This is a genomic window from Litoribrevibacter euphylliae (assembly GCF_042646085.1).
Taxonomy (GTDB): Bacteria; Pseudomonadota; Gammaproteobacteria; order Pseudomonadales; family Litoribrevibacteraceae; genus Litoribrevibacter; species Litoribrevibacter euphylliae.
Map to the genome: position 1 here is coordinate 403,700 of NZ_JBHRSZ010000004.1, position 57,671 is coordinate 461,370.

Here is a 57,671-nt window from a genome sequence, read left to right on the forward strand (position 1 = left end):
AGCCTCTTTGTGCTGATAAATGTATAGTGCGTTTGACATATTTGAGCGCTTAAATAAACGCTATTCGCATAGGGAGGTTGTCATGAGTCTGGAGTTATACGCAGGTAAGTTGGCTTATCAACGGATTAAGGAGGAAGGGCTGACGGCTCAGCAAGTCAGACTCATTGTCGGTGCCTCTGGTGGCCCTAAATGGTTGGTGTTGAGTAAGCTGGATCAGTATCTCAATGATGCGTTCTTGAAAGAAGCTGATCACCCGATTGAACTGATTGGTTCATCAATAGGTTCTTGGCGCATGGCTTGTTATGCTCAGAAAGAGCCTTCAAAAGCCATTGAGCGATTAAGAGATGCATATTCTACAACTGAGTATCCGGGTAAGCCTACAGCGAAAGACGTCTCCGAAAGTGCTCAGTCCATTCTTGATCATGCCTTAGGCATATACGGTGAACACCAAAGTCACCATGATTTCATTGTGTCGAATAAACAGCGCCCTTTGAATGTAGTTACGGTTCGGAATCGTCGATTGTTCAATCATCCTTCAAATCTGGTACAAGGGGTTTCCATTGGGTTAGCGGCTATGGCGAACCCGGTTTCCAGTCGATTTGTGGAACGACTGTTTCCTCGCGTGGTCTTCTCACAATCCCTTGCATCGTCCCCGTATCGCGATGTGCAGGTTAATGAGCGAGTGCAGTTGAGTTCTGAAAACCTGGCACCGGCTTTAATGGCTTCGGGAGCGATCCCTTTCGTGTTGGAGCCTATTAGAGTGCCAGGTTCAAAAGCCCGTTGGCATTGGGATGGCGGCTTGGTGGACTATCACTTCGAAGGGCCGTTTATGCAGGAGCAAGATTTGGTCTTGTATCCGCATTTCTTCCCGAATTTGATTCCCGGTTGGTTGGATAAGGGCTTGCCTTGGCGCCGTGCGAAGCCGGGGCATTATGATAATGTGGTGGTGATGTGCCCATCCAAAACGTTCATTGATGCTTTGCCGGATTCACACATTCCAGATCGTAAAGACTTTTCCTCTTATGAAAATTCGACACGCATTAATAACTGGCAGAAGGTGATTAAACAATCTGAACAATTGGTGGATGCCTTACATGACGGTTTGAGTAAAGACGGTGGCCGAAGTTTAGTAAAACCCTTGGAGCAAATGCCGCAAGGGTAAACATAACTTCAGATCAGTGATTTGTGGCTGATTGAGTAAATCTAAGCGATTTGTAAAACAACTTTGCCTAGGGTTTTTCCGGATCTTAGGCATTGAATGGCGTCATGAGCGTCTTCAAACGCAAAGGTATGACCGACATGCGGTGGTGAGATTTCCACGGCCATCATGTCTTTCACTAAAGCTCGCATTAGCGGCATCTGATCCCATAGCCAGATCAGGTTAAATGCCATGACGGATTTATTTTCACTGATCATATCCATGACATCGTATCTTGGACGTAACAGATACTGTTTGGCTGCTTTCAGGTAATTAGGGCGTTTTTCGCCCGGTGTGAATTCAGCCGCACCAAACACAACCAGACGACCCATTGGTTTCATGGCTTTATAGCTGGCGGTTTGAATGTCACCGCCTATAGCGTCCAACACCAAGTCGGGATGAAGGTTGAGTTTACTGAGTTGTCGGTGGAAGTTGTCACTTCGGACATGGCATTGTTCGAAGCCCAGTGAGTTTAAGAACTCAACCTTGTTCTGAGTAGACACAAAACCAATCGGCTTCGCATTCAGTGCTTCACACAGTTTCATAGCTTGAAGGCCGACGCCACCGCCGGCACTTTGAATGAGCACCTCTTGATCCGGTTTGAGATTCCCTAGTTCCTTCAGGGCATACCAAGCGGTGAGTGTCTGGACTAAATAGGCGGCACCTTGGTCGAAGCTCCAATCGTGTGGAAGTGGTTGAAGTTGGTCCGAATCCACATCAATGGTATCCACGTATCCGCCAAAACGGGTAACTCCCATAACACGATCACCGACGGAAAAGTCAGTAACTTCTTTACCTACTTCTTCAACGATGCCTGCATATTCAAGTCCAGGAATAAACGCGCCTTTAGGGGTTGCGGAGTAGAGACCTGTGATTGCAAAGATATCAGCAAAGTTCAAACCGACGGATTTGACCGATACCCGCATATGGTTTGAAGCCAATACCGGCATGTCTTCGGTTTGAAGCGTCAGGCGTTCAATGTTGCCGGCTTTTGGTGTTTTCCAGATCCTTCTTTGTTTGGTCATCTTCCTATCCTTAAGAGCACTCTTTGTTGATCACATGCATTAGTTTTACTAAACAAGGAATATGATGTGAGGCCAAAGCTAAACCTGTGGTTAGAATGGCAACTGAAATGTCACGATCCGGGTCTGCCCAGCACATCTTGTTGATCAAACCGATATGGCCATACGCGTTTTCGGTATTTTTACCCCACATGCCGAAAGGCTTGCCGCCCAACATCAGGCCTGCGCTGTATCGCATCGGGATCATCATGGTTCGGTCAAAACTAAAATCGCCAAATGGATGCGTCGCACGAATAACGGTTTCAGGTTCAAGTATCTGTTTACCGTTCCATTCGCCTTGATTTAATAGCATCTGATAGAAACGAGAAATCTCTTCGGCGGATGCGTATAGGTTTGCGGCCGGAATGGTGCAGTCCATCCAGCGATAATCGTTAGAGATCATCGCCGCTTCTGGGAAAGAAGCCCCCAGTGCTCGCTTCACTAACCAAGACATAGGGAAGGGCGCATTAGGGCCTGTTGCGTAGTTTTGAGCTACTTGATTTCGATGCTCTTCTTCCAAACCAAAGGTGAAATATTTCATATCCATTGGTTGACGGAAATGTTGATCCAAGTACTCGTTAATGGTCACGCCCATGACTTTTTTGACCACATGCTGGAAAACGAAACCTCCGGTGATGGCATGGTAAGCGAGTTTGCTGCCGTCCACTGTGATGGGTTTGGAGTCACAAAGCAGTTCCCACACTTTGTCTTCATCGTAAATGGTGTCCAGAGGTATGCCTTTTGGAAGACCTGGAATGCCGCCCCGATGAGATAAAATTTGATGCAATGTAATGTTGCCTTTGCCGTGTCTGGCAAATTCAGGCAGATAGAAACTCACGGGGTCGAGTAGGTTCACTGCGCCTTGCTCTGCCATCTTATGCATGACTAAGGCGGTCACTGCTTTTGAAGCAGAGTACAGGCATACTGGCATATCGGCCGTTGCCACCACTTTTTCGCTGTTGTTAGTATCATTCGGGCCGTTACCACTGGCATGGCCTATGGAGCGGTGAAGCAGGATCTTACCGTTCTTTCTTAAGCACAAGGTAATCGCTGGTTGGGTACCTGTTTTATAGAGCTGCTCTGTGGCTTTCCAGATTCGTTCTTTTGAGGCTTCTGTCATTCCAACTTGTTCGCCAAATTCTTCATCCGGCATGATCTGGGTGATTTGGACAAGATCAAAATCTGTGTTACTGAGGTGAAGGGGCTTACGAAGTAAATTGATGTTAGCAATTGGGAATGACATGTTAGTTCGACTTCTCTTAGTTTTATTCTTTTAATGCTTTGAATTTTCTAGGCTTCGATTGTTGAGCAGTTCGGAATACTAGCCCGTTTTGTGTTGCTTTACAGTGGCTTATTAGGACATTCCTGTCATTATCAAAAGTTATCCAGCGTTGGACATTCCATTCTCGCATCATCAGTCTGACAATGTTTGACTGATGAGTCGCTCTGAGATCAGCCCCCAAAATACCTCTCCATCCAGGTTACTGAATTTCCACCCTAAATGGGTGGTGCAACTATCACAGAGAGTCAGCGTCCAATGGAAGCCGGGAAACCATGAATGTGCAGACTGTGGTTCTCCGGCATAAAGGCAATGCCAGGTTTGGTTAAAGCAGCGAAAAATAAAGGTAATGCCATAAGGGTTACATTGGATGTGTTCATGATTACCGTTTATAGCGACAGAAAATTCATCCTTTGTGATGATTTGCTGGCAGGACTTGCAACAGATAATGATGTCTCGTTTGGGGGCGGTTTCGCTTTGGGGTGATTCTTCTGTATTTAGGTCGCTTTGAACAACGTGCTGTTTACATTCGAAAGGAATGATAGGGCGTTGAGCTTCGGAACGTATAAGCTTGCCGAAAGAGTGTGGTTTCTGTCGGATAATCACAATAAGGCCTATGTTAGCATTGCACACATTATAAAAAATACTCTCACGGAAAGAGAGTGAATACAAAAGGTGAACTATGTATAAACACATCTTAGCATCAGTTGTTCTGGCTGGTTCAGGATTGATGACGGGTATCAGCTCTGCATTTGCAGGTGCCTGGACATTGGAGAAAGAAGAAAGCGGAATCAGTGCTTACACTCAGTTTTCTGAAGAACTTGGCTATAACCGAGTTAAACTCGAAATGGTGGTGGATGCACCCGTTGAGTCGTTAGTTTCAATTAATACGGATGCCGGTAACCTGAATCAGTGGATGGAAAGCTTTGATCAGGTGGAAGTGGTCACCCAGAACACTTGGTATGATTACATTCTCTATGTTACCTATGATTTTCCTTTCCCATATCAAGATCGAGATTCACTAAGCCGTACGCTCGTTTATAAAAAAGATGATGGCTCGGTGGTCGTAAAGTTCTTGTTGGAAGACGAAGGTAAGCCTCAGACCGATGACTACATCCGTATGGATTACATCGACGGTGCTTGGGAATTTACGCAATTAAACGATCAACAAACCAAGGTGGTTTATACAAGTTTGGTTTCACCGGGTGGTGAAGGGCCGAAGTGGGTGATTAATGCGTTTTCGTTGGATGTGCCGTTTACGTCTTTTCAGAATTTACGCGAGCAGCTGAAAACCTATCAACCGAGAAGTATTTCGTTAGATGAAGTTCCTATGGAGAGTGATTTAAATTTCAACTAAAATCGCTGTTCATCCGAATAGCTGCATAACCTTTCGGTTGTGTGGCTATTTTTTTCTCTGCTAAAAAAATAGTGTACTAAAAAGAGGTTACATGATGGCTAAAGCAAAGGCGGCTAAGAGAAAGGCTGCTAAAACACAGGCGAAGATGTCGCCGACTATTTCCGATCCGCGAGTCGTTAAAGTAAGAAACCCGTTTGCTCTTGATCCTTTAATGAAGAAAGGTGGGGCTCACGACAAATCATTCAAAGCAAAACGTAAATCATCTAAACACTTGCTCCGCAAGCAACTTGCGGAGCTTTCCTCTTTACTGTTCGATTCCGTCTTACGTCTTTTCCGTTAGAACTCTCTTTTTTTTACGTTCACTTTTTTACTTTCAGTGTCCTTCTGAAAGGTCTACAGCCAAGATATTTCAACACCTACATTAAATACGCGTCCATAGTCTGGCAGTCCGCCTTCCGAACCGTAATATGATGGCAATGTATTATCGCGATCAAAGACATTGGATACGTCTGAGAATACTTCGATCTGATCATTTAGTCTGTGTTGGTAATGCAGATCTGTGCGGTAATAGTCTTTGGTATCGTCCGGAGCGAATCCAGGGCTAGGGTCAGCCTCTGTGTAATTCCACATCATGCGTTGCCAAAAGCCGATGCGGGCATCCATAGAGCGTAATTGGTATTGAACGCCTAGGTTGGTGATGATGCTTGGGAACGCTTCGTAATCCACATTGTCCGTGTCATTTTTACTTTCAACATACGACGTATTGAAGGTGGTCGACCATTGGTTGATTAACCAGGTATGTAACAGTTCCACACCCCAGGATTTGTTGTTATTCATGTTCTGATAAATGTTGGATGTGCCTTGACCGCTCGGTACTAAGGCAATGGCATCGTCCCATTCACTGGTAAAGACGACCAGTTCGGTCTGATGGTGTTTGGTGTTGTGAATTAACGACCATTCATAAGTATCGATGGTTTCCGGCTTAAGGTCGGTGTTTTGAAGCACCGTTGTTTGTGAGCCTTTGCGCTCAATGGCCGTTGGGGCTCTGAAGGCGTGACCGTACATGAGCTTGGTCGTTAACGATGGGGAAATTGTGTAGATAGCGCCTAAGCGAGGCGAGGTGTGTGACCCGACGTCAGAATAATCATCCCAGCGAACACCGTAGACGAGATGCAATGCTTCACTTAAAAAGCCTGTTTTGGCTTGGAAGATAAGATGTCGGGTGTTTCGAGTATCCCCTTGGTACGGATTATCATATCGATTTCGGGTAAAGCCCTCAGGGGTGACTCGGTGAACGCGCGAATCGTTGACGGATTGGTGATCATAACCCAACCCGATAAGCCACTGGGTGTTCAGAGTTTGATTGTTTTGTTTGATATGTAGATTTGCGCCAAGTCGATCTTCATCGGCCGATTGATAAATATAGTGGGGACAATAGACCGGATTTGGAGTAGGGCTGTCAAAGGTGGATTTACAAGGCAGCGTAGTTCCACCCAGTGTGGTCAATTCAGTTGGATAAAAGTTGGAATCGTACTCCCAGTCTTGATGGCTTTCCCAATAGTAAAGTTGCGCTTTAATTGTTACCTGATGCTCAAGACTTTGCTCGTAAGAACTTGAGACTAAAGCAAAGTCAGAATCGTTGTCGGTTAGATCCCCTTGTCGGGCTAGACTGCTACTTTCAACATCAAAGAAAGCTGGAATGGTTTGGAAGAATTGCGAGCCGATACCCGTAAATTCATTGGCGTTGAAGTGGTTCAGGAAGGCCTTGAACGTAAACATTCCTTGCTCAAGGTCGCCGTTGATGACACTTAGATAGCCAGACGTATTTTCATAACCTTGATCTCGGGAGCCTTCTCCATTCGAACCATCCAGCGGATCGGTATAGTCAAACCTTAGGTTGTGATTGTCTTCTTTTCGGTACGCCAGACCATAATTAATCTGAGTATTTCCCAGTTGCCAACCGGACGTTAAAGACCCCTGCTGATAGAGTGGATTACCGGCTGCTAAGCGAGTGTTTAGGTAATCGCCTTTGTCTTTTTCCAAGCTGTAAGAAACGACGCCATGGAATGCGTCTGTGCCATAAAGTGCAGAGCCTGGGCCTCGAATCATCTCAATTCGATCCATGAAGTCCAGCTCCATAATGGCTTTGTCATAGGCTGTGGTGGCATAGACGTAGGAGTTGAGCGGTACACCGTCCAAGGAAAAAGCCACGCCACGGACTGAGAGTTCAGTCGCGTAACCCCGAATTGCAATGGTTTCGCCGCCACCCCAGGTGGTCGTGGTATGCACGGAAGGAACTGTTTCCAGTACATCCCCTAAACGACGACTGCCTCTGGCTTGCCAATCTTCCTGAGTAATCACGGACACCGAGGATGCAACGTCTAACGCACTTTCTTCAAATAGAGAGGCAACCGTCACCTTGATGTCCATCAGGTCTTCAAGGCTTAGTTCCAAAAAGTCTTCAAATCCATCTTCAGAGGGCTGGGTCTGATTCGCGTAGCTGCTGAAACAAGTCAGTAGACTTAAAAGGGTGGCTGATGATTGGGAAACTACAAGCTTACGGGGAAAGATACTCATTACAGCTATTTTTTATAATTCTTACATGAGTCTTTCATAATAGTGAGAAAGTACTATAAAGCAAGTGTGTTTTGTGAATCCCTTTTAAATCAACCCATTATGGATATTTTTGTCAGTAGTGCTAAATAATTGACGTTTGCTTATTTGTTTCTGAAACAAACGGATTACTGAAGAAAAAAGGCCTTGTTCTCAATGGCAGGCAGATTCTTTTCTAACATTGTATTTACGATCTTTTCGTTCAGTTTTTTCTTGTGATCTGAAAAGATAGGGCGCTTCTTATTGAATTCCTTCGCAAAACTGGATGCTTGAGTCTGAAGGCTTTCTTGATCATCCGCTAAAAATTCAATAACCCCCAGCGCCTGCATTTCTTCAGCGGTGTATTTTTTTCCTGTCAAAATCATTTGATTAAAGGTTTTATGAGGAAAGGCTTTCAGAATGACATCCACCAAGCCGGGTAAGAAGGGAATGCCTAAATCGATTTCCGGAAAGCACACGTATCCTCGATCTTTTCGCATGATTCGAAAGTCACAAGCGGCGGCTAAGACACAGCCGTTACCAAAGGTGTGGCCGTTGATGGCTGCAATCACTGGCACAGGAAAGCTCATTAACTTGCTGTACACCTGATCCATGGTACGTAGGAAGGTTTGCAGTGGCTCAAAATCCTGTTTCTGAATTAGGCCTAAGAACCAGGGAACATCAATGCCTTGAGACCAGTTTTTGCCATCGTCAGAGGTGATGATCAGCGACTTGATGTTTTTATTCGCTTCGACTTCTTCCAGCTTGGCTAACAGCTCTGTGGCGAAGGCAAGATTGTGTGCATTCTTACTGACGGCCTGGCCGTCGTTCATGGTTAGAGTGGCCACTTTACCGTCAAGGGTAAGATGAATAAGAGCTGTCATGCTTGTTTGATCCTTTTGGTCTATCTCTGCATTCGACTGTGAATTTTATTTCTGAGGCTTGATAAAAAACTGATAGCTAAGAAGTTCAAGCTCAGCGCTGATTGAAGTACGAACTGTTTAGATAAAGCGATTTCGTTGTTTGAACCGCATGCTTTTTATGCGGTGCTATTTTTGCGATGTATGGTGAATTAGCGGTATCTAAATGGTTCGTACTGAAAGAACTGTGTCGATCTCTTGTTAGCTGTTTAATACCCCTTCAATGGCGATTGTTTACCAACCACATAGGCTTCGGGTTCTTGCACAAATAAGTCCGGCATCAACGGGGAATCTACTTTTTCCGGGTTTGATCGATATTGATCAAATTCAGTGACGCCGTTTTCGCGTAAGAACTCTTCATCAATAATGAGTTTGCCCGTCAGTTCTGTATCAGTGGATGACAGTAACGTCAGCGCCGCGTCGGCCATGATTGCAGGCGTACGAGCACCATTGACCGCGTGTTGACCACCAAAGGCAACAGCTGAAGTTGCAATGACAGTGCGCGGCCAGAGTGCATTGGCGCGGATGCCATAGCGTTTAAACTCTTCAGACATCCCCAGCGTTAGTATCGACATACCGTATTTGGTGAGTGTGTAAGGGGAGTGGTTTTTCATCCAGCGCGGGTCGAAATCCAGAGGCGGGCAGAGGCTAAGAATCTGCGGGTTTCTTCCTTCTTTTGCCGACTTCTTCAAGTGAGGTAAGGCCTTCTGAGCGCATAAGAAGGTGGCGCGGAAGTTCACTTGCATCATCAAATCAAATTTTTTCAGCGGTGTGGATTCAACCCCAGCCAATGCAATAGCACCGGCATTGTTGATTAAGATATCGATGCCGCCGAAACGATCGACCGTTGCGTCAATCATGCTCTCTACTGAGGCTTCATCACGCACATCCACTTGAATTGCTAGCGCTTGCCCGCCTGCGGTTTCAACTTCTTCGGCGACCGAAAAAATCGTTCCAGGTAACTTTGGGTGTGGCTCAGCTGTTTTTGCGGCTATGACTACGTTAGCGCCTTGTTCGGCGAATTTAATCGCCATTTCGCGACCAATTCCGCGACTGGCACCGGTAATGATGATGGTTTTATTTGCGAGTTCTGACATTGTGTTATCTCTTATTTTTCTAATATCGGTGCTGTTTTTCTAAGCTGTTTGTTCTGTTAGCGAGGTTTGCTCGTTTAAAGCTTGTTTTTCTAAAGACAGCAGCAGTTGCCTTGCTTTCACTTGCTGACCTGATTCAACCAAGAGTTCTGCAATCGTGCCATCGCGTGGTGCCGTCAGGCTGTGCTCCATTTTCATCGCTTCGAGAATCACCAACGGTTGGCCTTTGGTGACTTGATCGCCCGGTTGGACGAAGGTTTCGATAATCAAACCGTCCATTGAGGCTTTGAGTTCATCGCCCGAGGCTTGGTCGGCGGAAGACACTGGTTTAAGCATGATGTCTTCGAACATCCAGGATTGACCATCAATTGCCAAGTACAAATGCTTTTCCGGGTTCAAACGACCGCGTTGATAAAGTTGGTAGGTTACGGCATAGGTTTTATCGCCCACCACAATTTCACTGTACTCGAGATCGCCTTCAGAGCGTTGAGAAATCATCTCTACGGTGGCGACTTGATCATTAATTTGTACGCTGGTTTGGATGTGATGATCGGCGTTGATCTCGTGTTGGATCAGTACCTTTTGTTGCCAGCTAATGTCTGGCCCAACCGCTGCGTGTAACAGGCAAGGCTTGGCTCCAAGCGAGGTGGTACTCCATTCGCTTTGCCCTGATAGCAAGTACGCGGCAATGACGGTTACTTCAGCGCTTGGCTCCTGACTGGCCTGAATCATCGACGGATTATCATTAAAGTCTTGCTCAATGAAGGCGGTCGTAGCTTCACCCAAACGGAAGCAGTCGGTCGAAAGAATCTCTGATAGAAAATATCGGTTGTCTTTCGGCCCGACCAAATGGCTGTGCTGCAGACCTTCAATCAAACGATGACGAGCCTGTTCCCGGTTGTCGCCATAGGCAATCAACTTGGCCAGCATGGAATCGTAAAATGGGCTGATGGTTTGGCCGGTTTGAATACCATCGTCCACACGGAAACCGTCAAACTCCGCCGGTTGCCACAATACTATGTCGCCGGTCTGAGGGCAGAAGTCCTGCGCCGGGTCTTCCGCGTACAAGCGCACTTCAATGGCGTGGCCATGTAACTGAATTTCGTCTTGAGCTTTTGACAGTGGTTCACCGGACGCCACTCGCAACTGCCATTCCACCAAGTCTTCACCAGTAATTAATTCGGTGACCGGGTGTTCGACTTGCAGACGGGTATTCATTTCGAGGAAGTAGAAGTTCTGGTCTTTATCCAGAAGAAACTCAACCGTGCCTGCACCCACATAGTTACAGGATTTAGCCGCGTTTACAGCGGCCTCACCCATGCGTTGACGCAGCTCTGGCGATACTGCAGGTGATGGCGCTTCTTCAACCACCTTTTGATGGCGACGTTGAATGGAGCAATCACGTTCGCCCAGGTAAACAGTGTTGCCTTGCTGATCAGCAAAGACTTGGATTTCGATATGGCGCGGTGCGATCACCGCTTTTTCGATGATCAGTTCATCGCTGCCAAAGGCGTTCATGGCTTCCGAACGAGCACCGCGAATGGCTTCTTCCAAGGCATTGGCGTCAGCCACTAAACGCATACCGCGCCCGCCACCGCCGGCGGAGGCTTTCAGCATTACGGGTAAACCAATGTCCAAGGCGGCACTTTTTAAGGCTTGAACGCTCTGATCTTCACCTTGGTAGCCAGGAATGCAAGGCACGCCGGAATCCAGCATGGCTAACTTGGATTGACGCTTTGAGCCCATGAGTTCGATGGCAGAAGCCGGTGGCCCAACGAAAATAAGGTTTGCCTCTTCACAGGCTCTGGCAAAGTCAGCGTTTTCGGACAGAAAACCGTAACCCGGGTGAATCGCATCGGCACCGGACGTTTTTGCAGCATTAATGATGTTGTCGATCACCAGATAGCTTTCTGAAACCGGCGAAGGGCCAATATGAATGGCTTGATCGGCCAGGCTGACATGCGGTGCATCCTGATCGGCTTCTGAATATACAGCGACGGTTTTGATGCCCATTGCCTGGGCTGTTCTAATGACACGACAGGCAATTTCGCCACGGTTAGCGATCAGCAATTTATTGATTGAAGTGCTTGATGTGGTTTTCATCTCAATCACTCCTGAGCCGTGTTGGCTGCTGCCGTTTCGGCAGTGGTTACATTTTCTGAATCCTTGAGTTGGACATCACTCCAAGCCGCCGGTCGTTTCTGCATAAAGGCCATGGCGCCTTCGCGACCTTCACCATTCAGAACGGCATTGGCAAAGTCCGTCGCTGCTTGATCGAGAATAGAGTTCAGCTCTTTTTCGGAACCGCATTCGTTCACTGAGTGCAGCAAGGCTTTTGTTGCCTGATTGGCTTGCGGGCCGCACTTCAATACTTGTTTGAGCGCTTTATTCAATTCTTCATTCCAAGCGTCTGAGGCGACTTTTGTGTGAGCGATCCCCAGTGAAATAGCTTCGTCGGCTTTGAAACGTTGACCCATTAACGCCAAACGGCGGGTTTGGGTCAGGCCAATGCGTTTTACTACGAACGGTGCGATCTGAGCAGGCAAAATCCCAAGTGTGGTTTCTGGTAAACCAAATATAGCGGTTTCATCACACAAGGCGTAATCGGATACGCATGCCAAGCCAAAGCCACCGCCTAAAACGGCACCCTGTAACGCGCAGATGGTGACTAGCGGAAGTTTGTCGGCCAATTGAATCATGTGACCAAAGGCGCGGTTAAGTTCAGCCAATGCCGTTACTTTTTGTTCTTGAGTGTCGGCACTGTGAGCGGCTTGCATGTCTTTGATATCGCCGCCAGCGCAGAAATTACCGCCATTGCCTTTGATCAACAGAATACGATGGCTTTTTTGATCTTCTTTTACTTGTGCATCATGAGCGTTCGCAGCACAGGTGTTCATTACGTCCATCAGCTCGTGAACCATTTTCAGGTTCATGGCGTTCGCCAATTTTGGACGATTCAGCTGGACTTCGAGCACTGGGCCGCGATCAAGGACGATCAGGGTTTCATAATTTGAGAATGACATTGTTCGACTCCTTTCTTTTCTACTACTTCTTCTTAGAAGGAAGCGTACCCATGAACTTACAGATGATGCCGAGCATGATTTCATCGGCACCGCCGCCAATAGAACCAAGGCGGTTATCTCGGTAAGAACGGGCAAGGAAGTTGTCCCACATGAAGCCCATACCGCCCCAGTATTGCAGACAAGAATCAGAGACTTCACGGACCAAACGACCGGACTTCAGTTTCGCCATCGAGGCCAGTTTGGTGACGTCTTCACCGTTGATGTAGCCTTCCACCGCTTGATAGACCAAGGCACGTAATGCTTCGACTTCCGATTGGAGCTCAGCGAGACGGAAGTGAATCACTTGGTTGTCGATCAATGGCTGGCCGAAGGTTTCGCGCTCACGGCAGTATTCGATGGTTTTCTCGATGCACTTATCCATATGACGTAAGCTCATGGCGGCTACGTACAAACGTTCTTCCTGGAACTGCAGCATTTGCATCATGAAACCCATGCCTTCGCCGCCAATGCGATAGCGTTGTGGTACGCGAACTTCATCCAGGAAAATCTGTGCTGTATCGGAAGAGCGCATACCCAGCTTGTCGAGCTTTTCAGAGAAGCTCACACCTGGAAGATCCAGAGGTACTACGATCATGGACTTATTTTGGTGAACTTTGCCATCGCTGGTATTGGCAAGAAGGCAAGCGAAGTCGGCTTGTGTGGAGTTGGTGATCCACATTTTGCTGCCGGAGATCACGTAATCATCGCCGTCTTTCTTGGCGGTGGTTTTCAAGCCAGCCACGTCTGACCCTGCACCTGTTTCACTCACTGCGATACAAGCCACTTTTTCACCAGCAATAGCTGGCTTTAGGAATTCGTCTTTCAGCTCATCACTGCCAAAACGCGCCAGCGCAGGGGTCGCCATATTGGTTTGAACGCCGATGGCCATAGGCACACCGCCACAGTCGATGCCGCCAAACTCTTCAGCAGCGACCATTTCATAGCTATAGTCTAAGCCCATGCCACCGCAGTTTTCCGGCTTGCTGATGCCCAGCAGGCCAAGGTCGCCCATTTTCTTGAACAGTTCTTTTGCCGGGAAGATGCCTTCTTTTTCCCAGTCATTGACGTGCGGATTGATCTCGTTTTCGACAAAGTTTCGGATGGTTCTTGATAGTTCTTTGTGTTCTTGAGTAAATCGCATTTTGTGCTCCTTATTATCTTTGTCGTTAGAAACGGGCAATGCCAAACTGGTTTGCGTTTAAAGTGGTGGACTCGGCTTGCTTGCAGACATCCAAAAGTTCTATCAGTAATCGACGTGTGTCTCTAGGGTCAATCAGGCCATCGTCCCACAGACGGGCGGTGCCAAAGAGGGCGGTTGAACCGGCTTCCAACTTCTCCGCGGTGGCCTGTTCAATGGCATCAAGCATTTTCTCGTCCGGCTCCATGCCCATCTTCTTGTGTTTTTCTTCAGTAACGATGCGAAGCACTTTACCGGCTTGAGCACCGCCCATGACGGCGGTTTTGCTGTTCGGCCAGGCGAAAATGAATCTTGGGTCAAGGCCACGGCCGCACATGGCGTAATTGCCTGCACCGTAAGAACCGCCTACCACAATCGACAACTTAGGTACGCGCGCATTAGCAACCGCTTGCAGCATTTTTGAACCGTGTTTGATGATGCCGTTGGTTTCAGCGTCAGTGCCGACCATAAAGCCGGTGGTGTTGTGGATGAACAGAAGCGGGGTATTGCTCTGATCACACAACTGAATAAATTGCGCGGCTTTGTTCGCACCTTTCGGAGTAATCGGACCGTTGTTACCAATAATGCCGCAGGCGAAGCCACCAAAGCGGACGAAACCACAAATAGTCTGTTGATCGAACTGAGACTTGAACTCCTGAAATTCAGAGCCGTCGGCAGTACGAGCTAAAATTTCGCGAACGTCGTAGGGCTTTTTGAGGTCGCAGGGGACAACGCCTAGTAGCTCATCGATCGGGTAGATGGGGTCATCGTAATCTGTATCTACGGATTCTGATTGATTGTCCTTCCAAGGAAGGGACGACATAACCTCACGGGCGATACGAATGCCATCGGCGTCGTTTTCAGCTAAATACTCTGCGGTTCCTGCTTCAAAAGCATGTAACTCCGCACCACCCAGTTCTTCGTCGGTGGCGATTTCGCCTGTTGCCGCCTTCAATAACGGCGGACCTGCGAGGAACATCTTGGCTTGATTGCGAACCACAATCACATAATCAGAAAGTCCCGGCTGATAAGCACCGCCAGCCGTGGCATTACCGTGTACCACCGTGATTTGCGGAATGCCTGCTGCTGATAAACGGGCCTGATTAGCAAAGGCTCTTGCGCCTGGTACAAACACATCGGTAGCGTAGTTGAGGTTAGCGCCGCCGGATTCGGCCAGTGTGACCAAAGGCAGGCGATTCTCCAAGGCAATCTGTTGAACGCGAAGGGTCTTTTCCAAACCGGAAGGGGAGATAGTGCCACCCTTGATAGCGCTGTTGTTCAACTGAACGATGCAGCGAACGCCAGCGACATAACCGATGCCTGCAATAAAGCCACCGCCAGCGGTGTTGCCTTTTTTATCGTCGTACATCTTGTAGCCTGCAAGACCACAGAGTTCAACGAACGGGCTGTCTTGATCGAGCAGTAGATTCAGGCGTTCACGGGGAAGTAGCTTTCCGCGTTTTTCAAACTTGGCTCGGACGCTTTCTTCGTTGTCTCGAATGGCTTTTTCGATGTCTCGCAGCTCGGTAATGACTTCCTTAAAGGCTTGGTAGTTTTCCTGAAAGCCGGAAGTTTGGTTGTCTATTTGGGTTTCTAAAATAGCCATGGTTCTTCCTAACCTTCGTTATGTTGATTTGTTTCGTTTATGAGACGTTTGGGAATGCGAACGGGCATGTCCAACAACTGTTGAGCCTGGGCTTTACCTTGAGGATCAGTGCGTAAACTGGCAATACCGCCACCACCCAGTGCGAAGGTCAGCAAGAAGTTCATGGCATCAATGCCCGGCAGTGCGTAGCGTTTCACTTCACTGCGGTCTGACAGTACGTGTTGCATGTACTCCGTTACATTCGCTTCGGTCAGGCTCGCTTGTATGAAGGGCAAGAACTTCGGTTTACGTGCCATCACACCAATATTACAGCTGTCGCCTTTGTCGCCGCTGCGGGCAACGGCTAAGTCAATCAGAGGCACTTCAATGAACTCTTCGTCGGGATCAATTTCAAGCGGTGAGGTGAAACGATTTTTCTCCAGATGTAACTCGGATTGTTCCGGAATAGCTATGTGAACGTCAGAGGATTCAGCGCCTGACTGCCAAATTGGTGTGATGTCGGTTTTATCAATCAAAAAGGAAAACAGCTTAATCACTGGGCTGACTTTCGGGCGACCTCCAACCAAACCGGTAATCCCTGGTGCCATAGAGGTTGCTGCGGGTGCGATTTCTTTGGCGAATAGTCCAAGCGCGCGTTTGTCTTGATGTCGTGCTGCAATCTTAACGACGACTTCGCGCGGGCTTTGGATTCGTGCATGCGCACCGTATGTGGTTTCTGTGCCGAGGATTTCGATGTCGTAATCGGTGAAGTCTTCCCAGCCCAACATTTTATAAAGACCGGATACCCGGTTCATGATGGCTTGAGAAACACGTTTGGCCTTTTTATCGGCGTCGATGCCTGCCATTAAGAAGCTCACTGTGCAGCGGTTACCGTCCATATAGGTGGCCGCAACTTTATATTTGTCGGTAGGTGCGTGGCCTTTGGCACCCGTCACCTTAACTCGATTATTGCTTAAATCATTCAGTTGCACGTTGGAGAAATCACATCGCACGTCTGGTAATTGGTAATCTTGCGGATCACCAATTTCATACAGTAGCTGTTCCCCAACGGTGAAGCGGTTAATCAAGCCGCCGGTTTGCTCCGGTTTGGATACCTCGAAGGCACCGTCGGCCCGGCACTCGATAATAGGGAAGCCCATGTTCTCGAAGCCGGGGACGCTTTCCCAATCGGTAAAGTTTCCGCCCGTGCATTGGGTGCCACATTCGATGATGTGGCCGGCCAAGGAACCTTGCGCCAACAGATCGTAATCGGTTTCTTGCCAGTCAAACTCGTGCATTAACGGGGCAAGTACCACTGCGCTATCAACCACTCGGCCGGTAATTACGATGTCTGCGCCTTGTGCTAACGCCGCCTTAACCGGAGTTGCGCCCAGGTAGGCGTTTACGCTCAGGCAACGCTCGGGTAATGGCTCTCCGGAAAACATCTCTGTGATGTTTTGATCCTGAAATTTGGATTGAATAGTCGTGAGGTTATCGCCTTCAATCAAGGCTACTTTCAGTGATAAGCCTGATTTTTCAATGGCCGCCTCAATCGCTTCTGCACAAGCTTTGGGGTTTACGCCTCCGGCGTTGCTAATGACTTTGATATTTTGCTCTGCCAGTTGCGGGAGGATACGGGTTAAGGTGTCGACGAAGTCTGTTGCGTAGCCCAACTCCGGATTTTTCATCTGAGCACCAGCCAGAATGGACATGGTTACTTCAGCCAGATAGTCAAAGACCAGATAGTCGAGATTCCCGCCGCGTACCAGTTGTTGTGCGGCTGCTGCGGTATCGCCCCAGAATGCGGAGGCGCATCCAATTCGTACGGTGTTTGAAGCAGTCATGGGTTGATTGTGTCCTTTAATTTAACGTCTTTGGCGACGTCTTTTCTTTGTTTCTTTAGGTAATATGTGATTACAATACCAAGCAAGCGCTTGGTTTGTAAATAGGGTGATTTATGTCTATTAAGATACAAGTGAAAACAGAAAGATGACCCAACGTAGGGGATGGTGCATAATTCCTTCGCTGGAACAGGAGATGAAGTACGTGTTAGAGAAGTTAGTTGCTGAAGGAACCATTACTGACCCAAAAAGCCCTAAGGGCCGATTGATTCAGGCGGCTGCGCGTTTATTTCGCGATAAAGGCTATGAACGAACGACCGTTCGGGACTTAGCCGCAGAAGTGGGTATTCTCTCTGGAAGTCTGTTTCACCACTTCAAAAACAAAGAAAGTATTCTTCGAGCGGTGATGGAAGAAGCCATTCTGCTTAATACCGAATCCATGAAAGCTGCTCTGGCCGAAGCCAACACGGCTGAAGAACGTGTGCTGGCTCTGATCAAATGTGAATTGAAATCCATTCTGGGAGACACCGGCGCAGCGATGACCGTGCTGGTCTTTGAGTGGCGCAGCCTCAATGAAGATAGCCAGAAGGTGATTCTTGAGCTTCGCGATATTTATGAACAACTTTGGTTGGATGCATTAACCGAAGCTAAAGACGAAGGTTTGGTGGTGATTGATCCCTTTATTCTGCGTCGTCTACTGACCGGTGCCCTAAGTTGGACGGTGAATTGGTATGACGAAAGCGGCGAAATGAATCTAGATCAGCTGGCGCGACATGCGTTGAGTTTGGCGATTAAAAGTAAAGTCTAAATAGAACATGGTCGTTCTTGATGAAAATATATGTCAAAACCCTTTTGAAAGCAGTCATGCTAACTTTGCTTGGTTTAACCCTGGTGGCATGCGGTAAATCGAATATTGCGCCAGATGCGATCCTGGGCGGGCCATCTCAAAATGGCGTGGTTGTGTTGTCCATTGATTATCCTCGGGGCCAAACGGGCCCTTTTATTTTGAGATTTAAAAATATAGAGAGCGGGGCGTTTGGGGCAACGGAGGTCATTAAGGCCGGGGCTTCTACTACTTGGGAAATGGCGTTAAAGAAATACGATTTTAAAGCAGATGATAGTTATGGCGAGTTAAAGGTTGTCGCGTTTGAGCCTGGAATATATAAGCTCGTTTCATGGACAGTGGGTACTGTTGAGCCAAATGACGTTCAGGATTATCGATTTCATGTTGAAGGCGGAAAAATCACTTATTTAGGTAATGCGTTTTTCAAACAGAAAAATATCTTTTCAAGATCGGAAGCGAACAACCCGTTGGCGATTACCGTGCATACGGATAAATCCGAGCGTGATATCAAAGCACTTTCAGAAAAGTATCCTAATTTAGACCTCAATCATTTGACGAGTTTGGCACCTAAGAATGCTGAAAATGGCTTTTTCAAACCAGAGCAAGATTTAGAAATAACCATTCCCGTGATTAATGCTATCGCCAATTAATCAGTCTATTCTGAGCGCTTAAATCCCATCTTTTAAGCGCGTTCCTGCCATTATCTGGCGCAGAGCACTTTGTTAGGTTATTAGTTAAATAATAAGACTTAACAGAGACTTCTTAACAGAGTGTTCGCCTTTCATGAACTTTGACCTTTCCGACACCCAATTGATGATTCAACAAACAGCCAAGAAGTTTGCGGAATCGGAACTCTTTCCTGTCGCTTCTACTGTCGAAGATAAAGCTCAACGCCCTTTGTTTTTGGCGAATTTAAAGAAATTGGCTGAACTGGGCTTTATGGGCTTGAACATAGACAGTCAATACGGCGGAACCGAAGCAGGTACTATTGCATTCAGTTTAGCGATGACCGAGATTGCCAAGGGTTGTGCGTCAACGGCAGTGACCATGTCCGTCAATAATATGGTGGCGGAGGTGATTCAGTCCATTGGGTCGGAAGAACAAAAGCAGCGTTATCTTTCTAAGATCTGCAGTGGGGAGTTTTCTGCTGGTGCGTTTTGTTTAACCGAAGCGGGGGCTGGGTCAGACCCTGCTGCAATGTCTACTAAAGCGGTCAAGTATGGTGATCATTGGATTATCAATGGAACCAAACTGTACATTACCAGTGCTGCCTATGCCGGTGTATTTGTGGTGTGGGCAGTGACTGACTCGTCAGCGCCAAAAGGCAAGGGCATTACCTGTTTTTTGGTGGATGCAGATAATCCCGGGGTGAGTATCAGTAAGGAAGAACAAAAAATGGGGCAGCTTGCCTCTGCGACTAACGAGGTGGTGTTTACCGACTGTAAAGTCCCGGCCACTGCGATGTTGGGGGCGCTTAATCAAGGCTTTAAAATCGCGGTGTCTGAATTGGCGGGTGGTCGGATTGGTATAGGTTCGTTAGCACTTGGATTAGGTGAGAAAGCCATCGAGTTGGCGATTGATCATGTCAAAGAACGTCAGCAGTTCGGACAGAGTATTGCTGATTTTCAAGGCGTGCAGTGGATGTTGGCGGAAGCCAAAACCGATATGGAAGCAGCTCGTTTACTGCTGCTGAAGGCGGCGTTTGAGAAGGAACAAGGTCGGCCGTTCGGACCTCAAGCGTCGATGGCGAAATGGTTCGCTACGGAGAAAGCCAATCAAGCCTGCTATACCGCTCAGCAGTTGTTCGGTGGGCAAGGGTATCTGAAAGATTCACCCATCGAACGTTTGGTTCGAGATGTTCGTGTTACCAGCATTTACGAAGGGACCAGCGAAATCCAAAAAGTGATCATCAGTCGCGATGTACTGAATGAGTAGTTGGGTTTTCATTTGATATCTTTGTTGACTTTACCATGTATATGCATGTTTAATTGTTTACATACTCTGTAAACCGTTTCTATGAAGGAAAAGTAATGGACCTGTGTTTGAATTTATCACTCAGAAAAGCCAGTCGTGTGATGACTCAGATATACGACGATTACTTGTCTGTTGTCGGTCTCAGGGTAGGGCAGTTCTCAATCTTGCGTGCTACCCATTTTACGCAGCCAACTACGAACAGTGCATTGCAGGAAGTTCTCGTCCTGGATCAGACCACGCTAACCCGAAACTTAAAGCCATTGATTCGGGATGGCTATATCCAGGTTCGGCCGAGCGATGAAGACAAGCGAGTAAAGGAGTTGTCTTTGTCTGAAACCGGAGAGGCGTTGTACCAAAAGGCACTGCCGTTATGGCAAGAAGCTCAGAGCAAAATCAAAGACCAGCTGGGGGAGTCGTGCGTGGAGAATTTGTTGGCGGTAAGCAGTGCGATTGTAGATATCCGGTGATATTTATTTGATATAAATATGCATATACATGAAATCGTACTCTCTTAGACTGATTTCGCGGACATGTATGGATAAGTTCAAGGATCGATATCATCTTGTCTGCTGTTTCAAAATAAAGCATGTATATACATTTAAAAATTAAAACAAGAGGTGAACTAATGAACCCCAAAAATCCCAAACTTGTTGATCAGTTCTTCGAGCTGATAGTTCGTTATCCCAAAACCATGGTCATTTTAAGCCTGGTATTGATGATTGCTACCCTCAGTCAAATTCCCAAGCTTTATAAAGACACTCGCTCGGATGCCTTTTTGGAGGCCGATAACCCGGCATTACTCTATCGCAATAAGGTGAAGGCTCAGTTCGGCCTGGCAGATCCGATAGTGATTGCGGTGGTGAACGAAGGGGAAACCGGGGTGTTTAACCCAGAAACCCTGGTCACGATTGAGTCGATTACCGAAGCCATCACCGCATTGGATAACATCGACTCCGATCGGGTGATGAGCCTTGCCACAGAGAACAATATCACTGGCACAGACGAAGGGATGGACGTTACCCCGTTCTTTGATCCCTTCCCATCTACCCAGGCTGATGCTGACCGAATGCGATCTGCGGTGAATGATTTTCCGCTGTACCTCGGATCATTAGTGTCCGAGTCGGGGCAGGCGACCATGATCGTGGCTGAGGTGTTGGATGAAAAACAGGTTGAGGAAACCTATCAGCAAGTGGTGGCGACTGTGAACAGTGTAGCCTTGCCGGACGGTGTATCTGTTCATGTGGCAGGTGAGGGGGCCATTGCTGGTTTTCTGGGGGGCTACATTGATGCGGATGCGTCCCGGTTGAATCCGATGGCTGGTTTGGTGATTACCATCATGATTGGTTTGGCCTTTCGTAGATTCAGCCCTGCCATCCTGGGCAATGTGATTATTGCGGCTTCGGTGCTGATGACCTTATCCATCATGGCCGCTAGTGATGTAGCTTTCTTTGTGATTACCAATGCCTTACCGGTGATTCTAATCGGTATTTCAGTGGCCGATGCGATACACGTTTACAGTCACTACTTTGAACTGCAAGCGGCTAAACCGGATCAGGATCGTCGCTCTTTGGTGGTCGAAACCATGCAGGAAATTTGGCGTCCGATCACGCTCACTTCATTAACTACTATCGCGGGCTTCCTGGGGTTGTACTTTGCGGCATATATGCCGCCGTTTAAATACTTTGGCTTGTTCACAGCGGTTGGTGTGGCTATCGCCTGGATCTATTCATTGGTCTTTCTACCTGCAGCCATAGCGCTTTTAAAGCCTTCCGCAAGTCAACAGTTCGTGACTTTGCATAAAACCGGAAAACACGACTTCTTTTCACGCTTTATGGTGTGGATTGGGGGAATCAGTTTGGCGAAACCGGCCATCACTGTGGGCTTGGGCGTGGTGATTATTCTGTCGGGTGTGAAAGCGGCCACTGAATTGCGGGTCAATGAAAACCGGATTGAAACCTTTGATCACTCGGAATCCATCTATCAGGCTGATCAGGTGATCAATCGTTTCTTCGACGGTACCAATAATATTGATGTGGTGTTTGAAGCCAAAGACAACGAAGGCTTGTTTAAACCGGAAAACCTAAACGCGATGGCGGCTTTTCAGGAATATGCCTTGTCACTGGCCAACGTGGAAGGGGCCACCTCGATTGTCGATTACCTTAAACAGATGAATCGTTCGTTGAACGAAGGGCGTGCCAGCGAATATCGCTTACCGGATTCCAAGGAGTTAGCTGCTCAGTATTTCCTGATCTATTCAGCTTCAGGAGAACCCACCGACTTTGAAGAGGAGGTGGATTATGACTATCGCATGGCCAATGTGCGCATTACCCTCAACCAGGGATCGTTTGTAGAAACCAAGCCTGTGGTGGAAGCATTGCAAGTCTACATTGATCAAAACCTGGCAACAGAGGAATTGAAAGCGACCCTGAGCGGCCGGGTGACTTTGAATTATTTCTGGATTAAAGATTTAGGGCAAAGCCACTTTACCGGTTTGTTTATCTCGCTGTTGTTGGTGTGGTTGGTGTCTTCGTTGCTGTTCAAATCTGGTCTTGCCGGTTTTTATACGCTGATTCCGGTGGGAAGCTCGATCTTGCTGGTGTATTCGACCATGGTGTTGATGGAAGTCGATTTAGGCATAGGTACGTCGATGTTTGCGTCTGTTGCTATTGGGTTAGGCGTCGACTTTGCGATTCACACCATTGATCGTTTGCGCAGCCTTTACCAAACTCATAATCAGGATTTGGATGCGGCCTTGGTTGCTTTGTTTCCCTCCACCGGGCGGGCTTTGTTCTTCAACTTCCTTGCCATTGCGTGCGGCTTTGGGGTGCTGATCTCCAGTAAAGTAGTGCCGCTGAATAACTTCGGAACCATAGTGGTGATTGCCGTTTCCACCAGTTTCTTGGCCAGCGTTACCTTCCTTCCTGCGTTGATTAAGTTAACCCGTCCGGCCTTTATTGTTGGGAAAGCGCAATCATCTGACTCACAGTTGGCCTCTGGTGCGGTCAGAAGCCTAGGCTTTGCTGTGTTCGCGGTGGGAGCGTTGAGCTTGTTCAGTGTTGAAAAGAGCTGGGCAATGGACTCAAAAATAACTCCAGTGAATACGATTGATACGCAAACCATTGACACGAAAGCCATTGTCGATCGCGTGAATGCGGTCGATGAAGGTGAGCATCAGGTTCGCACCATGGATATGAAACTGATTGATCGCCGGGGGAAAGTGCGTGAGCGCTCAACCGAGTCGTTCAGAAAATACTTTGGTGAAGAGAAGCGCACCATCCTGTTCTATCGCACGCCGACCAACGTTCAGGGTACGGCTTTTCTGACGTACGATTACCCTGAGGCCGAGGTGGATGATGATCAATGGTTGTATCTGCCAGCACTTAGGAAGGTACGTCGTATTTCCGCCTCGGATCGTGGGGATTATTTCTTGGGCACGGACTTCACCTACGAAGACATCAAACAAGAAGGCAAGCTTGAAGAAGCGGATTATAACTATCGCTTTGTTGGTGAGGAGATCTTGCTCGATCGGCATTTAGGTGAACGCAAAACCTATCGCATGGAGGGTATTCCAAAGTCTGACATCATCAAGAAAGAACTGGGGTACAGCCGAACGGAGTTCTGGGTAGACGCTGACTACTGGGTAGTGTTGAAAGCTGAATATTGGGATGTGAAAGGCAATCATCTGAAGAGCCTGGAAGTCACGGACATCCGAACCATTGATGGCTATGTAACACGTCATCAGATGAATGTGGACAATCATAAGACAGGCCATCGTACCGAGTTCACCTTCAGCCAGGTGGATTACCAGAGCCCGGTTAAAGACAACTTGTTTTCCAAACGCGCGATGAAGCGAGGTAAATAGCATGGGGCGCTATTCTGTTGGTGTTTCGTTGTCGTGGTTATTGTCGCTGTCTCTTTTATGTTCGTGTGTGCTTTCCCCGTCAGCTGCCTTGGCTGACGGGGAGGGCGATACGGTGAGTAATATAACCGGAGAATGGACGGCGCTTTTGGAGCAACAATGGGCGGTCGACACGCACGGTCATCGTCAAAAGCTAGAGACACGTATTCAGCCTAAGTGGGTGGGCTCGGTCTCAGATTCTATGGAATTGACGGCCATAGGTCGACTTCGTCTGGATGCGTACGATCGAATCTCACCCTCCGCTCATACCCCGGAAAACAACAGTGAAATTTCGATGCCTTGGTACAACAGTGCGCATGCTGAATTTCAATTGCGAGAGTTCTTCATCGATGCGGAATTCCTCAATGGTTTCTGGCGTGTGGGCAAACAACAAATAGTGTGGGGGCAAGCCGATGGCATTAAGCTGTTGGATGTGGTGAATCCGCAAAGCTATCGGGAGTTTATTCTTGAAGAGTATGAGGATTCACGTATCCCGTTATGGTCGGTCAACTATGAGGTGGAAATCTCGGACGACGCCAGCCTTCAGTTATTGTGGATTCCTGATCTGACTTTTAATGAGTTGGCGGAGCCGGATAAAACCTTCGCCTTTACCGCGCCGGAGATTATTCCTCGTGCATCCACTGGTTTGGGTGTTCGGGTTCTGTCGACCGATAAACCGGATAATGGCTTGAGTGACGGTGAGTGGGGCGTGAAGTACAGCCTGTTTGCCGGCGGTTGGGATTTGACCCTCAATTACTTGTATCACTATCAGGACAATCCCGTACTCTATCAAACCTTGGTGGGGGTAACTCCGGCCGACTTGTCGGTGGAGGTTACGCCAACTTATGAACGAAATCATCTTGTGGGCGGTACTGCGTCTAATGCGATAGGCGATTTCACGGTGCGTTCTGAGATTGGCTACAACTCGGATACGTATCATGTGGCCTCTGATCTCAATACTCATGGTATTCAGCAGAGCGACGAACTTGCCTTTGTGTTTGGCCTGGATTACCAAGGGCTAAGTGATGTGATGTTGAGTGCGCAGTGGTTCCAGAGCCACTTACTGGATTACGATCGAAGCATGGAGCGTAGACAAACTAAAAACTCTGTGACGTTTTTGTATCGGCATAACTTCCTGAATGAAACCTGGGAGCTCGAAGTTCTGGATATTCATGCCATTGAAAGTGATGATGGTGTGGTTCAAGCCAAGCTCAGTCACATGTTGGAAAGCAATCTGGAACTCTGGTTGGGGTTGGATGTGTTCTACGGAAATAACGAGGGAGTGTTTGGTCAGTTTGATCACAATGATCGTTGGGTGTTTGGCGTAGAGTGGGGGTTATGAGCTGGTATTGCGGGGTTCCTGAGTTCGCTAATGAGGTGCGCTGAGCCTCTAGTCGGTAAAAAATTATAGGCTGGCCAGATTGCACCTTGAGATTTTGTTTGAGGTGTTTTCCTCTTAAGGTAATAACTATAAAAAACAATAGGAGGGGCGAGGATGGAGCTCTCTACCTCGACCAATACGCTTGCAGCTTTTAAGCATGTAACCGTAGCAGGTGATCAAATCTATCCAAGTTTTGAGCTCAGGCTTATTCTGAATTATTTAGAAAGCCAGGGGGAACACCGTTGGTGTGCACAATTATTAGAACGAATCGGGTTAAAAGCATCCGATCTTGAAATGCCTTTTATCAGTGCGTATCAGGCGTTGTTAGCTCTTGAGTATTTCGTCGAAGAGAAATACCAACCGGGTATGGGCTGTGATATTGCGGCTAACTATCGGTTGGCGGATATAGGCTCAATCGGGCAATGTTTAGGTCACTGTGCAACTCTTGGTCAAGCGCTGGAAATTACTGTCGATTACTACCAGTTGTTAGGCAGTTTCACCGACATTACAAATCTGTTATCCCACAACTTACTGACTAATCGGCTTGTAAATGTTGTGAATTTGCCCGCTCGTATTCAACAGTTCCTGTTTGAACTTACAGTTAAGGGCTTAATCACGATTGGGTATGAACTGTCAGGAAAAACCGTGCCCATAAACGAAGTGCGTTTTCAAACCGAGTTGTCGGATCAAGAACTCATCATGTACCAACAAAAATTTGGTTGTTCGATTGAAGGTAATCAAACCTTTGATGAGTGGGACTTGGATTTAAGCTTCAGCGAAATTCCGGTTTTACACAACGATTCTGAGTTATTGCCTCAACACTTAGCGTTGTTGGAGTCTGATCTCCAAAATCATAAAGGGTTAGTGGATGACATTGATGAAATTCTGTCTTGCTCACCGGGTGATTATCCAGATCCGGACATGATTGCTCATGCCTTGGGGCTAAGTAGCCGAACACTGCGTCGACGCCTTAAACAACTCGGTACAAGTTACAGTGCTTTGATGAACAAAGTACGCTGCCAATCCGCCATCAAACTTATTCATCAGAATCAAATGACCAATGAACAGATTGCGTCTTATCTCGGGTTTTCAGATGCCGCGAATTTCCAACATGCCTTTAAAAAGTGGACGGGAAAGACGCCGTCGTTTTATCGAGGGTAGGATTTTTTGTTTCGGGCATAGATGCAATTTGAGGTGTCAGCCCTAGAATGCTTTCGTTCTTAAAATGGCTGAGTTTCCCCAATGGAATAACAATACGAGTCGTTAAGTCTCGGATTGCACTCTTATTTTCCTCATGCCACTTTTCAGTTTGGCTCTCTGCTAGCTTTTCTTTTAGCGCTTTTTCAAGCCTTGCTGAGCGTTTGATATTCAACATTCTGGACTTCTTCAATAGGTCACGGTTTAAGCTGAGATTTGTTGCCGTTTTAGGGCCATCCAAATTATATAATGATTTCATGGCCGCTATTTCCGAAACAGTAAAATTTGATTATGCGTATGTCTATGCGCATAGTGAAGTGCATGAATCAGATCCTATAGAGGCCTAATTCAAGGATGAAACATGACCAATAAGTTGGCTCAGGTAAAAGCAAAGTTACTCAGTACTAGCTATCCTCGTTGGCGAAATATTTTGTCGAGTGGTGTGCTTTTTCTACTTTCTACGGGGATGGTATTTTCTTGGTGGTGGATTGCCTACACAACACCTGATACTGGTTGTCATAAGGGCGTGGTATACCTCTCCGGTTTGTGGTTATTTGTTCAGTGGCTCGTTATTGGTTATCTCTTTTGGTACGACAATATCCCAACATTTGCCCGGGATGCGATCAAGTTATTGATTTTGATGTCCAATGTTTGGTTTGGCTTTTTCATCTTTTCGTTAAAGGCTTGTACATAGAGTCTTTTCTCACGCATTTTTTAGTTTTTTATTACTATGTTTATAAGTATGTTTTGGTTATAACTATGGTCTGCTTGAAGATAGCGCTTGGAACTTTTTACGTTGGATGGATTCATTCTTGATTGCATGAGGGATTGCACATGTTGGTTCTTGTAATAGGCAGTTTTTTGATTATTACGGGTGTCTTATCGATTCGCTTCCCGGATCTAAGTAAGGCCTTGTATCGCTATGATATGGCACAGTGGGAACGCTTAGGCTCTCCTGATGGTTATGCGTTTTCTGATCTTGGAAAAACTATCAGCTTGTATAGCTGGGTATTAAGTTCTGGTTATCAGGCGAGTCATTGTGATGAGATCCAGACGCTTGGAGCCAAAGCGCATAAGAGAGCAATGATTTCAAAATATTTGATGCAAGTGGGTGTTGCTCTAATAGTTGTTGGATTTGCGGCTGCTCTTATGGGTTATTGAGTACATTTCATTTCGAACCAAACCGAATGATGAGAGACAAACCAACAAGCGCTAATGTTCACACAAGCCTGTTTTTCTATTCTACTAAGTGAAACCTATGTTTATTGTCTCTCTTACCTACATTGCTCCTTTAGGGGCTGTCGATCAGTTTATTCCTGAGCATGTTGCATACCTTGACGAACAATATCGTCAGGGGCACTTTCAGTTGTCAGGCCGCAAAGAACCTCGGACTGGCGGTGTCATTATAGCAACCGTTGAGAGCCGTTCTGCTCTTGATGACATCTTGGCTCAAGATCCGTTTTATCGTGAAAATCTGGCTGAGTATGAAGTGACTGAAATCATTCCAACAAAGTCCTCAGAGGCGTTAGCGAGTTTAATTGAGGGCTGAAGCTTATTCAGAGGTGCCTTAGGATGCCGCCTAATCTGTTTCTTTCTTGTCTTTAGTAGTAATGAGTTGTTCGATAGAAGCCCGTCGTTCTTTATCTTTATTGATGAGTTCGATGATTTTGTCACCTGACATCATCTCCTGGTAAGTCGTAAATTTTATGGGCTCTGTTACGTGGTGCTCATTTGTTGTTTTGTCGTAATACTCGATTCGATAATCGCTGTATTTATCATCTGCTTTTCCCTTTATCTGTTCTGAAAATAGGTTAAAAGCATATTGCTCTAGTGCAGACTTTATCAGTCGGTCTTCAGATTTACTTTCGAACCAAACTGAAGAATATTCTTTGTTTAATGTCGGGCCGTTTTGAAGAAAGTCTTTGGCTTCTTTTATCGGAGATTCAATGACCTTTCGGAAGTCGATGATGTCCGAAAAATTTTCTCTTGTAAGATCATACCGTCCTATTTTCATGGACCATTGATCTTTACCTCTTATAGCTTCCAAACCTTGGACTAACGTGTCCGCGATGCTGCTAGATAGGCTCTTGATATAGTCGTCGTGATTTAAGAGTGTTTGAAGCTTGTTACTGGTTTTTTCATCAAGAGAGTCGGACTTAACCACTAATTCATTATTTGCATTGACCGAAAACCCCCAGCCAGTTTGTGGTAGCTCCGGATATCGTTGACTAAGTGTTTTTTGAAAGTCAGAAAACGCCTCATACAAGTCTGCCGTCATATTACCCACTGGGTTATGGAGCGTATTGTTGTAGTTCAGCTCAAAAGGTTTGCCATAGACCACTTCATCCGTACCAAAATCATCTATTCTCCCTGCTTCGCAATCAGAATGGGCACTGACTAATCTATAAGACTCATATGAGAAACTGCCTTTGCCTGTAAAAACGTGTGCATTTGAATTGTCAGCAGTTACTAGCTTGGTATTAGTATCGTTATGCTCATTAGTCGCAGTTCGAATCTTGGCGTCAGAGGTGATGGCTAGTTCCGAAGCGGTGTATTCTTACTTGCTTTGATGTGAGTGAGTGCCTGAGGTGACTTTACCTGACGATACTCTTAGCATTGAGCTGGCAATCTCTGCCATGGACATCTTCCTTATATGACTGACTATGTAAATAACAGCTGCATTCTTATCAATATTCAGGGGTTCCTTAGGTCTTATCGGCATTGAAGCTGTTTATCTTGATAGGTAAGTACTTCTGAGTATCTAGTATGTTGTATTAAAATTATGTAAGAAATTTCTTACGTGGAATATGCAGTTTTTAATCCTATATGAAGTAAAGGATGTTATTGAGAAGGGGAGTTCTTGAGCTCACTTACGTCGTTATTTGTAATCATTCATTATTTGTTGATACCTACCATTGCTTTTTAGCTTCGCCAGACCTTGGTTGAAGTCGTTAAGAATTTTGGAGGCGTTCTCGGAGTTCTTTGATATCGCAAGATGTAAGGAATTGGCGGCAAGGTAGGGATTGATAATGACCAATTTTGAGCCAATGCTGGGGTATTTTTTGCTCATTAATTCGAGTTCATGAAGGCCGGGTAGGTCTTCGGTGACTTGAAGATCTAGACGGCCAGCGTAGAGCATTGAAAACCCTTGTCGAATGTCTCGCACTTCTACTTTTTGTAATCCTACTGTTTGGTCAAACTCGGGCGTGACGGCTGCACCCCTGATAATCCCAATGCGCAGGCCTTTGAGGTCGTCATAGCTTTCATAAGGTTTGAGCTCTCGATCAACGCGTTTAAAGAACACGGTGTTTACTTGATCGTAAGGTTCTGAAAACAATGCCCATTGGCTGCGTTCGTCGGTATAAAAGGCATCAGGTAGTGCATCGCAGTCACCATCTCGGACGCTTTTAACTGCACGAGCCCAAGGCATCAGTTCTAGCTCTGCTTTGTAGTTCTGTACCTCCATTATTTCTTTGATGATCCGCCAGGATTTTCCTTTACTGGGGAGTTTGTCATCAATAAATGGTGTCCAGGAATTGGTACAGACGGTGAAGGGGACTAGGTTTGAGGAAGTGGCATCCGGTAGTGTTCCTTTTGCATTCTCTATGGCATTCACTTTTGTATTAAACAGGGCTGCTAAGCTCACAAGAGTAAGCGTTATACATCGCTTTAGCATAGGAGCCTCTTGAACGCAGTCACCGAACATTTCCTTGAAATCATTAGCCGATATTAACCCTAGTATAGGAACAGTACCCTTTACCAGTTTATCGTTAGTGAAGTAATGAAAAAGCCCGCATTTTAAACTGCGGGCTTTCGTTTTTTGGTTCGAAGATCGGTTAATTTACGATAAAGCTTCGGCTGGTGCCTGTGTAGCCGACGATCTTGCCTGTCCATGGTTTTTTCTGATCGCCATAGTGTTTCAGGCGGTAAGTTCCAGATGGAGCATCTTCAGGAATGGTCCAATGGAGGATGGCATGAGAGGTTCCCCAGAAGCCATCAATACGCTGCCATTGGAATTTGGTTTCCCAGTCATTGTCGTTGGCAACGGTTTGCCATTGACCATTGACCAGACGTTGAACTTTCATGAAGGTGCCTTGCGTTCTTAGGTTGTTCTTCGGATGGCCCGACCAGAACTTAACTGTCACTGTTTGGCCTTTCTGATAGCTGCTGTTGGCGTTCTGAACCACATCACCAATGGATTTGAACACTGGGGCTTGGTCATGTACGACGCCAGTCTGGAAGTTCACGGTTTCACCCGTCAGGTCTCGGGGTGTTGGTTCTTGAGATGGGAATGGGATCGGTGTGATGTCATCATCCGGTGTTTGGTTGGCTGGCAGCATATCTTCCGCAAGCTGATAGAAGGATTGCTGGTAGGCCGCCAATGTCCATGGGCCGAAGTGCGTTGAGCCGCCTTCGTAGTGTTGAAGATCGTATTCCTCTTTAGTGGTTACGTAGCCGCTGTACGAGTTGGATAGTGCGGCGACCACGGAATAATCCAATTCGCTTGCTAGAACATTGTTCACGGTTTCCATCAAACGGCGACCGGACATGATGGTAAATTCAGCAGGAACCGCAAGTACGCCCAGCTGACCAATCTTTTGCAAGGTTAATGGCAATACTTCAGGTGACCAAGGGTAGGGCGACGTTTTACCTTGTGCTATGAGTACGGCCTTTGGGGCATGACAATCCAAATCCTCCTGACTTGGCGCAACAATCATGCTGCCAATAAATTGGAAAAATGGGTTGGCCTCTGTAGATCCTTCTTTAAAGAGATCTGGTCCTCGTCCGTCTTCAGTACCGGCTGCGAAGGCTTCACCCAATGCGGCGACACAGGTGGTTTGAGCTGTACCATTCGTAAAGTCTCCAGAAATTTGAGTCTCAGAGAAATCCACGTAACGGTGTCTAAAATCTATGCTTCCGACCAGTTGCTCATTGGCTGAATTGTAGAGCTCTAACGCTTTTTGATATTGGCGCTCACCAATGATTCTGACGTTTTCATAGCGATCCGAAGTCGGGCCTCGGCCTTCATCATCGGGATTCACATTCGGTGACATATCACCGGCATTGCTGATGGCGAAGGCGGCAACAAAACTGTCAGAACTTTGGTAATCGGAACCTTTTAATTTCTTCTCAAAGAGATAAGAGGCGTGACCTTTGTTGTCTCCGCTCAGTAGTTTCTCATCTTTGCCCATGGCATTTGGGTGGGTTGCAAACCAACTGATCATGCCAATTTCTTTATTGCCCTGTTGAACGAATTTCAACACCGTCATTGGTTTTTCAATGTTGGAATTGTAGTGATTACGTTCAACTGGTGGGTTGTTTTCATAGGCTTCCAGAGAACGGTTGTAGCTGGCGTTGGTTAGATCTCCGCGATTCACTAAGATGTAACCGGGCTTAAGGTTGTAATGGGCTTCTTCAATGGACGTAACGATACCGTTTACCAATGCCTCGTAGGCTTCTTCGATAAAGCCAAGAATAGTGATGTCATAAAGCGCGTAATGCGATTGGCCACCCACGGCTGCATGGGTATGCGTCGCGCTGAGTACGACGTTGCGTTCGGTGTAGAGATCACCAAACTTGCCTTGCAGTTTTTTCATCACGCCTTGGAAAACAGATTGCGGCAATATGCCGGCATCGACGCTGCTAAAGACAATGCGTTTACCGGTTTGTGGATCAACGATGATGAAGGCTCGCGACCATTGCCTGAAATGAATTCCTGCGCTCTTTTGATCCGGGTTGGCATAACCCATCAAGCCAACTTCAGCGGCAGGGCCGGTGACATCGTGAATGCCTTGGCCGACCAGGTAATTGTTGTCATAGGCGTGAGCCATATTCCAGGAAAGTAAACAAACCATCAATAACAGCCCTTGAGCAACCATGAACTGGGCTGTAATGAGCTTCCTGATGGAAAAGTTTCGCTTCGATTGTTGAGATGATTGGTTTGTATAGAGCTGAGTTGCATAGAGCTGAGTCGTAGAACGCATAAACACTCCTTACTTACCCTAAAAGGATAAGCTCTGACCCATTTGGGACTGCGACAGTAAAAAGATACGGCACTTATCTGCGTGTCTTGTTTGACTGCCCTCAACGGGTTGTTATTGTTATTTATGTTGAATCAGAGATTCAGTGATCGAGTCACTTTAGTGATAGATCTCGTGATAAAAATTCACAATGTTTGATCTGGCCAAGACTTTTAACTTCTTGTTTTCTATGTAAAAGTTAAGGTGTCTTTTGTGATGAATGAGAAGAAGAATATGAAAAAGGCAGTGGTTTTCGGTTGGGTGGTGTTGATTTCTGTGCTGAGTGGTTGCGCCAGTTGGTCTCAAAATCAACCGGGTAAGGTGCAACATGTTGTTTTGTTGTGGTTTAAACCGGAGATTAGTGAGAATTACATTCATGAGGTTTCTGAAAACACCCAATCTCTTTTGAATATTCCTGGAATTCAGACGTTGCATACAGGACGAGCTATCACCAGTGATCGGCCCATGGTGGATGACTCGTTTGATTTAGGCGTCACCATGACCTTTGATTCAGTAGCATCGATGCAGTCGTATGTGAGTCATCCTGAACACAAAGCATTTTTAAAACGATATATTATCGGAAAAACGGAGAAGTTGGTGATTTACGACTATCAGTAGAGGATAGGCGGCCATTTGGCCATCAGCTCTTTGTTTTTGTTGTAAAAGATTGGCCTGTATGTATTCTTTCTTTTGGCTATATTTGATGTAACTTACAAAAAGAATTAGGAATTAAGTTGTCTTCTGCGCACGTCCCATTGTTTCGTTTATTTAGCCTCAAAACCTGGTGGTTCCCAACGCTTCTTTGCTTGGGGTTGATTCCTGTTTGGGCTTATTCGCCGTTATTGTTCCATACGCTGGCTGAGTTCGTTTCTATTTCGGTGGCGGTGATCACCTTGGTGGTGGCATGGAATACCTTTGTGTTATCGCACAACCATTATTTGATGTGGCTGGGGATCGGTTATCTCGGGGTCGCCATTCTGGATGGTGCGCATACGCTGACCTTCAAGGGCATGCCGTTCGTGTCCATCATGGACAACAATACCACCTTACAATATTGGATTATTGCGCGTTATTTCGAAGCCGTTGTTCTGCTTGTTGCGCCTTTCTATATAAGGCCTTTAGTGAATCGTTACAGTGTCTTTACTGTCATTATTGGTTTGGTGTGCATCTTGATGGCGATGGTGCCGTTAGGTGTTTACCCCGAGATGTTCAACATGGAAACTGGACTCACCTTCACAAAGGTAGTGAATGAATGGATCATCATTGCTCTTTTAGTCATTGCCGGGGTGACGAATTACTATGCAAGGCACTCTTTGGAAGACAAAACGCTGCATCTGATTTTGGCATCCATTGGGTTTACCATTGCTGCCGAAGTGATGTTTACGCTGTATTCCAACCTCTACGGTTTCACCATCATTGTCGGGCATTTCTTTAAGCTGTTTTCTTTCTGGGCTATCTATGTAGCGTTGATTGAGTCGAGTCTCAGAGAGCCGTTCAAGAACCTCTCTCGTGGTGCCAATACCTACGACGCGATACCTGAAGAAATTTCTCTGGTTGATCGTAATGGTCGGGTGCGTCAGGTCAATAAAGCCATCTGCCTTCAGTTGAATAAGACTCAGCAAGACTGTTTAGATCAGTCCTGCCATGAGCTTCAGCATGATACGTCTTTGCCCGCAGAAGATTGTGTTATTTGCGCTGCACTTAAAGAGCGTGAGCCGCTTGAACAACACCGTTTTTATAATTCAAACGATGAGCAGTGGTATGAGATTTCTCTCAGCCCGATTGCGTTTGGTTCTCATCAGGCTGGTATGGTCCATGTTCGTCGTAATGTGACGGAAGCGAAGGTCGCTCAGGACAGGCTGAATACCCTGAACCGCCTCTATAACGTACAGACCCATTCGAATAAAGCCATCATTGGTGCGGTTTCGAAAGAAGATTTATTCCAGAGCATATGTGACATTGCCGTTCAGGAAGGAGAGTTCCTGTTGGCTTGGGTGGGCATGATTCGACATGACAGAGTTGAACCGATTTGCTCCGCAGGAGAAGGGCAGGACTACCTTAAAGAAATGAGAATGAAGGTGGATGATTCCGATCTTTCCAAAGGGCCCGTTGGGCGAGCAGCCAAGACTGGGCTGGTTCACTTTGTTAATGACACTTCCAATGACCCAAGTTTCCTGCCGTGGCGTGAAGCGGCGTTAAAACGGGGCTATCAAGCCGTTGCAGCGGTACCCATTAAAGTCGACGGTCAAGCCATCGCGATTTTTACTATCTATTCGCAACTGCCTGAAGTCTTTGGCTCCCAAATGATTTCATTGTTGAGTAGCTTGAGTGATGATCTGAGTGCTGCGATGGTGATGATTTCAAAAGAGCGCCGTCGTTTAGAGGCCGAGAAAAAACTTCATAACTTGTCTCAGGCGGTGGAGCAAAGTGCGAACGCCATTATTATTACCGATACGGACTCTCGTATTGAATACATCAACAGGTCCTTTACCAAACTCACCGGTTATTCAGCCCATGAAGTGATTGGTAAGACACCGCGTATATTGCGTTGTCAGAGTACCGAAGAAGAGACATTAAAAGAGATAAAACAGGCATTACAGTCTGGCCGTGAATGGAATGGCAAGATTCAGAACAAACGCAAAGACGGGACGCTCTATTGGGCACAGCAGTCGATTTTTTGTATTCGTGATGAGATGGGCAACATCATCCAGTATGCATCCACTTCAGAAGATCATACCGAGCTGCATGAAGCACAAGAAACCATCAAACAGTTGGCCTTCTTTGATCCATTAACTCAATTACCCAATCGACGACTGCTTGGAGATCGTTTTAAGCAGGAATTCCGTCGTCTGGAGCGAATGGAAGGTGCGTCCTTGGCGGTGATGCTACTCGACTTGGACAACTTCAAGACGGTCAACGATTCTCTGGGCCATAATGTTGGTGACAGTTTATTAGTGCATGTCGCGTCGATACTTAATCAATGCGTCAGGGCAGAAGATACCGTTTCCCGGTTAGGCGGGGATGAGTTCGCGATTTTAATTGGTGGCGCTACGGTTGAGCGTATTACCGACATTGCGGATGCCATTATTCATGCGTTGAGTGAACCCGTTGAGCTGGGTGGCAAGTTAGTTCAAGTGGGAGCCAGTATTGGTATTTCTTTGTATCCACAGGACGCCAATAACTCTGATGAATTACTTAAAAATGCCGATTTGGCGATGTATCACGCCAAGTCTGAAGGTAAGAACCACTTCCAGTTTTATCGTGATGAGCTGAATACCCGAGCACACGATCGCTTGGTATTGGAAAACCGAATTCGCACGGCCATCGACAAGCAACATTTCCAGCTTTATTACCAGCCGCAGATTCATCTTGCCTCGGGTGAACTCATTGGACTTGAAGCTTTGATTCGCTGGATTGATCCTGATCATGGCGTCATTTCGCCTGCGGACTTTATTCCTTTGGCTGAAGACACCGGCATGATTGGTCGCATTGGGGATTGGGTAATAGACACCGCTTGTAAAGAGTTGAAGCTGTTGCATGCTAAAGGGCTTGATCAGATCAAAGTGGCGGTGAATGTCTCTGCGCATCAGTTCAAGAACGGAGAACATCTGTGTAATGTCATCCAATCGGCCCTTCAGGGGCATCAGTTGCAATCCAAGTTCTTATCGCTGGAACTGACAGAAAGTATTCTGATTGATGACATTAACGAGACTATCCGCTCGTTGAATGATCTGAAAGGCCTGAATATCACGTTGGCAGTGGATGACTTTGGAACCGGCTACTCCTCGTTAAGTTACTTGAAAACCTTTCCTATTGATGTGCTGAAGATCGATCAATCATTCATTCGGGATATTCTGGAAGACAAGAGCGATAAGGCCATTGTGACGGCGATTATTGCTATGGCGAAAGAGCTGGATTTGCACGTATTGGCTGAAGGGGTGGAGACTGTCGATCATAATGACATGTTGAAGGAGTTCGGCTGTGATTACGCTCAGGGCTATTACTATTGCCGTCCAATTCCGATAGAAGAATTAATCGAGCGTTATACTGAGCAATCATGATGAATATCAATACCCTCTGGTTTTGTATGGAATAAACTTACGGGGTATTATGGCGCTTCCGTTTAATATCTGGTTTTTGAGTTGTCGTTTCGTGATTCGTTGTATCCATTCTTTTTTGCTTTGTTTTTGTCTTTGTTTTACTACTTCTGTGCTGGCAGATGAGACCTTACTGCTCTCGACCAGTAATGTAATGCCTTGGGGCATTGAGAAACCCGATGGTTCTCACGAAGGTTTACTTGTTGAACTGGCTGATGCCTTTTGTAATCAGACAGGAATGCAAACTCGAAACCGGTTGAAACCGTATCCTCGTGTAATTAATGACATAAGAACCGGCCAAGCGGACGTTGCAGTGTTATTCCATAGCCCGGAGTCAGAAAGCATCGGTTACTCACTTGGTGAGGTTGCCAGCGTTGAAATTATTGCTGTCAGTAAGCGTTCTCACAAACAGATTTCAAGCCTTTCTGATCTTAATGGCGAGCGTGTTGCCCACGTTCGAGGCTCAAAGTATGGTCCGACATTTGATAACCACACTGGATTTCACAAAGTTCCAGTGAAGAACATGAATCAGGGCTTGAGAATGCTGATGAAGAATCATGTCGATGTTGTGGTAAGCACCGACCAGTCTATCTATTACGGCATCGAAAACCTGGCTATTGAAACTAAGTGGCTAAAGAAACTCTGGGTGATTTCCACCGCGAAGGCGGACTTGTACCTCTCTAAAAAGTCCGCTTATGTTCATAAAATTGAGCCTTTGAAAGCAATCGTCAGTGATCTGAAACGAAACGGTGTGTTGGATCAAATCTTCTACGGCAGAGACTACATAAGCTCACAAGCATTAGAGCAAGAAGAAAGCTGGTTGCAGCCACCTTCTGATCAAAGGTCTGAGTTACTGGTTTTAGGTTATTACTGATTTCAGGTTATTACTGATTTTAGGTTATTAATAGTGAGCTGATTGGGAGCTTATGCTAGCTCTGAAGCGCTCGTAACAACGGGCTGATTTTTGTCAGCGTTTCCTGATACTCCGCCTCACCATCTGAATCGGCAACAATGCCGCCGCCACCCCAAGCATGTAATTGATTACCATCTCGAATCAGCGTCCGGATGGTGATGCTGCTGTCCATTTTGCCATGACGGCTGATGTAGATGATGGAACCGCAATAAAGGGATCTGTGATGAGGTTCTAATTCATCGATGATCTCCATTGCTCGAATCTTTGGTGCGCCGGTAATGGAGCCGCCAGGAAAGCTATGACCAAGTAAGCTGGTGGCCGTTTCAGTGGCTTCGAGATCACCCGTCACTGTGCTCACCAAATGGTGTACATTGGGGTAGGTCTCAATATCGAAGAGCTTAGGCACTTTCACTGAGAAGGGTTTGCAAACCCGACTGAGGTCATTTCTCAGTAGGTCTACGATCATTAGATTCTCTGCTTTATCTTTCGTACTTTCAGCGAGCTCGTGTTTGAGATTTTCGTCTTCCTGAGACGTCGCGCCTCTCGGGCGAGTACCTTTGATTGGTTTGGTGGTAACCACCCCTTGTTCTAATTCAATAAAGCGCTCTGGTGAGTGGCTTAATACATCCCATTGTCCAAGTTGGAAGAATGCAGAGAAGGGCGTTGGGATTTTCTTGGAAATGGTTTCAAAAGCGGTAAAGGAATCGCCTTCGCAGCTAGCGGTAAAGCGCTGGGCGAAGTTCACCTGATAACAATCGCCGGAGTGAATGTACTCTTGTAGGCGATCAAACTTGTCCAGGTATTCCTGATGGCTGAGATTGCTGTTAAAGGGCTGAGTTAACGTAAAATCGGTAGCGTTTTTTGTGTTGTCATTCGCACACTCAAAGATGTCCATCAAATCCGACGTAGAACGTTGTGTCAGCGCTGAGTCATGTACTAGCCAGGTTTCTTCTTTTAGATGATCGGTGACCAAGGCCCAGCCAAAGATACCAAACCAAGCCGTTGGTAAGGTAATGTCTTGTTCAGCGGTATTCGGCAAGGTTTCAAGTTGCTGCCCGAAGTCGTAATTCAGAAAGCCAATGGCGCCGCCAAGAAAGGGTAAGTGCTGATAGGCTTGTGCAATGCCTTGCTCATCGACGGAAAGCTGTTGGATCGTCTGATTCAGGGCGTCCAGTAATGCTGTGCCTTGTAACTCGTCAGAGGCTTGAATTATCTCAAACGGCTCTGCAGTGAGAACATCAAAACGCCCCATATGCTCTGTGTATCGACCACGGCCACTTTCCAGTATTACCGGGAAATCCAATGCTCGAATCGCACGAAATGCATCGAATGAATTTCGAAGGTAATCAAGCTTATAGATTTGAAGAGTTTGTGGCATATCAGAGGCTATACATCAGCGGCTATTTAACAGGCGAATAGAATTCGCCGACATTCTACTTATTTCATGACGTTTTGACACATTTTTCCCTATTTACTGATGAGTTTCTTTTTAAAGATACATTAAAGCCCTTTCTTCAAATTAAGCTACCTATAATATAGGGGCGCTTTCACGTAGGATGGAAGCGAGTCAGAAAAGGAAGCACGTTTGTGATAGGAAACATGATTCACATTTCTATTAAGGATCAACGCCTAGACTTGATCGAAGAAGGGCAGGTATTGCGATCCTATAGCATATCAACCGCCAAGAATGGTGCCGGTGAAAACAATGGGTCGGGCCAAACTCCGCGCGGCAAGCACATAATTCGCGCGAAAATAGGGGATGGCCAGCCGATCAATGCGGTGTTTGTTGGTCGCAGAGCTACGGGCGAAGTCTATACCTCCGATTTAGCGGAAGCCTTCCCTGAGAGAGATTGGATCTTATCCCGAATCTTATGGTTGTCCGGGTGTGAGCCAGGGAAGAACCGGCTCGGTTCGAAAGACTCCATGAGACGTTATATTTATATCCACGGCACGCCGGACTCTGAACCTATGGGTGTGGCGTTGTCTCATGGTTGTGTTCGTATGCGAAATAAAGACGTTATTGATTTATTTGATCTGGTGCCCGTGGGGATTCCGGTCGAGATTGTGGAATAAGCTGATAGCGACAATATTAGTGAGTTAAGAGTAGTGAGTTAAGCGCAAGGCAAAAGAGAAGAAGTTATGGAAGCGTCAGTTGTTTTAGATCTTAAAGGGGTTACCGTAGCAGAGGATGAAGTTGAGCTGTTAACGCATCCTCTCACGGCGGGAGTTATTCTCTTTACTCGTAATTATCAATCAAAAGAACAGCTGCAATCGTTGTGTTCTGAAATTAAATCCATCAATCCTAAGTTATTTATTTCTGTGGATCATGAAGGCGGTCGAGTGCAGCGTTTTCGTGATGGGTTTACCAAGATTCCTGCCATGGGAGCGATTGGCCGTTTGTATCATGACCATCAACGATTTGCCATGCGTATTGCCGAACTTGCAGGGTTTGTGATGGCAGCAGAGCTGAGATTGTGTGGAGTTGATTTAAGCTATGCGCCGGTGTTGGATCTGGATCTTGGCTTAAATGAAGTGATTGGTGATCGCTCGTTTTCAGATCGTCCGGACGTGGTGGCTGATCTTTCCGTGTGTTTATTGAATGGTATTGAGCATGCTGGTATGGCGGGGGTGGGTAAGCACTTTCCAGGTCATGGGCATGTGGATTGCGATTCTCATCATGAGCTGCCCCATGATGCTCGCAGTTATGATGAGATCCTGAATAAAGATGTGTTTCCATTCCGTTTGCTGATTGAGTCTGGTTTGCACGGCATCATGCCTGCGCATGTGATTTACGATCAGGTGGACTCGGAACGTCCCGCAGGATTTTCAGCTCGTTGGTTACAACAAGAACTAAGAGCGGGGCTTGGTTTCAAGGGCATCATTTTTAGTGATGACCTGAGCATGCAAGGTGCGGTGAAAGCAGAACCTACTGCTGGTGGTCGTGCCTTGGCGGCCATCGACGCCGGCTGTAATTTGCTCTTGGTGTGTAATGACCCCGATGCCGCGCGTGCTGTGCTTGAAACCTTAACTGAGCAATCTGTGCAGCCTTTTGCTGGGGCAAGCGTTTTGATTCCTACCCTGCCGAGCTCTTCCATCAGTCTTGATGAACTGGCACAGGCGAAAAAGGCCATTGAAGACTTTAATAACGAGCTTGCTTAGGTGGTCCATAAACCTCTGAAAAGCGCTTAAAACTGATAACTGACACTGGCTAGGAACTCTCGTCCTCGATTGGGGACGGGATTGTTCATAGGCGCATTGTTGTTTGGGGTGTCATAGGATTTATCGAGCAGATTTTTAATTTGTAGATTTGTCGACCATTCGCTTGTCCATTGATAAGCCAGTTTTCCATTCAATAGCCAGTAATCGTTCAGCTTAATTCGATCTGAATTGCTTATTACGGTTTCTCGTGCTCCCTGATAAACCGACGATAGATTAGCCTGCCAATTCGGTTGGTGGTAGTTAATGCTGATTGAACCGACGGTATCCGCTTCTTTAAAGGATTCTTGAGCATTATTGAATAAGTGCATAGCAGTCAGTCGAGAAGACCAGCGAGCGTTGAAGTGGTGGTGCAGTTCCAATTCCATACCCCGGCTGTCTTTTAAACGGACATTATCAAACACCAGCTTTCCTGTGTCTGACGGTGCCAGAAGAATGGAATCTGTAAAGTGATTCTCAAAGTAGCCCAGGCTGATAAAGGTCTGTTGCCATTGTGCAAGCCATACTGCTTCCCAGGTTGAGACGGTTTCTGGTTTTAAATCGGGGTTGCCCACAATCACCGGGTTATTCACCAGGAAGAGTTCATTTTCAGCTGGTGCTCTGAAGGCGCGACCGTAAGTCAATTTGATCGAATGGTGGTTGTTGAAGCTGTGGACCAAACTGGCACGAGGACTGACTTCTGAACCAATGCTGGCGTATCGGTCATATCGCAAGCCAAGCGTGAGTTGGGTGGCGTGAGTGATGTCGTGCTGATATTGCCCAAACAGGCCCCAGATGTCCCTCGTTGTTGCTTCTTGCACAAGGGTTGGAATCGACATGGTATCGGAGGACGCTATTGGAAAGCTTTGTTCGGCTAACGCGGCGATGTCAAAGTTACTTTTAGCGTAGGTCTTTCTTACCTTTTGAAAACGATATTCGGTGCCAAACTGAAAGCTTTGACGGTCGGAAAGTGGCCAGTTATTGAGCCAGAAGACGCGATACCCTTCAATGTCGTCAAAGTTTACATCCGTCATTAAAGGCGCATCACTGGGTGGATCGCTTAATAAATTGAACGTCCCTTGCTCCTGCACTTGACCATGTAGCGTAAGATGGCTGAGTTGATATTCAAGGCTGACATTTGAATCAACGGATAACCAGTCAAAGCCTTGGTTTAGCCTTGCGGAGAAAAGATTGCTCTCCCGTCGATTGTCTTTGTCCGGTGTCGATCCTTCTAGAAAATACCCTTTCGACGCGTTCTCGTAGTACTGCAGGTTAACTTCGGTTTGTTGCCATGCGAGGTTAAAAATAATGTCGCTGAACTCTCGTTTGTCTCTCAACTCAACAATGCTTTGGGTGTTATTTGAAATCACATCATAGGTTTCGCCGTTATCTGAATCATGGTGCGCCACCAGACTAACCTCAATTGAGCCTAAGTCATCATTGACTAGGAGATCCGCTGTTTTTCGATTATGAGTACCATAGGCAAGAGTCGCTTGGTTAGCGTTCTTACGAGTGATGATGTTGATAACGCCTATCATCGCATTCGAACCATAAATGGAGGCTCCAGGACCCCGGATGAATTCCACCCGTTCAACTTGTGACAAAGGGAAGGTTGGCACAGCGGAGGATGCGCCGCCAGTTCTGGCGTTATTGATACGATGACCATCAATCAACAGCAGAACATCGGTGAGTGCTGACGAGATGCGTCGACCCCGCACGGATATCGAATGATTATGGCTCCACCCCGAACTTAAATAAGACTGAAAACCAGGCACGTAATTGGCCAATTCATGAAGCTTATCAACGCCTAATTCTTTAATGCGTTGCTGATTAAAGACGGTAACCGAAGAGGGGGCGGTGACAATGGACTTGGAGGTCATGGTAGAGCCTGTGACTTCAACCTCCATCAATTCCTCGATGGGTAACTCTAGCAGAGCCTCAAAATCATCGGTCTCGTCACTGGCTAAGAAGTCATTTGTAGAGAAGTCGTTGGCAAAATAGTCTTCATCAGACGAGTAAAGATCATCTCCTAGGGCTCGATCCACGATTCCTAAGATGGCAAGTGTGAGTACGGCAATTTCCCATGGTTTACAAAGCCCTGTAAGCATTGGGTAGCCCTGGTTGGTCTGAGTCGGAAGTTAAGAAGCACTTCTTAAAAAGCACTTCATAAATAGTCTAGACCAAAACTAAAAGAGGGTTTTTAGATGGTCGTGAAATTTCCTGAGATTGGGAGGTGTAACTCAAAATATATGACTTTAAGATCAGCCTTTGCAGATACGGTCTGATTTGTCTTTCCAACGTAGCCTCTGGCGACGGAAGGTGAAGCCTTCATCTGTGCGTCATTGAATGGTCAAAATACTTTGGTTTATAAGCATACTCTTCATGATTTTCATGATTTTCATGATTTTCATGATTCAAACTTTATAACGCAAGCAGATAAAAACTAAGCAGATAAAAACTAAGCAGATAAAAACTAAGCAGGTAAAAATAATGATAATAATAAGAAGCTGTCTTTTGTTTCTCTTACTTCTTCCCACTCTTGTGAAGGCGGATTACGCCGATCTCAAAGTGCTAACGCATAATGTGTTTTTCCCGGTATTTGGTTGGGGATTAGGGGAAGGGCCAGGCAATGCCCAGCGTGCGGCACTCATTAAACAAGCGGCGTATATCCGTGGCTATGATGTAGTGGTACTTAACGAGCTGTTTGAAGTAGCCTTTGATGGCAGTGGCCCTGCCAACATCGTACTGGATGGGCTTTATGCTGATTATCCTTATCAGACGCCGATTATTGGCAGTGGTTTAAACAATCATCAGTGGGATCAAAGTATTGGCGATATCAACCCGGTGAAGAAGAATGGTGGCGTTGCTATTGTCAGCCAGTGGCCGATCGAAGAGCAAATACAGGTGATGTATGAGCTCTCTTGTGGTGACGATTCGCTCGACAATAAAGGGTTTGTTTATGCCAAAATCAATCGCAATAACGAACGAGTGCATGTGATTGGTACGCATACACAATCCGAGTCCAGTAACTGCGGTGGTGAGCCAAAAGGTGCGGAGGTGCGTGCTGCTCAATTGAAAAAGATCAGCACTTTTATCGAATCAAAAGCTATTCCTTCAAACGAGCCTGTGATTATTGCTGGCGACTTAAATATCAAGCGCGGTGGGCCAGAATATCAATCCATGTTAGCGACGCTTAACACTACAGAGCCTGCTTATCACAATGAAACTGAAAGCTGGAACCCGGCAATGAATGACTTGGCTGCTAAGCAATATCCTGGGGATCAGCCGGAGCATTTGGATTATGTATTATTAGAGCAAAATCACTTACAGATTCCAGGGTGGGGAAATGCAACGTTAGTGCCTTCCAGTGGCGCAAATAACACGTGGCAAGATACGGCTAATATCCCGGATTTCTATCACTATGAAAGCGATGAGTTTTCAGATCACTTTCCAGTCGCAGGTTATGCGGCAGGTGTATCTGATGCCCCTGATTTATCGCCAAGAACAGAACGTTACAAACGCGTACGCTTGAAGTCGGTAAGCAGTGGTAATTATGTGGCATTGACTAACGAGTCGGATGGTTGGTTGTTGGCTGATCAGACGGAGTCTAGTTGGAAAACTGACTTTGAAATTGAAGGCTGGGGGCTGAATTACACCGATACCTACTGCCTGACCACGAATAACTACGGGGCGATAAACGGCTGGCCTGGCACTTATATCAAACTCAAGTCAAAGCATAACGGTCGATATATGAACTACTGGCGCGGTGGTGATGGTGATTATGGCTACTATGCGGCAACCTCACCTTCAGAGAAACTGTATGTGAGGAAAGTTGCGCCAACCACAGACGGTTGTATCCAACATGGTGATCGTGTAGTGCTAGGTGATTTTGGTGGTTCGTTTTGGTACTACGTGACTGTATGGCCAAGTGGCAGTTGGAAAAACGCGATGTTCTTATGGGATCGTGGTTACGATGCAGATAACGAATTCATCATCGAAGTGATGGATGACTAATGCGCTACATGAGTAATGCGCAAAAGCCTCCCCAAACGGGGAGACTCATGGCTTTGGTGTTTTTATACAGACAGTGTTCCTTTACAGACAGAGCTTCTACACAGAAAACGAACAGGCCAGGGTTTTCAGCTCGTGTACCAAGGTGGCTTGTTTCTTACTGGCGTCGGAAATTTCACTGGCGCCGGTTACTGTTTCTTGAGACATCTCGTCGATACGAATGACGTTTCGATTAATCTCTTGGTTAACTGAGGTGTATTCTTCCGAGGCGCAGGCAATCTGGTGGTTCATATCTCGAATGGTACTGATTGCAATGCCGATTTGAACCAATGCTTTTTCAACGGCTTTCACTTTATCATTGGATTCTTGGACCTGTACTTTAGAAGCCCCAATTGCGGAATACGCTTCTTCTGAATGATTTTGGAAGGTCATCAGAATGCTTTCAATTTCTCCCACCGATTCATAAGTGCGTTGTGCCAGAGCCCGAACTTCGTCTGCAACCACTGAAAAGCCTCGGCCTTGTTCGCCTGCTCGTGCGGCTTCAATCGCGGCATTGAGTGCCAGCAAGTTCGTTTGTTCCGCAACACTCTTGATCACATCAAGGACACCGGTAATGTTTTCACTGCTGGCTTTTAGCTTGGTAAGAACGTCTTCGACTCTTAGCACTTCTTGATTGAGTGTTTCAATGGAATACACGGCTTCATTCACCAACGAATTGCCTTCGTTGGCTTGAGAGTCAACATTGCCCGCGGCTTCGGAGGCTCTCACCGTGCTGTTAGCTACTTCCTCGGCGGTGGTTGCCATTTCGTGAATGGCCGTCGCCAGTTGAGAAGTCTCATGCTGTTGTTCGGTCAAGCTGACGGTGCTTTGCTCGGATGTAGTTGCTGTTTGCTCGGCAACGGCGGCAAGCTCCATACTGGATGAGTTGATTTGATCGACGATGCCTTTGAATGTCACCAGCATTTGATTGAAGTTTTCAGCGATGATGCCTAGCTCATCTTTGCTTAAGACTTTAGAGGTCTCTGTGAGCTTGCGTTCCTGGGTCACCGCTGAAATTGATTTAAGAATATGTTGAGTTTGAAGTTTGATGTTCTTAGTGATCATGTGAACAAACAGCAATGAAATGACACAGATAGAAGCCACGATGCCTAGGTCTCTGTAGAGGCTGCTGGTAACGTTATCAATTCTGGTTTGAATCAATTCACTGAGCATGGGTGTGCTCGAATCCAGTAACTGCTTGGTTGCAACAATCGCTGTGGTGCCCGATTGAAATATGTCTCTACCAGCGACTGAAATAGCTTTTGGATTGCTCAAGAGTTCGGTTTGAACCAACGCAATGAAGTGATCTATTTGGCTTATGAGGGATTGATATTTAGGTGTTAACTCATTGCTGATGGTTGGGTGGACGGAATTATCGATACTGGTTTTTAGAGAGCTTTCCGCTTTTTTCACTAGGGTTTCTATTTTGTCCAAGTTAACACTTAAGATCAGCATTTCATCCATGGAGAGTGTTTGAGACGTAGCGATTCCTGAGGCCAATCCGCGTGTTCTTCCCAAAATTTCCATCAGGTTGGGCAGGGTATTCGTCGTTAGATCCATCAAATAGAAGGTATCTAAATCAGGGTCCAGCGTCAGGTTAGAATGATCTGCTACATAGGTAATCAGCTCCAGGACTTTGGCGATCAAAGCGGTGTGCTCTTTGAACGATGTGACAGGTGGTAGGCTTCTTTGACCATCAAGCTTGGACCAGTGACTTTTGATTTCGTCCAGCTTCTGTTTGGTTGGAATGGTTTGTTCTGTCTCTTCTGCGATCGCCGTCAGTTCCAATAGCTGTTGGTTCGCCTGTTTTTCGATTTGAGTGATTTTACTATCAAAGCTCTTATCCCCATTTAAATAGGCGGCCATCATGCCTCTGTGTTTCGCAAAACTTTCTTGCAAAGGGTAGGTATATACAATGTAAGCATTGCCGACCATTTCTTTTTCAGAAAACTTAATTCGGTAATTTTCTGAATTAATCAGAAATATCAACAGAATGGTGATCGGGATACCCAGCATGACAGTAAACATCGAAAGTTTAACTGCAACAGGTAGATTGTTTAGCGATGAGGGAAGTGAAAGAGTCATGTTGGCCTACTGAGGATCCAAGAAACGTATTTAATTGGTTAAAAATATAGAAGGAGATAATTGATAGTGAGATAAGAGTAAGTGAGTATGGTGTGTGGGAGAAAGATGAGTGATATGTAGAACTTTGACCATTTGGTTTGTTTTGTTTTATGAAACAATGCTAGGAAGTACTTGGTATTTGGGCGCTCCAAGCATTTGATTCTGTATCAAATATTCAAAGTGTCGGGGGCGAAGGAGGTCATGGTTATTTGGGGATTTTGCAGACTCGTCCTTGCTTTAATAAGCGACGCTTTACCCAACGACGATAGAGAAAGGAGAGGGTTGGGCGAATCACGGGAAGATTTATGAGGATGGCGAATATTTTCAGTTTTGGGATAGGTGCGAGAAGCTGAATATAGGCATCAATTTCTTTGTGCATTATCTGCTTTGTTTCGTCAAAGACATGAAGCTCCAGCAGGGCTTCATCCAAAGAAACCCCATATTGTTTTAACAGAGCCTCATGGCTGGTTGCGTCTTGCCAGACAATGTTCTTTGCATGGTCGCCAGCCCAGCGCTGATAGTTTTCTTGGTCTTTTACACAGGATGGGCACAGTGCATCGTAGAAGACAATGAGTTTCAGGGTTGATCTCATAGCGTTCTCCATCAGTTGTTCAAGGTGTGTGGCCTTGTTTGATAATGAAATTTTGATAAAGCGTGTTCACTCGGCCTGAATCCTTTAGATTTTGAATCTCTGCTGCGACTTTATAGGCAATGCTGTGGTTGGCGATACGATAAGGGTAGTTTTCTGCCGTTATTTCTTGGTGAGGATTAAATTCAGGGTTAGGTTCTTCGGCGTAATAAGACGAAGTGCGGGAAAAACCTGTGTAAAGAATATGAGATTTTGGTTCACAGCAAGATAAGTGCGTAGCAATGTTTAAGTGTCTGAGATCCCTCAAATTGTTGGCTTTGAGGTATTTAAAGTAATCCTGCTGAATCATCCGATAGAAGACTTGTCTGCCTCTACTGAGCATTTTGACGGCTCGATCTGTGGTTAAGTCGACAATAGGCTCATTTGGAACTTGTAATGCTTCTGCGACTTGTTGAGTTGTGTCACCCGCTTCAAAAATCCAGGACAAGCCATATTGAGTGATGTCAGAAATCTTCTTCAGTTCAGGGACATTACTGGGCGTAAGGCCTAGGTAAGGTTCAAGCCGATAAAGACCGTTGGGAATGTAGAAGAGATATTTAGAACGATGTTCATCAAACCCTGTGCTGGGGTATAGATCGGCAGTTCCGTGCTCAAGTGAATATAAGGTACGTTGTTTGGGGGCGCGTTCTATGGAAAGACGACAACCAATGTTGGTTGCTACTTCCTGATACAAAGCTTGATAGAGACCTTCATTACTTGGAGCCTTCGCCATGTAACCTGGCTTACCTTTAGCTTTGTAAACAAGTGTCAGCGTACAGGGTTCTGTTGCCTGACTTACGCTGACAAATGAGATTAACGTACAGGAGAGAAAAAACGACTTAAAGAACTGTAAATTATTGGAACTTAAACGCATTTCGCTTCTCGTATTTGACGAGTAGGTTTCCTAGTAATCTTAGTCTAAAAAGCCCCTGTTTTAAGTGATCAATTCGCCTTTTCTAACAACCTAACTGCTTTGTCAGATTGGTAGAGAATTAGTCATTCCAGCGTCGACGGTATTTGAGGAAGTAGAGGGTTTTAAAGCCCAATCTTAATATCGCAGATTTTAACTTCAGATAGCCGTTAAATTTAATGATCCGACGTTCTCTAAGGTATTTATTGATGACTCCCCACAGTGGCCACCAAATCAGTTTTTTTACACCGATCGCCGATTGTGCTGCTTTGCGGTTAATGACCAGAACGGACATGTGCAGATTATTGTATTTTGGTTGCACAAAAGAGAAGGGCGTCAATTTGAAACCAATGGATTTATACAGTTTGATGAGGAACTTATCCGAACTGGCAATGATGTAGTCTTTATTAAGCATCATAGTCAGCATATAAATCTGTTCAAAAATCCCGTGAAGGATATCAGTATCACGATATTCTGGGTGCAAACAAAGCGCTGCAACTTCAATGGTCTTATCCGCCGGAGGCAGTTCTACCGGGTTGTCTTCATCGAAGAAAGTTTGAATTTCAAACGGCGCTTTATCACCATCGCCGACGATCATCGTCGCGCTGCCAATGATTTCCTCGTTATGCATCACCATGAGGATGTGGCTGTAATCATCAAAGAAGTAAGAAACCCGTTCTAAGTCGGCTTCGGAATCCACTTTTTGTACGCCAGAGTAAGCAAAGCGGCGTGTTCTTAGCACCGCTTCGTAATCGGCTTGTGTTTCTGCAAAACGATAGTGAATAAATTCTTTCACTGTCAGTACTTTGAAACCTGCTTTTCGAATTTGTTCGGGTGATGCCGAGGTGTATTGCATCAGGAACTTATTGAGTTGGTCGATCAGAACCTTAGGTAAGTTTTTAGTGAGCTTGATAGCACACTGAACTTTCCCATTTGGCTGAAGTGTAACCTGGGACACTAACCCCTTAATCGGGCGGGAAGGTTGGAACATTCCTAAGGTAAAGGAAATTTCCATGTCTTCGAATAAGGTGAAATCCGGCTGAATGCCTTCAACGACCAGTTTCTCTCGGCTGATTTCTCTGACTTCAAAAAAACTACTGGTTTTGTAAAAGAAAGGATGAGTAATCAAGCCGGAAAGCAAATGGTTTTCACTCAGTTGTATCGCTTCGTAAACGGGTTCTTGAACGAAGCCATCACTGATGACTCGTACTGACAGGCGGAGCGCTTCTTCCTCTCGATCCATTTCGACAATTTGGGCTTTGATGCTGTAGTTTTGTGAAACAGAAGGGCTGAAGCTGAGGATGGTTATTTGGCCAGGGAAACAGAGCTCATCATATTCTCTGGGTACGTTTAGGCTAAAACCAAAACTCGTAAAGTTATTGAGTTTTGCTTGAATTTTTTGATCAGCAAATAAAAGACTGATGCGGTAGCCATGATTTTCGGGCAGCAGGGGGCGATAGATCTTTCGATCTGTCGCTTTCGGAAAGTTTCCGTACATTGTTAGGCCATTCGGGCAGAGTTGTAATAGTACTTTTGTGTTAGGCTTGCACAACTTGCCATGAATTCTTAAATAAAACAATAGCTTAGTTAAATAAAGGCGGCTAAACACCTCATGATAGGTCATCTTTTCAAGAGGGGGATAATTGAAGGATGAATTAGGACACTCATAGTCTGTGTACCGTTCATTTTGAGACGCTTAATGGCATTCGGTATTAATGCTATTTGATATTAATGCCATTAATCATGGATTAATTCATTTTGAATAGCCCAATGGTACGTGTTAAGACCGGAGCGCCTTGGATTTCAGATAATGGAATGATGTGAATGGATGTGTTCAGGGAATTCGGACTAACCGGGGCTATAGTGATGCCGTAGCCTGAGGCTACCAAGCTTAGCGCCCAGTCGTCGTTGTTCACCGTGGCTTGAATATTGATCTGATCATATAGATTCATTTGATGCAGTAACTTATCGAATTCCTTTTTGAAGGGGCAGTGTGCGCGTTCGATCCAGTTGTAAGCTAGCAAGCGCTCTATGGTTATGTCTTGCTGATGTTCCTTTAACCATAAAATTTCATGTCCTTCTGGGACCAGCAGTGCGTATTCTTCTGTCAGCAGAGGACTCCATGATCCACTGGTGATCTGTTCATTATTGAGTTCTTGTTCATTGCTGAGCCAGTATCGAGCTTTATCTTGCTCTGGTGTGAGCTTCCACTGTATATCTGCGTAGCCTTCTTTGAGGTTTCGCATGCTTTCGGTCAATGCTTGAGCGTTGATGGACGGGCTGACAAACAGTGGCTCCGATTCACTTTGTTCTTTGGTGAGTTCCCGCTTAATAAACTGGGCGTGTTCCAACAGCGCCTTGGCTTTTGTATAGAAGTCAGTGCCTTTTTCGGTGGGGGTAACCCCTTTACGGCTGCGAATCAGAAAGGTGGTTTCGAACTCTTGTTCGAGCTGTGCGATGGCATGAGTGATCGAGGGCTGAGCAACATGGCATGCTTCCGCTGCTGCTGTAATGGAACCCAACTCCACCGCTTTTACGAAATATCTTAGTGAGCGTAAATCCATTCATTCGTTTCCTGTGAATTCTGGAAAATGAGGCAGCTGCTTAGCGACAAACTGGTCATGGGCCGGCACGATTACCAAATCTGGGTACTGTTGTTTAAGATCATGAATTTTCTTGATTTGGCGATTGTTCTTTTCAAGGTCGTAATCAATGTTCAACAACCATTGGGTGATGCCTGGACGAGGCAAATTCTCAGCCACGCCAGTGAGCGTCCAGGTGGTATCTCCAATAAAGAAATAACGTGCTTGCTCATTGAGATTGATAAACAAACCCAATTGGCCTGGTGTATGGCCTTCCAAGCCGACGAGCACCAAGCTGCCATCCTGGTAGATATCCAGTGAGCGTTCGAAACCCATATAACGAGAGTCGTCTAATTCGATGGGGCGCCACAGAATGCCATTCACCAGATGCGCTTTCAGGAAGCCGGGTTCTTCCCCTTCATTGAGTGCATAATCAATGCCTGATCGTTGTGCCCATACAGGTATACCGCGTAAGTCCGGTAGGCCTCCTGTGTGATCCCAATGAAGATGTGAAGGGATAATGCCTGTGATCCTATTAAGTGGCATGTCTTGCTCTTCTAATTGTTGTTTAACGCTTTTCACGTTAACGACCGAAAAGAGTTGTCTGTCCAACCAGCCTTGTTCTTCTAACGCGGCTTCAGTGACGTTACCCAGCCCAGTATCAAATAGAAGGTCACCTTTGGGATGCTTGATGTAGATTGCTTGATGAACGGGTTGGCGGATATTAAACCAACTTCCATTTTCCACAACGGTACTTTCTAAGGCACCGCGGCTATGGCCGGTAATGATAGTGCTGAAGCTAATCTCTTGTGCCCAAGAAGTTAAATGTATCGTCAGTAGGGCGAGGGCAAGTAGGTGCTTCATTATTATGTCCTTTTACTGGTTAAGATAAATTTCAGAATGTCGTGGTTAGTTGTATAAGTAAAATATTTTATATGTTTAATATATAGATAATATATCTATGGAATGTTCTGACTTATCAACATAAGGGCTTAGTTGTTATAGTAGTTAGTTGCTATGCTAACTAAGTAAAAGGTTTGAGAGTTATTTGATATGTGGGTTCGTGGTCTTTTAGTGTTGTTTCTTGGTTGGGTTGTAAGTGGATGTTCTGACCCAACAGGTAGTGCTAGCTTTGGTGAAGTCGGTTCAGGTCTAACCAACTTCTCTGTTGCCTGCCGTAAACACGACGGTTTGGATGAATACACCAAGAAGGGTAAAAAAGTGTACATCCGTTGCAATAACGGTAAAACTTTCACGTATACCTTCGATTAATTCTTGATACGGTCATAACAAAGTTTCCATAATACTCCCGTTCCCAACTATTCTTAGTTGGATGGAAAATATTATTAAGGACATTAAGTTATGACTCTTGTGTTTCAGCGTTTGCTGGTTCTGATTTTAAGCACACTCTTCCTCCCGTTATCCTTGTCTGCTGCAACGGTTGAAGGTACCAGTAAAAACCTGTCATTTAAGCAATTGCCTCAGAAATACTCTTTTATCAAGATTCATGGCCCAGATGGCTATCTGATTGAGATACAATCTTTAACCAACAATTCTTTAACCTACAAGACCGATTCTGTTTTACCTGATGGAGCTTATCGTTACGACGTGTTCGGCCCAATGAAAGTCGAGGCTAAAGTGGATCGTTACAAGTCCTCCTTAAACAATGGTCGTAATGCCAGTGTAAAGCCTAAGAAACAAGGTTTGGGTATATTGGAGTCAGGCAACTTTCATATAAGAAATCAAAAAGTCTTAGAAATAACGAACGCGAAAGAATAATAAAACGGCAGTAATGCGCCTGATGGCCACGGATGCAACTGTTAAAAAAATATTGGAGACGAAGAAATGACTGCCAAAGTAATCAAAACAACAAGCCTTGCTGCACTTTTCCTGGCTTCACCTTATTTGTCTGCGGACACCGTTATTCTGGATGACCATATTGTGGATGGTAGCCAGTGTGTCGGAACGGATTGTGTGAACGGTGAAAGCTTTGGGTTTGATACCCTTCGATTGAAAGAGAACAACATCCGTATTCGTTTTCGGGACACCAGTACTACATCGTCGTTTCCTACAACCGATTGGCAGTTAGTCGCGAACGAAACAAGCAATGGCGGACAGAGCATGTTTGCCATTGAAGATCTAGATGCCAGCACAATACCGTTTATGGTTGAAGCCGGCGCGGGGGATTATTCTGTCTATATTGATAGCTCTGACAAAGTTGGTTTTGGTACATCGTCCCCCTTGATGGATATGCATCTGGTGGCTGGGGATAGCCCAGCACTTCGACTTGAGCAAGATACCTCTTCAGGCTTTAGTTCCCAATCTTGGGATCTTGGAGGGAATGAATCCAACTTCTTCCTTCGTGATGCCACCAACAGCAGTAAATTGCCTTTCAAAGTTGCAGCAGGGGCAGCGACGGATTCATTAGTCATCGATTCGAGTGGCAATGTAAGTTCCGAAGGTCAGATATGTTCTAACGCGGGAGGAGTAGCAGATTGTATTGGTACGATTCCTTCGAGCATTCATATCAAACAAATTGTGGAATACGTCGATACGGCGGAGGTGTTGGAAACGGTTTCTCAGTTATCCATGCCTAAGTGGTTTTATAAAGCCAATGGCGAAAGTATTCAGCACATAGGTCCGATTGCCGAGGAGTTTCAGGCTGCGTTTGGGCTAAATGGTGGTGTATCGGATAAAATTGCCACGGTTGATTTAGGTGGTGTTGCGCTGGCGTCGATTCAGGAACTATCTAAACAGGTAAAACAGAAAGACAAAGAGATTGCAGAGCTTCGAGAGGAGTTAGCAGAAATTAAACAGCTTTTGCTTCAAAAGTAATGTTTGAGAAAACAGCTATGAAAGCTAAAGCATGCATTCTGTATTTCTCCGCAAGCGCGGAAGGAGCGATCTCGTGAAGACTGATCCAACATCAATAGGATCGATGAATAAGGTCAGATGTTCGGCCTTTCAGCTCATTCTATTTCCCTTGTACTTTTTGTTATCCCTTACTGTAAACGCAGCTTCTGTGGTCAGTGTCAGTACCGTGCCTGCCGATGGTACCTATGAGGCAGGGGATACTTTAACCTTTGACGTCACCTTTGATGAAAATGTTACGGTAACCCGTGCTACGTCAAATGCCGGTTTGGATAATATTTGGCTTGAATTGAGCTTAGATTCAGGCTCTTTTGAAGCCTTATATACGGGTGGCACAGGAACGACGGTATTAACGTTTACGGGAACGCTCACCTCTGCCGATTTTGACTTTGATGGCATTGAATTAAGCCATATTGAACTATCCGATTTTGGTACAAACAGTAGTCCATCGACTATTAAAAATGCCTCAGCTCAGGATGCCGATTTAACGCTAAACGGCGTTCCAGACTTATCTATGGTGCTGGTGGATCACGGTAATGATGTGTCCATTGAGTCTCCACCAGTAAATTCCTCTTATGATGAAGGCGATGAGGTCGAGATCTATTTACGCTGGCGCAGAACCGATGGCTTAGCGTTACAGGGAACGCCAGAATTAAACATTACGGTAGGCGCAACACCTTACACCTTGTCTGGTGAAGTGTTTGATGATGCTCTGAAGTTTATTTACACCGTTCAATCCGGCGATTTGGATAACGATGGAATCTCGTTGGATTCGTTCACCTTCAATGGCGGCTCTCTTTCAGCCAGCAACTTTACCAGTGATCACGATCTGTCTTATACAGATCATTCTTTGATGATTTCTGACAACACTTTTACGACGTATCCCGCGATTAAAGTCGGGCCCATTGGTGCGCCAATTATTGATAGTGTCTCTGGGCCTTCTGCGGGCACTTATACCGTTAATGACGTATTAACCTTTACGGTGAACTATAACGAGAATGTGACCATTTCAAATGCAAATGCCAACAGCAAGTTGTATTTCGAAACTTCGAACGGTGAAGAGCTGGTAGCGACCTATCAGTCAGGCACTGGCACTACTGCGTTGGTCTTTCAATACACAGTGCAACAAGGTGATTTCTCTAGTGGTTTGGATGTCACCAGATTAGTACCAAGCTCATTTATAATCGATGCTGATGTTAAATTTTCTGATTTAGTACTGAATAATATTGCGGATCTATCGGGTGTTATTTTGGATGGCAGCGTTCCGGCCATTACGTCGATCACTGTTCCGACCGCGACCACCTATGTGACGGGTGATACCTTAACCTTTAAGGTCAATTTCGATGAGTTGGTTAATGTAAATGGCAAACCCCAATTGCTACTTAATATCGGTGGTGAAACCGTTGCTGCGTCCTATGTTAGTGGAACGGGATCAACACAACTGGTATTTACTTATCAAGTTGTGACCGGTGTTGATGATACTGACGGTATTACCATTGAAGGGCTGAGCCTCAATAATGGCACTATCAAGGATGCTGATGGTAATTCATTAGATGCAGAGTTGATGTCTGTGGGCGATACCTCTGAAATTTATATTGATGGCGGTACCAAAGTCACTTCTGTGTCTGTTCCGAGTGCGGCGACTTATGGTTTTGGCGAAACCTTAGTGTTCACCGTGAGTTTTGATGAAACAGTCACTGTCAGTGGTGTGCCTTCACTGGTATTCGATATCGGTGGTGCATCTACTCTCGCGTCATATACCAGCGGTTCTGGTTCCTCAGATCTGGTGTTCCAATATACGGTTGAAGTGGCTGATAACGATACTGACGGGATTGAAGTCCTAAGTTTAAGGGCTCAAAGTGCCACGATTCGAAATGCAAACAGCCTGGATGCAGACCTGGATTTGGTGGGTGTTGCTGATACTTCCTCTGTGCTGGTTGATGGTGGGGCGCCTTCTGGTTATAGCTTTACCGTAGATCAGGCGCTTATTGATACTTCAAATGAAGCCGCTGTGAGTCTTACGATGAGTGGTGCGGAAGTGGGTGCCACTTATGATTTAACTGTTTCATCAGAAGACAGTAAATCTGGTGAAGTTACCGCAACGGGAACTGTAACCTCGGCTAACCAACAGCTCACCGGTATTAATGTGTCAGGTTTAAATGACGGTGATTTACTGTTTGCTTTGAGCTTAACCGATATCAATAGTAACCAGGGCAAGGTGGTTTCTGATGTTGTCACCAAATCAACGCTCTCTCCTGCGGTGGCCAGTGTCGATGTGCCAAGTAACGCAACCTATGGGAGTGCGAGTACCTTGTGGTTCACAGTCAACCTTAATCAAGCAGCCGTGATTTCGGGTGAGCCAACCCTGTCTATTGATATTGGTGGCACCAGCTATGACGCCGAGTATCAAAGCGATGATTCAACCACTACCTCGTTAGTGTTCTCCTACCTTTTAACGGGAGCAGAATCGGATAATGACGGCATTGAAATAAACTCATTGGCGTTAAATGGTGGTTCGATTGAAAACACCTTAGGCGTTGCCTTTGATCTTACGCTCAATAATGTCGGGGTCACAACTCAGGTGCTTGTCTCTACTGATTCTGCTGATAATGTCTTATTAAGCGTTCTTTCCAGTAATGGGCCACTGGATGTTGGAGATCAGTTAATCGTTGATATTACGTCTCAGAACGGTAATTGGATAAACACAGTTAATACCGCCATCCCAACGGTTGATGTCATTTTAGATTCAGGCACGGTGACAGCTTCTTATACGGGCAAAAATGGTTCAGCACTGCGATATGAATACACCATTCAGGCAGGTAATTATCACAGTGCTTCAAATCTGATTGAGCTTACAAATTATCAGGATAATGGTGCTGACGTTACATATAACTTTGTTACTTTCTCTTATGTATTTTCATTAGACGGTTTAGATCCTTTATCGGGGATTGATATTGTTGCCATTAGTCCTGAAATTGAGTCTATTACCACAACGGGTGGCAATTACTCTTCAGGGGATACCATCTCCATAAGTGTTGCTTTCACCAAGGACGTAACCGTAGTTGGTAGCCCGTTCCTGGATATTGATGTCGGCGGTACAGCCAAAACAGCGACCTATGATGTCGGAAGTAGCTCTGCAGATACCTTAGTGTTTGATTACACTGTTGCGGGCGGAGACGAAGACCTGGACGGTATTGAAGTTACTTCTTTCGACGTCAATGGTGGAACAGTACGAGATTCCAATGCGAATGACGCTGATTTAACGCTCAACAATAACGATACACGCGGGGCTGTGATTGATGCCACGTCGCCCAGCGGGTATGGCTTTGGAATAGATCAGGCTTATATCAATACGGAGAATGAATTGAATGCGCGATTCAGTTTCTCCGGGGCTGAAGTGGGAACAACCTATAATCTCTCGGTGACTCACAATGGCGGTGGCGCAGGTTCTACCGCTGTTTCTGGTACTGTATCAGACAGTGAACAAGTGATCTCGGGGATTGATGTTTCTGGCATAGACGATGGCGAACTATTATTCTCGTTAACCTTGACGGATTCTGCCGGAAACGCGGGCTCGACGGTGACGGATACGGTCACTAAAGATACCGTGACTCCGGTAGTGTCTTCGGTTTCGGCACCCACCAACGGTACCTATATCCTCAATAATACCCTGCAAGCACAAGTTCAGTTTGATGATGTGGTGTATGTGACCGATACACCACAGCTGGCCCTGACTATAGGCGCTCAAACGGTATATGCAGATTATCTGTCAGGTTCAAACACTAATACTCTAATCTTCCAAACCACCATTACTTCCGGTT

General features: G+C 46.0%; 46 protein-coding genes (1 of these 46 cut by a window edge). 24 read left to right on the plus strand and 22 right to left on the minus strand.

Going from position 1 to position 57,671, the window contains the following annotated elements; genetic code table 11:
* The first annotated feature begins 82 nt into the window (after window positions 1-82).
* A complete protein-coding gene (locus tag ACFOEK_RS09340; protein WP_386719593.1) occupies window positions 83-1,162 on the plus strand; it encodes a patatin-like phospholipase family protein in 1,080 nt (359 codons plus the stop codon).
* A gap of 41 nt (window positions 1,163-1,203) precedes the next feature.
* Here the strand turns inward: ACFOEK_RS09340 and ACFOEK_RS09345 are convergent, their stop codons facing one another.
* Window positions 1,204-2,223, minus strand: coding sequence for a synaptic vesicle VAT-1 family membrane protein (locus ACFOEK_RS09345; RefSeq protein WP_386719596.1), 1,020 nt, complete (start codon window positions 2,221-2,223; stop codon window positions 1,204-1,206).
* 10 nt (window positions 2,224-2,233) lie between these two features.
* Complete coding sequence (locus ACFOEK_RS09350; RefSeq protein ID WP_386719599.1) at window positions 2,234-3,502, minus strand: serine hydrolase domain-containing protein; 1,269 nt, start codon at window positions 3,500-3,502, stop codon at window positions 2,234-2,236.
* Window positions 3,503-3,817: 315 nt separating this feature from the next.
* Here ACFOEK_RS09350 and ACFOEK_RS09355 point away from each other — a divergent pair, with 315 nt between their 5' ends.
* From ACFOEK_RS09355 to ACFOEK_RS09365, 3 genes are all read left to right on the plus strand, one after another.
* Entirely contained in the window at window positions 3,818-4,024 is a 207-nt protein-coding gene (locus tag ACFOEK_RS09355) for a hypothetical protein (protein WP_386719602.1), read from the plus strand.
* Between the two features lie 196 nt (window positions 4,025-4,220).
* Window positions 4,221-4,895 (plus strand): START domain-containing protein, encoded by a 675-nt coding sequence (locus ACFOEK_RS09360; protein ID WP_386719605.1) that lies wholly within the window; start codon window positions 4,221-4,223, stop codon window positions 4,893-4,895.
* Window positions 4,896-4,986: 91 nt separating this feature from the next.
* A complete protein-coding gene (locus tag ACFOEK_RS09365) occupies window positions 4,987-5,235 on the plus strand; it encodes a hypothetical protein (protein WP_386719608.1) in 249 nt (82 codons plus the stop codon).
* Between the two features lie 53 nt (window positions 5,236-5,288).
* Here the strand turns inward: ACFOEK_RS09365 and ACFOEK_RS09370 are convergent, their stop codons facing one another.
* The 8 genes from ACFOEK_RS09370 to ACFOEK_RS09405 all read right to left on the minus strand — a co-directional run bounded on the left by ACFOEK_RS09370 (window position 5,289) and on the right by ACFOEK_RS09405 (window position 17,169).
* A complete protein-coding gene (locus ACFOEK_RS09370) occupies window positions 5,289-7,472 on the minus strand; it encodes a TonB-dependent receptor plug domain-containing protein (protein ID WP_386719611.1) in 2,184 nt (727 codons plus the stop codon).
* A gap of 164 nt (window positions 7,473-7,636) precedes the next feature.
* Window positions 7,637-8,371, minus strand: a complete 735-nt coding sequence (locus tag ACFOEK_RS09375; RefSeq protein ID WP_386719614.1) for an enoyl-CoA hydratase/isomerase family protein — start codon at window positions 8,369-8,371, stop codon at window positions 7,637-7,639.
* A gap of 245 nt (window positions 8,372-8,616) precedes the next feature.
* Entirely contained in the window at window positions 8,617-9,504 is an 888-nt protein-coding gene (locus ACFOEK_RS09380) for an SDR family oxidoreductase (RefSeq protein WP_386719617.1), read from the minus strand.
* Between the two features lie 39 nt (window positions 9,505-9,543).
* Complete coding sequence (locus ACFOEK_RS09385) at window positions 9,544-11,604, minus strand: acetyl-CoA carboxylase biotin carboxylase subunit (protein WP_386719620.1); 2,061 nt, start codon at window positions 11,602-11,604, stop codon at window positions 9,544-9,546.
* Window positions 11,605-11,609: 5 nt separating this feature from the next.
* On the minus strand, window positions 11,610-12,524 hold the full coding sequence (locus tag ACFOEK_RS09390; protein ID WP_386719623.1) for an enoyl-CoA hydratase/isomerase family protein: 915 nt from the start codon (window positions 12,522-12,524) through the stop codon (window positions 11,610-11,612).
* Window positions 12,525-12,546: 22 nt separating this feature from the next.
* Entirely contained in the window at window positions 12,547-13,704 is a 1,158-nt protein-coding gene (locus ACFOEK_RS09395; protein ID WP_386719626.1) for an acyl-CoA dehydrogenase family protein, read from the minus strand.
* A 25-nt stretch (window positions 13,705-13,729) separates the two neighbouring features.
* Window positions 13,730-15,346, minus strand: a complete 1,617-nt coding sequence (locus ACFOEK_RS09400) for an acyl-CoA carboxylase subunit beta (RefSeq protein ID WP_386719629.1) — start codon at window positions 15,344-15,346, stop codon at window positions 13,730-13,732.
* An 8-nt stretch (window positions 15,347-15,354) separates the two neighbouring features.
* A complete protein-coding gene (locus ACFOEK_RS09405; protein WP_386719632.1) occupies window positions 15,355-17,169 on the minus strand; it encodes an acyclic terpene utilization AtuA family protein in 1,815 nt (604 codons plus the stop codon).
* A gap of 193 nt (window positions 17,170-17,362) precedes the next feature.
* On the opposite strand from ACFOEK_RS09405, the gene ACFOEK_RS09410 reads away from it, so the two are divergent.
* The 7 genes from ACFOEK_RS09410 to ACFOEK_RS09440 all read left to right on the plus strand — a co-directional run bounded on the left by ACFOEK_RS09410 (window position 17,363) and on the right by ACFOEK_RS09440 (window position 26,424).
* Window positions 17,363-17,974, plus strand: a complete 612-nt coding sequence (locus tag ACFOEK_RS09410; RefSeq protein ID WP_386719635.1) for a TetR/AcrR family transcriptional regulator — start codon at window positions 17,363-17,365, stop codon at window positions 17,972-17,974.
* Window positions 17,975-17,994: 20 nt separating this feature from the next.
* Entirely contained in the window at window positions 17,995-18,660 is a 666-nt protein-coding gene (locus ACFOEK_RS09415; RefSeq protein ID WP_386719638.1) for a hypothetical protein, read from the plus strand.
* A 133-nt stretch (window positions 18,661-18,793) separates the two neighbouring features.
* Window positions 18,794-19,945, plus strand: coding sequence for an acyl-CoA dehydrogenase family protein (locus tag ACFOEK_RS09420; protein WP_386719641.1), 1,152 nt, complete (start codon window positions 18,794-18,796; stop codon window positions 19,943-19,945).
* Between the two features lie 95 nt (window positions 19,946-20,040).
* On the plus strand, window positions 20,041-20,451 hold the full coding sequence (locus ACFOEK_RS09425; RefSeq protein ID WP_386719644.1) for a MarR family winged helix-turn-helix transcriptional regulator: 411 nt from the start codon (window positions 20,041-20,043) through the stop codon (window positions 20,449-20,451).
* 158 nt (window positions 20,452-20,609) lie between these two features.
* Window positions 20,610-23,846 (plus strand): outer membrane lipoprotein-sorting protein, encoded by a 3,237-nt coding sequence (locus tag ACFOEK_RS09430; protein ID WP_386719647.1) that lies wholly within the window; start codon window positions 20,610-20,612, stop codon window positions 23,844-23,846.
* A gap of 1 nt (window position 23,847) precedes the next feature.
* Complete coding sequence (locus ACFOEK_RS09435) at window positions 23,848-25,224, plus strand: DUF1302 family protein (RefSeq protein ID WP_386719650.1); 1,377 nt, start codon at window positions 23,848-23,850, stop codon at window positions 25,222-25,224.
* 153 nt (window positions 25,225-25,377) lie between these two features.
* Window positions 25,378-26,424: an AraC family transcriptional regulator gene (locus tag ACFOEK_RS09440; RefSeq protein ID WP_386719653.1), complete on the plus strand. Its 1,047-nt coding sequence runs from the start codon at window positions 25,378-25,380 to the stop codon at window positions 26,422-26,424.
* Here ACFOEK_RS09440 and ACFOEK_RS09445 read toward each other — a convergent pair.
* Window positions 26,381-26,719 carry a type II toxin-antitoxin system CcdA family antitoxin gene (locus ACFOEK_RS09445; protein WP_386719656.1) on the minus strand — a complete coding sequence of 113 codons (339 nt, stop codon included), beginning with the start codon at window positions 26,717-26,719 and terminating at the stop codon, window positions 26,381-26,383. The genes ACFOEK_RS09440 and ACFOEK_RS09445 overlap by 44 nt on opposite strands.
* A 102-nt stretch (window positions 26,720-26,821) precedes the next feature.
* Here ACFOEK_RS09445 and ACFOEK_RS09450 point away from each other — a divergent pair, with 102 nt between their 5' ends.
* The 3 genes from ACFOEK_RS09450 to ACFOEK_RS09460 all read left to right on the plus strand — a co-directional run bounded on the left by ACFOEK_RS09450 (window position 26,822) and on the right by ACFOEK_RS09460 (window position 28,009).
* Window positions 26,822-27,154: a hypothetical protein gene (locus tag ACFOEK_RS09450; protein ID WP_386719659.1), complete on the plus strand. Its 333-nt coding sequence runs from the start codon at window positions 26,822-26,824 to the stop codon at window positions 27,152-27,154.
* A gap of 140 nt (window positions 27,155-27,294) precedes the next feature.
* Window positions 27,295-27,621: a hypothetical protein gene (locus ACFOEK_RS09455; protein ID WP_386719661.1), complete on the plus strand. Its 327-nt coding sequence runs from the start codon at window positions 27,295-27,297 to the stop codon at window positions 27,619-27,621.
* Window positions 27,622-27,718: 97 nt separating this feature from the next.
* Window positions 27,719-28,009, plus strand: coding sequence for a YciI family protein (locus ACFOEK_RS09460; protein WP_386719664.1), 291 nt, complete (start codon window positions 27,719-27,721; stop codon window positions 28,007-28,009).
* A 30-nt stretch (window positions 28,010-28,039) separates the two neighbouring features.
* Here the strand turns inward: ACFOEK_RS09460 and ACFOEK_RS09465 are convergent, their stop codons facing one another.
* The 3 genes from ACFOEK_RS09465 to ACFOEK_RS09475 all read right to left on the minus strand — a co-directional run bounded on the left by ACFOEK_RS09465 (window position 28,040) and on the right by ACFOEK_RS09475 (window position 32,444).
* A complete protein-coding gene (locus ACFOEK_RS09465) occupies window positions 28,040-28,738 on the minus strand; it encodes a hypothetical protein (RefSeq protein WP_386719666.1) in 699 nt (232 codons plus the stop codon).
* Between the two features lie 600 nt (window positions 28,739-29,338).
* On the minus strand, window positions 29,339-30,106 hold the full coding sequence (locus ACFOEK_RS09470) for a transporter substrate-binding domain-containing protein (protein WP_386719669.1): 768 nt from the start codon (window positions 30,104-30,106) through the stop codon (window positions 29,339-29,341).
* Window positions 30,107-30,296: 190 nt separating this feature from the next.
* Entirely contained in the window at window positions 30,297-32,444 is a 2,148-nt protein-coding gene (locus tag ACFOEK_RS09475) for a neutral/alkaline ceramidase (protein WP_386719672.1), read from the minus strand.
* Window positions 32,445-32,714: 270 nt separating this feature from the next.
* On the opposite strand from ACFOEK_RS09475, the gene ACFOEK_RS09480 reads away from it, so the two are divergent.
* The 3 genes from ACFOEK_RS09480 (at window position 32,715) to ACFOEK_RS09490 (ending at window position 37,451) form a co-directional block, all read left to right on the plus strand.
* The gene (locus ACFOEK_RS09480; protein WP_386719674.1) at window positions 32,715-33,098 is read left to right on the plus strand and encodes a Dabb family protein; all 384 of its coding nucleotides are present in this window, start codon (window positions 32,715-32,717) and stop codon (window positions 33,096-33,098) included.
* 116 nt (window positions 33,099-33,214) lie between these two features.
* A complete protein-coding gene (locus tag ACFOEK_RS09485; protein ID WP_386719677.1) occupies window positions 33,215-36,541 on the plus strand; it encodes an EAL domain-containing protein in 3,327 nt (1,108 codons plus the stop codon).
* A gap of 49 nt (window positions 36,542-36,590) precedes the next feature.
* The gene (locus tag ACFOEK_RS09490; RefSeq protein WP_386719680.1) at window positions 36,591-37,451 is read left to right on the plus strand and encodes a substrate-binding periplasmic protein; all 861 of its coding nucleotides are present in this window, start codon (window positions 36,591-36,593) and stop codon (window positions 37,449-37,451) included.
* Between the two features lie 55 nt (window positions 37,452-37,506).
* Here ACFOEK_RS09490 and pabB read toward each other — a convergent pair whose 3' ends face one another.
* Window positions 37,507-38,868, minus strand: coding sequence for an aminodeoxychorismate synthase component I (gene pabB / locus ACFOEK_RS09495; RefSeq protein ID WP_386719683.1), 1,362 nt, complete (start codon window positions 38,866-38,868; stop codon window positions 37,507-37,509).
* Window positions 38,869-39,089: 221 nt separating this feature from the next.
* Here pabB and ACFOEK_RS09500 point away from each other — a divergent pair, with 221 nt between their 5' ends.
* Together ACFOEK_RS09500 and nagZ are read left to right on the plus strand one after the other, a co-directional pair.
* Window positions 39,090-39,563: a L,D-transpeptidase family protein gene (locus ACFOEK_RS09500; protein WP_386719686.1), complete on the plus strand. Its 474-nt coding sequence runs from the start codon at window positions 39,090-39,092 to the stop codon at window positions 39,561-39,563.
* A gap of 66 nt (window positions 39,564-39,629) precedes the next feature.
* Window positions 39,630-40,649 (plus strand): beta-N-acetylhexosaminidase, encoded by a 1,020-nt coding sequence (gene nagZ / locus ACFOEK_RS09505; protein WP_386719689.1) that lies wholly within the window; start codon window positions 39,630-39,632, stop codon window positions 40,647-40,649.
* 26 nt (window positions 40,650-40,675) lie between these two features.
* Here the strand turns inward: nagZ and ACFOEK_RS09510 are convergent, their stop codons facing one another.
* Window positions 40,676-42,793, minus strand: coding sequence for a TonB-dependent receptor plug domain-containing protein (locus tag ACFOEK_RS09510; RefSeq protein WP_386719692.1), 2,118 nt, complete (start codon window positions 42,791-42,793; stop codon window positions 40,676-40,678).
* A 406-nt stretch (window positions 42,794-43,199) separates the two neighbouring features.
* Here ACFOEK_RS09510 and sph point away from each other — a divergent pair, with 406 nt between their 5' ends.
* On the plus strand, window positions 43,200-44,699 hold the full coding sequence (gene sph / locus ACFOEK_RS09515) for a sphingomyelin phosphodiesterase (RefSeq protein ID WP_386719695.1): 1,500 nt from the start codon (window positions 43,200-43,202) through the stop codon (window positions 44,697-44,699).
* Between the two features lie 96 nt (window positions 44,700-44,795).
* Here sph and ACFOEK_RS09520 read toward each other — a convergent pair whose 3' ends face one another.
* The 6 genes from ACFOEK_RS09520 to ACFOEK_RS09545 all read right to left on the minus strand — a co-directional run bounded on the left by ACFOEK_RS09520 (window position 44,796) and on the right by ACFOEK_RS09545 (window position 51,843).
* Window positions 44,796-46,820 carry a methyl-accepting chemotaxis protein gene (locus tag ACFOEK_RS09520; RefSeq protein WP_386719698.1) on the minus strand — a complete coding sequence of 675 codons (2,025 nt, stop codon included), beginning with the start codon at window positions 46,818-46,820 and terminating at the stop codon, window positions 44,796-44,798.
* A 244-nt stretch (window positions 46,821-47,064) separates the two neighbouring features.
* Window positions 47,065-47,451 (minus strand): thiol-disulfide oxidoreductase DCC family protein, encoded by a 387-nt coding sequence (locus ACFOEK_RS09525; RefSeq protein ID WP_386719701.1) that lies wholly within the window; start codon window positions 47,449-47,451, stop codon window positions 47,065-47,067.
* A 19-nt stretch (window positions 47,452-47,470) separates the two neighbouring features.
* Window positions 47,471-48,220, minus strand: coding sequence for a hypothetical protein (locus tag ACFOEK_RS09530; RefSeq protein ID WP_386719704.1), 750 nt, complete (start codon window positions 48,218-48,220; stop codon window positions 47,471-47,473).
* Window positions 48,221-48,479: 259 nt separating this feature from the next.
* Window positions 48,480-49,895 (minus strand): N-acyl amino acid synthase FeeM domain-containing protein, encoded by a 1,416-nt coding sequence (locus ACFOEK_RS09535; protein WP_386719707.1) that lies wholly within the window; start codon window positions 49,893-49,895, stop codon window positions 48,480-48,482.
* Between the two features lie 250 nt (window positions 49,896-50,145).
* Window positions 50,146-50,961 carry a LysR family transcriptional regulator gene (locus ACFOEK_RS09540; RefSeq protein WP_386719710.1) on the minus strand — a complete coding sequence of 272 codons (816 nt, stop codon included), beginning with the start codon at window positions 50,959-50,961 and terminating at the stop codon, window positions 50,146-50,148.
* Window positions 50,962-51,843 (minus strand): MBL fold metallo-hydrolase, encoded by an 882-nt coding sequence (locus ACFOEK_RS09545; RefSeq protein WP_386719712.1) that lies wholly within the window; start codon window positions 51,841-51,843, stop codon window positions 50,962-50,964.
* Window positions 51,844-52,032: 189 nt separating this feature from the next.
* Here ACFOEK_RS09545 and ACFOEK_RS09550 point away from each other — a divergent pair, with 189 nt between their 5' ends.
* The 4 genes from ACFOEK_RS09550 to ACFOEK_RS09565 all read left to right on the plus strand — a co-directional run.
* Window positions 52,033-52,251 (plus strand): hypothetical protein, encoded by a 219-nt coding sequence (locus ACFOEK_RS09550; RefSeq protein ID WP_386719715.1) that lies wholly within the window; start codon window positions 52,033-52,035, stop codon window positions 52,249-52,251.
* 90 nt (window positions 52,252-52,341) lie between these two features.
* Window positions 52,342-52,758: a hypothetical protein gene (locus tag ACFOEK_RS09555; RefSeq protein WP_386719718.1), complete on the plus strand. Its 417-nt coding sequence runs from the start codon at window positions 52,342-52,344 to the stop codon at window positions 52,756-52,758.
* A 66-nt stretch (window positions 52,759-52,824) separates the two neighbouring features.
* On the plus strand, window positions 52,825-53,814 hold the full coding sequence (locus ACFOEK_RS09560; RefSeq protein WP_386719721.1) for a tail fiber domain-containing protein: 990 nt from the start codon (window positions 52,825-52,827) through the stop codon (window positions 53,812-53,814).
* Between the two features lie 103 nt (window positions 53,815-53,917).
* A protein-coding gene (locus ACFOEK_RS09565) for a hypothetical protein (RefSeq protein WP_386719724.1) crosses the window boundary here: on the plus strand, window positions 53,918-57,671 show its 5' end (the start). It continues 4,316 nt past the right edge of the window; 3,754 of the gene's 8,070 nt are visible here — the first part of the coding sequence; it begins with the start codon at window positions 53,918-53,920; the stop codon falls past the right edge of the window.

Coding starts and splice junctions, on each gene's coding strand:
- ACFOEK_RS09445 (WP_386719656.1), bottom strand. CDS start 26,719: ATGAAATCATTATATAATTTGGATGGCCCTAAAACGGCAACAAATCTC.
- nagZ (WP_386719689.1), top strand. CDS start 39,630: ATGGAAGCGTCAGTTGTTTTAGATCTTAAAGGGGTTACCGTAGCAGAG.
- pabB (WP_386719683.1), bottom strand. CDS start 38,868: ATGCCACAAACTCTTCAAATCTATAAGCTTGATTACCTTCGAAATTCA.
- ACFOEK_RS09400 (WP_386719629.1), bottom strand. CDS start 15,346: ATGGCTATTTTAGAAACCCAAATAGACAACCAAACTTCCGGCTTTCAG.
- ACFOEK_RS09405 (WP_386719632.1), bottom strand. CDS start 17,169: ATGACTGCTTCAAACACCGTACGAATTGGATGCGCCTCCGCATTCTGG.
- ACFOEK_RS09375 (WP_386719614.1), bottom strand. CDS start 8,371: ATGACAGCTCTTATTCATCTTACCCTTGACGGTAAAGTGGCCACTCTA.
- ACFOEK_RS09420 (WP_386719641.1), top strand. CDS start 18,794: ATGAACTTTGACCTTTCCGACACCCAATTGATGATTCAACAAACAGCC.
- ACFOEK_RS09540 (WP_386719710.1), bottom strand. CDS start 50,961: ATGGATTTACGCTCACTAAGATATTTCGTAAAAGCGGTGGAGTTGGGT.
- ACFOEK_RS09345 (WP_386719596.1), bottom strand. CDS start 2,223: ATGACCAAACAAAGAAGGATCTGGAAAACACCAAAAGCCGGCAACATT.
- ACFOEK_RS09555 (WP_386719718.1), top strand. CDS start 52,342: ATGACTCTTGTGTTTCAGCGTTTGCTGGTTCTGATTTTAAGCACACTC.
- ACFOEK_RS09435 (WP_386719650.1), top strand. CDS start 23,848: ATGGGGCGCTATTCTGTTGGTGTTTCGTTGTCGTGGTTATTGTCGCTG.
- ACFOEK_RS09395 (WP_386719626.1), bottom strand. CDS start 13,704: ATGCGATTTACTCAAGAACACAAAGAACTATCAAGAACCATCCGAAAC.
- ACFOEK_RS09475 (WP_386719672.1), bottom strand. CDS start 32,444: ATGCGTTCTACGACTCAGCTCTATGCAACTCAGCTCTATACAAACCAA.
- ACFOEK_RS09425 (WP_386719644.1), top strand. CDS start 20,041: ATGGACCTGTGTTTGAATTTATCACTCAGAAAAGCCAGTCGTGTGATG.
- ACFOEK_RS09440 (WP_386719653.1), top strand. CDS start 25,378: ATGGAGCTCTCTACCTCGACCAATACGCTTGCAGCTTTTAAGCATGTA.
- ACFOEK_RS09535 (WP_386719707.1), bottom strand. CDS start 49,895: ATGTACGGAAACTTTCCGAAAGCGACAGATCGAAAGATCTATCGCCCC.
- ACFOEK_RS09545 (WP_386719712.1), bottom strand. CDS start 51,843: ATGAAGCACCTACTTGCCCTCGCCCTACTGACGATACATTTAACTTCT.
- ACFOEK_RS09360 (WP_386719605.1), top strand. CDS start 4,221: ATGTATAAACACATCTTAGCATCAGTTGTTCTGGCTGGTTCAGGATTG.
- ACFOEK_RS09340 (WP_386719593.1), top strand. CDS start 83: ATGAGTCTGGAGTTATACGCAGGTAAGTTGGCTTATCAACGGATTAAG.
- ACFOEK_RS09355 (WP_386719602.1), top strand. CDS start 3,818: ATGTGCAGACTGTGGTTCTCCGGCATAAAGGCAATGCCAGGTTTGGTT.
- ACFOEK_RS09430 (WP_386719647.1), top strand. CDS start 20,610: ATGAACCCCAAAAATCCCAAACTTGTTGATCAGTTCTTCGAGCTGATA.
- ACFOEK_RS09370 (WP_386719611.1), bottom strand. CDS start 7,472: ATGAGTATCTTTCCCCGTAAGCTTGTAGTTTCCCAATCATCAGCCACC.
- ACFOEK_RS09415 (WP_386719638.1), top strand. CDS start 17,995: ATGAAAATATATGTCAAAACCCTTTTGAAAGCAGTCATGCTAACTTTG.
- ACFOEK_RS09390 (WP_386719623.1), bottom strand. CDS start 12,524: ATGTCATTCTCAAATTATGAAACCCTGATCGTCCTTGATCGCGGCCCA.
- ACFOEK_RS09560 (WP_386719721.1), top strand. CDS start 52,825: ATGACTGCCAAAGTAATCAAAACAACAAGCCTTGCTGCACTTTTCCTG.
- ACFOEK_RS09455 (WP_386719661.1), top strand. CDS start 27,295: ATGTTGGTTCTTGTAATAGGCAGTTTTTTGATTATTACGGGTGTCTTA.
- ACFOEK_RS09365 (WP_386719608.1), top strand. CDS start 4,987: ATGATGGCTAAAGCAAAGGCGGCTAAGAGAAAGGCTGCTAAAACACAG.
- ACFOEK_RS09500 (WP_386719686.1), top strand. CDS start 39,090: ATGATTCACATTTCTATTAAGGATCAACGCCTAGACTTGATCGAAGAA.
- ACFOEK_RS09480 (WP_386719674.1), top strand. CDS start 32,715: ATGAAAAAGGCAGTGGTTTTCGGTTGGGTGGTGTTGATTTCTGTGCTG.
- ACFOEK_RS09530 (WP_386719704.1), bottom strand. CDS start 48,220: ATGGCGAAGGCTCCAAGTAATGAAGGTCTCTATCAAGCTTTGTATCAG.
- ACFOEK_RS09385 (WP_386719620.1), bottom strand. CDS start 11,604: ATGAAAACCACATCAAGCACTTCAATCAATAAATTGCTGATCGCTAAC.
- ACFOEK_RS09450 (WP_386719659.1), top strand. CDS start 26,822: ATGACCAATAAGTTGGCTCAGGTAAAAGCAAAGTTACTCAGTACTAGC.
- ACFOEK_RS09380 (WP_386719617.1), bottom strand. CDS start 9,504: ATGTCAGAACTCGCAAATAAAACCATCATCATTACCGGTGCCAGTCGC.
- ACFOEK_RS09465 (WP_386719666.1), bottom strand. CDS start 28,738: ATGACGGCAGACTTGTATGAGGCGTTTTCTGACTTTCAAAAAACACTT.
- ACFOEK_RS09550 (WP_386719715.1), top strand. CDS start 52,033: ATGTGGGTTCGTGGTCTTTTAGTGTTGTTTCTTGGTTGGGTTGTAAGT.
- ACFOEK_RS09350 (WP_386719599.1), bottom strand. CDS start 3,502: ATGTCATTCCCAATTGCTAACATCAATTTACTTCGTAAGCCCCTTCAC.
- ACFOEK_RS09490 (WP_386719680.1), top strand. CDS start 36,591: ATGGCGCTTCCGTTTAATATCTGGTTTTTGAGTTGTCGTTTCGTGATT.
- ACFOEK_RS09460 (WP_386719664.1), top strand. CDS start 27,719: ATGTTTATTGTCTCTCTTACCTACATTGCTCCTTTAGGGGCTGTCGAT.
- ACFOEK_RS09525 (WP_386719701.1), bottom strand. CDS start 47,451: ATGAGATCAACCCTGAAACTCATTGTCTTCTACGATGCACTGTGCCCA.
- ACFOEK_RS09520 (WP_386719698.1), bottom strand. CDS start 46,820: ATGACTCTTTCACTTCCCTCATCGCTAAACAATCTACCTGTTGCAGTT.
- ACFOEK_RS09410 (WP_386719635.1), top strand. CDS start 17,363: ATGAAGTACGTGTTAGAGAAGTTAGTTGCTGAAGGAACCATTACTGAC.
- ACFOEK_RS09510 (WP_386719692.1), bottom strand. CDS start 42,793: ATGCTTACAGGGCTTTGTAAACCATGGGAAATTGCCGTACTCACACTT.